This window comes from Streptomyces shaanxiensis, assembly GCF_039537145.1.
GTDB classification, from domain to species: domain Bacteria; phylum Actinomycetota; class Actinomycetes; order Streptomycetales; family Streptomycetaceae; genus Streptomyces; species Streptomyces shaanxiensis.
Genome location: NZ_BAAAZY010000007.1, coordinates 226,343 through 283,417, shown reverse-complemented (window position 1 = coordinate 283,417; position 57,075 = coordinate 226,343). Strand labels below are relative to the sequence as shown.

Annotated in this window: 49 protein-coding genes (2 of these 49 only partly in view); 24 read left to right on the top strand and 25 right to left on the bottom strand. The window is 72.2% G+C overall.

The genetic code is table 11. The features are described from left to right. Positions 1-162, top strand: partial view of a response regulator gene (locus tag ABD932_RS10420; protein ID WP_345010982.1) — the final stretch only. Its footprint begins 519 nt before the window's first position; only the last 162 of its 681 coding nucleotides appear in the window; the start codon falls outside the window, past its left edge; the stop codon is at positions 160-162. Positions 163-185: 23 nt separating this feature from the next. On the opposite strand, the gene ABD932_RS10415 is transcribed toward ABD932_RS10420, so the two are convergent. Next, positions 186-482, bottom strand: coding sequence for a DUF1876 domain-containing protein (locus ABD932_RS10415; protein WP_126392015.1), 297 nt, complete (start codon positions 480-482; stop codon positions 186-188). A 142-nt stretch (positions 483-624) separates the two neighbouring features. On the opposite strand from ABD932_RS10415, the gene ABD932_RS10410 reads away from it, so the two are divergent. The 4 genes from ABD932_RS10410 to ABD932_RS10395 all read left to right on the top strand — a co-directional run bounded on the left by ABD932_RS10410 (position 625) and on the right by ABD932_RS10395 (position 5,299). Beyond that, positions 625-1,521, top strand: coding sequence for a DUF6424 family protein (locus ABD932_RS10410; RefSeq protein WP_345010978.1), 897 nt, complete (start codon positions 625-627; stop codon positions 1,519-1,521). Between the two features lie 303 nt (positions 1,522-1,824). After that, a complete protein-coding gene (locus ABD932_RS10405; RefSeq protein ID WP_345010976.1) occupies positions 1,825-2,502 on the top strand; it encodes a response regulator transcription factor in 678 nt (225 codons plus the stop codon). Positions 2,503-2,511: 9 nt separating this feature from the next. Next, complete coding sequence (locus tag ABD932_RS10400; protein ID WP_345010974.1) at positions 2,512-3,756, top strand: sensor histidine kinase; 1,245 nt, start codon at positions 2,512-2,514, stop codon at positions 3,754-3,756. Positions 3,757-3,934: 178 nt separating this feature from the next. Continuing rightward, the gene (locus ABD932_RS10395) at positions 3,935-5,299 is read left to right on the top strand and encodes a hypothetical protein (protein ID WP_345010973.1); all 1,365 of its coding nucleotides are present in this window, start codon (positions 3,935-3,937) and stop codon (positions 5,297-5,299) included. Between the two features lie 6 nt (positions 5,300-5,305). Here ABD932_RS10395 and mreB read toward each other — a convergent pair whose 3' ends face one another. The 4 genes from mreB to ABD932_RS10375 form a co-directional block, all read right to left on the bottom strand. Beyond that, positions 5,306-6,367, bottom strand: coding sequence for a rod shape-determining protein (gene mreB / locus ABD932_RS10390; protein ID WP_345010971.1), 1,062 nt, complete (start codon positions 6,365-6,367; stop codon positions 5,306-5,308). A 306-nt stretch (positions 6,368-6,673) separates the two neighbouring features. Next, positions 6,674-8,194: a carboxyl transferase domain-containing protein gene (locus ABD932_RS10385; RefSeq protein WP_345010969.1), complete on the bottom strand. Its 1,521-nt coding sequence runs from the start codon at positions 8,192-8,194 to the stop codon at positions 6,674-6,676. After that, positions 8,187-9,632, bottom strand: a complete 1,446-nt coding sequence (locus ABD932_RS10380; protein ID WP_345010967.1) for an acyl-CoA synthetase — start codon at positions 9,630-9,632, stop codon at positions 8,187-8,189. Before ABD932_RS10380 ends, ABD932_RS10385 begins: the two co-directional genes overlap by 8 nt. A gap of 74 nt (positions 9,633-9,706) precedes the next feature. Further along, positions 9,707-11,092 (bottom strand): SLC13 family permease, encoded by a 1,386-nt coding sequence (locus tag ABD932_RS10375; protein WP_345010965.1) that lies wholly within the window; start codon positions 11,090-11,092, stop codon positions 9,707-9,709. Between the two features lie 196 nt (positions 11,093-11,288). Between ABD932_RS10375 and ABD932_RS10370 the strand changes: the two genes are divergently transcribed. From ABD932_RS10370 to ABD932_RS10360, 3 genes are all read left to right on the top strand, one after another. Then, complete coding sequence (locus ABD932_RS10370; RefSeq protein ID WP_345010961.1) at positions 11,289-11,996, top strand: FadR/GntR family transcriptional regulator; 708 nt, start codon at positions 11,289-11,291, stop codon at positions 11,994-11,996. Positions 11,997-12,182: 186 nt separating this feature from the next. Then, entirely contained in the window at positions 12,183-14,579 is a 2,397-nt protein-coding gene (locus tag ABD932_RS10365) for a glycosyltransferase (protein WP_345010959.1), read from the top strand. Then, positions 14,576-15,859, top strand: coding sequence for an acyltransferase family protein (locus tag ABD932_RS10360; RefSeq protein ID WP_345010957.1), 1,284 nt, complete (start codon positions 14,576-14,578; stop codon positions 15,857-15,859). Before ABD932_RS10365 ends, ABD932_RS10360 begins: the two co-directional genes overlap by 4 nt. A 46-nt stretch (positions 15,860-15,905) precedes the next feature. On the opposite strand, the gene ABD932_RS10355 is transcribed toward ABD932_RS10360, so the two are convergent. Both ABD932_RS10355 and ABD932_RS10350 read right to left on the bottom strand, forming a co-directional pair. Continuing rightward, positions 15,906-16,997, bottom strand: coding sequence for a S1 RNA-binding domain-containing protein (locus tag ABD932_RS10355; protein WP_345010955.1), 1,092 nt, complete (start codon positions 16,995-16,997; stop codon positions 15,906-15,908). 30 nt (positions 16,998-17,027) lie between these two features. Beyond that, positions 17,028-18,122 (bottom strand): MerR family transcriptional regulator, encoded by a 1,095-nt coding sequence (locus ABD932_RS10350; RefSeq protein WP_345010953.1) that lies wholly within the window; start codon positions 18,120-18,122, stop codon positions 17,028-17,030. 144 nt (positions 18,123-18,266) lie between these two features. Between ABD932_RS10350 and ABD932_RS10345 the strand changes: the two genes are divergently transcribed. After that, positions 18,267-19,184 (top strand): ATP-grasp domain-containing protein, encoded by a 918-nt coding sequence (locus ABD932_RS10345; protein ID WP_345010951.1) that lies wholly within the window; start codon positions 18,267-18,269, stop codon positions 19,182-19,184. On the opposite strand, the gene ABD932_RS10340 is transcribed toward ABD932_RS10345, so the two are convergent. Next, positions 19,178-20,278, bottom strand: coding sequence for a hypothetical protein (locus ABD932_RS10340; RefSeq protein ID WP_345010950.1), 1,101 nt, complete (start codon positions 20,276-20,278; stop codon positions 19,178-19,180). The two genes, ABD932_RS10345 and ABD932_RS10340, sit on opposite strands and share 7 nt — an antisense overlap. Before the next feature lie 207 nt (positions 20,279-20,485). Here ABD932_RS10340 and ABD932_RS10335 point away from each other — a divergent pair, with 207 nt between their 5' ends. Genes ABD932_RS10335 through ABD932_RS10320 form a run of 4 tightly spaced genes read left to right on the top strand, consistent with a single transcriptional unit; the run spans position 20,486 to position 26,692 of the window. Further along, positions 20,486-21,742 (top strand): toll/interleukin-1 receptor domain-containing protein, encoded by a 1,257-nt coding sequence (locus ABD932_RS10335; RefSeq protein WP_345010948.1) that lies wholly within the window; start codon positions 20,486-20,488, stop codon positions 21,740-21,742. Continuing rightward, positions 21,739-22,692, top strand: a complete 954-nt coding sequence (locus ABD932_RS10330) for an AAA family ATPase (RefSeq protein ID WP_345010946.1) — start codon at positions 21,739-21,741, stop codon at positions 22,690-22,692. The genes ABD932_RS10335 and ABD932_RS10330 overlap by 4 nt, the downstream gene beginning before the upstream one ends. Further along, complete coding sequence (locus tag ABD932_RS10325) at positions 22,689-23,702, top strand: hypothetical protein (protein ID WP_345010944.1); 1,014 nt, start codon at positions 22,689-22,691, stop codon at positions 23,700-23,702. Before ABD932_RS10330 ends, ABD932_RS10325 begins: the two co-directional genes overlap by 4 nt. Beyond that, positions 23,699-26,692: a tetratricopeptide repeat protein gene (locus tag ABD932_RS10320; protein ID WP_345010942.1), complete on the top strand. Its 2,994-nt coding sequence runs from the start codon at positions 23,699-23,701 to the stop codon at positions 26,690-26,692. Before ABD932_RS10325 ends, ABD932_RS10320 begins: the two co-directional genes overlap by 4 nt. A 70-nt stretch (positions 26,693-26,762) precedes the next feature. Here the strand turns inward: ABD932_RS10320 and ABD932_RS10315 are convergent, their stop codons facing one another. From ABD932_RS10315 to pgfA, 10 genes are all read right to left on the bottom strand, one after another. Next, positions 26,763-27,380 carry a hypothetical protein gene (locus tag ABD932_RS10315; RefSeq protein WP_345010940.1) on the bottom strand — a complete coding sequence of 206 codons (618 nt, stop codon included), beginning with the start codon at positions 27,378-27,380 and terminating at the stop codon, positions 26,763-26,765. Continuing rightward, on the bottom strand, positions 27,346-28,149 hold the full coding sequence (locus ABD932_RS10310; RefSeq protein ID WP_345010938.1) for an FkbM family methyltransferase: 804 nt from the start codon (positions 28,147-28,149) through the stop codon (positions 27,346-27,348). The genes ABD932_RS10315 and ABD932_RS10310 overlap by 35 nt, the downstream gene beginning before the upstream one ends. Then, positions 28,146-28,382, bottom strand: a complete 237-nt coding sequence (locus tag ABD932_RS10305; RefSeq protein WP_345010936.1) for a Trm112 family protein — start codon at positions 28,380-28,382, stop codon at positions 28,146-28,148. Before ABD932_RS10305 ends, ABD932_RS10310 begins: the two co-directional genes overlap by 4 nt. Next, positions 28,379-29,299 carry a hypothetical protein gene (locus tag ABD932_RS10300; protein WP_345011481.1) on the bottom strand — a complete coding sequence of 307 codons (921 nt, stop codon included), beginning with the start codon at positions 29,297-29,299 and terminating at the stop codon, positions 28,379-28,381. The genes ABD932_RS10305 and ABD932_RS10300 overlap by 4 nt, the downstream gene beginning before the upstream one ends. A 24-nt stretch (positions 29,300-29,323) precedes the next feature. Next, the gene (locus tag ABD932_RS10295; RefSeq protein WP_345010934.1) at positions 29,324-30,061 is read right to left on the bottom strand and encodes a class I SAM-dependent methyltransferase; all 738 of its coding nucleotides are present in this window, start codon (positions 30,059-30,061) and stop codon (positions 29,324-29,326) included. Continuing rightward, positions 30,058-31,455 carry a condensation protein gene (locus ABD932_RS10290; protein ID WP_345010932.1) on the bottom strand — a complete coding sequence of 466 codons (1,398 nt, stop codon included), beginning with the start codon at positions 31,453-31,455 and terminating at the stop codon, positions 30,058-30,060. Before ABD932_RS10290 ends, ABD932_RS10295 begins: the two co-directional genes overlap by 4 nt. After that, complete coding sequence (locus tag ABD932_RS10285) at positions 31,452-35,912, bottom strand: DUF3367 domain-containing protein (protein ID WP_345010930.1); 4,461 nt, start codon at positions 35,910-35,912, stop codon at positions 31,452-31,454. Before ABD932_RS10285 ends, ABD932_RS10290 begins: the two co-directional genes overlap by 4 nt. Beyond that, entirely contained in the window at positions 35,909-36,634 is a 726-nt protein-coding gene (locus tag ABD932_RS10280; RefSeq protein WP_345010928.1) for a class I SAM-dependent methyltransferase, read from the bottom strand. Before ABD932_RS10280 ends, ABD932_RS10285 begins: the two co-directional genes overlap by 4 nt. Positions 36,635-36,762: 128 nt before the next feature. Beyond that, on the bottom strand, positions 36,763-37,920 hold the full coding sequence (locus ABD932_RS10275; protein WP_345010926.1) for a glycosyltransferase family 4 protein: 1,158 nt from the start codon (positions 37,918-37,920) through the stop codon (positions 36,763-36,765). 217 nt (positions 37,921-38,137) lie between these two features. Next, entirely contained in the window at positions 38,138-39,124 is a 987-nt protein-coding gene (pgfA, locus tag ABD932_RS10270; protein WP_345010924.1) for a cell envelope lipid trafficking protein PgfA, read from the bottom strand. Positions 39,125-39,368: 244 nt separating this feature from the next. Here pgfA and ABD932_RS10265 point away from each other — a divergent pair, with 244 nt between their 5' ends. Together ABD932_RS10265 and ABD932_RS10260 are read left to right on the top strand one after the other, a co-directional pair. After that, the gene (locus tag ABD932_RS10265) at positions 39,369-39,521 is read left to right on the top strand and encodes a hypothetical protein (protein ID WP_167348315.1); all 153 of its coding nucleotides are present in this window, start codon (positions 39,369-39,371) and stop codon (positions 39,519-39,521) included. 2 nt (positions 39,522-39,523) lie between these two features. Next, positions 39,524-40,786 carry a PucR-like N-terminal domain-containing protein gene (locus ABD932_RS10260; RefSeq protein ID WP_345010921.1) on the top strand — a complete coding sequence of 421 codons (1,263 nt, stop codon included), beginning with the start codon at positions 39,524-39,526 and terminating at the stop codon, positions 40,784-40,786. Positions 40,787-40,828: 42 nt separating this feature from the next. Here ABD932_RS10260 and ABD932_RS10255 read toward each other — a convergent pair whose 3' ends face one another. The 3 genes from ABD932_RS10255 to ABD932_RS10245 form a co-directional block, all read right to left on the bottom strand. Next, positions 40,829-41,683, bottom strand: coding sequence for a hypothetical protein (locus tag ABD932_RS10255; RefSeq protein WP_345010919.1), 855 nt, complete (start codon positions 41,681-41,683; stop codon positions 40,829-40,831). 116 nt (positions 41,684-41,799) lie between these two features. After that, positions 41,800-42,327, bottom strand: coding sequence for a hypothetical protein (locus tag ABD932_RS10250; RefSeq protein ID WP_345010917.1), 528 nt, complete (start codon positions 42,325-42,327; stop codon positions 41,800-41,802). 40 nt (positions 42,328-42,367) lie between these two features. Beyond that, a complete protein-coding gene (locus ABD932_RS10245) occupies positions 42,368-42,976 on the bottom strand; it encodes a DUF2269 family protein (RefSeq protein ID WP_345010915.1) in 609 nt (202 codons plus the stop codon). 142 nt (positions 42,977-43,118) lie between these two features. On the opposite strand from ABD932_RS10245, the gene ABD932_RS10240 reads away from it, so the two are divergent. The 3 genes from ABD932_RS10240 (at position 43,119) to ABD932_RS10230 (ending at position 45,332) form a co-directional block, all read left to right on the top strand. Next, entirely contained in the window at positions 43,119-43,589 is a 471-nt protein-coding gene (locus ABD932_RS10240; RefSeq protein WP_345010913.1) for a hypothetical protein, read from the top strand. A 121-nt stretch (positions 43,590-43,710) separates the two neighbouring features. After that, on the top strand, positions 43,711-44,484 hold the full coding sequence (locus tag ABD932_RS10235) for an IclR family transcriptional regulator (protein ID WP_345010911.1): 774 nt from the start codon (positions 43,711-43,713) through the stop codon (positions 44,482-44,484). Further along, positions 44,481-45,332 (top strand): SMP-30/gluconolactonase/LRE family protein, encoded by an 852-nt coding sequence (locus ABD932_RS10230; RefSeq protein WP_345010908.1) that lies wholly within the window; start codon positions 44,481-44,483, stop codon positions 45,330-45,332. The genes ABD932_RS10235 and ABD932_RS10230 overlap by 4 nt, the downstream gene beginning before the upstream one ends. 504 nt (positions 45,333-45,836) lie before the next feature. On the opposite strand, the gene ABD932_RS10225 is transcribed toward ABD932_RS10230, so the two are convergent. The 3 genes from ABD932_RS10225 to ABD932_RS10215 are packed head-to-tail and all read right to left on the bottom strand — an operon-like array spanning position 45,837 to position 49,257. Beyond that, on the bottom strand, positions 45,837-47,252 hold the full coding sequence (locus ABD932_RS10225; RefSeq protein WP_425587447.1) for an NAD(P)/FAD-dependent oxidoreductase: 1,416 nt from the start codon (positions 47,250-47,252) through the stop codon (positions 45,837-45,839). A 59-nt stretch (positions 47,253-47,311) separates the two neighbouring features. After that, the gene (locus ABD932_RS10220; protein ID WP_425587446.1) at positions 47,312-48,550 is read right to left on the bottom strand and encodes an MAB_1171c family putative transporter; all 1,239 of its coding nucleotides are present in this window, start codon (positions 48,548-48,550) and stop codon (positions 47,312-47,314) included. Positions 48,551-48,591: 41 nt separating this feature from the next. Then, positions 48,592-49,257 carry a toxin-antitoxin system, toxin component family protein gene (locus tag ABD932_RS10215; RefSeq protein WP_345010904.1) on the bottom strand — a complete coding sequence of 222 codons (666 nt, stop codon included), beginning with the start codon at positions 49,255-49,257 and terminating at the stop codon, positions 48,592-48,594. Positions 49,258-49,578: 321 nt separating this feature from the next. On the opposite strand from ABD932_RS10215, the gene ABD932_RS10210 reads away from it, so the two are divergent. The 6 genes from ABD932_RS10210 to ABD932_RS10185 all read left to right on the top strand — a co-directional run bounded on the left by ABD932_RS10210 (position 49,579) and on the right by ABD932_RS10185 (position 56,427). Then, on the top strand, positions 49,579-50,934 hold the full coding sequence (locus ABD932_RS10210; RefSeq protein ID WP_345010902.1) for an extracellular solute-binding protein: 1,356 nt from the start codon (positions 49,579-49,581) through the stop codon (positions 50,932-50,934). Continuing rightward, positions 50,931-51,872, top strand: coding sequence for a carbohydrate ABC transporter permease (locus ABD932_RS10205; protein ID WP_345010900.1), 942 nt, complete (start codon positions 50,931-50,933; stop codon positions 51,870-51,872). Before ABD932_RS10210 ends, ABD932_RS10205 begins: the two co-directional genes overlap by 4 nt. Beyond that, the gene (locus tag ABD932_RS10200; protein ID WP_345010898.1) at positions 51,869-52,741 is read left to right on the top strand and encodes a carbohydrate ABC transporter permease; all 873 of its coding nucleotides are present in this window, start codon (positions 51,869-51,871) and stop codon (positions 52,739-52,741) included. Before ABD932_RS10205 ends, ABD932_RS10200 begins: the two co-directional genes overlap by 4 nt. A 26-nt stretch (positions 52,742-52,767) precedes the next feature. Beyond that, a complete protein-coding gene (locus tag ABD932_RS10195) occupies positions 52,768-53,709 on the top strand; it encodes an arabinan endo-1,5-alpha-L-arabinosidase (RefSeq protein WP_345011479.1) in 942 nt (313 codons plus the stop codon). Between the two features lie 107 nt (positions 53,710-53,816). After that, positions 53,817-55,331 (top strand): arabinosylfuranosidase ArfA, encoded by a 1,515-nt coding sequence (gene arfA, locus ABD932_RS10190; protein ID WP_345010896.1) that lies wholly within the window; start codon positions 53,817-53,819, stop codon positions 55,329-55,331. 181 nt (positions 55,332-55,512) lie between these two features. Further along, a complete protein-coding gene (locus ABD932_RS10185) occupies positions 55,513-56,427 on the top strand; it encodes a sulfite exporter TauE/SafE family protein (protein ID WP_345010894.1) in 915 nt (304 codons plus the stop codon). A 43-nt stretch (positions 56,428-56,470) separates the two neighbouring features. Here the strand turns inward: ABD932_RS10185 and ABD932_RS10180 are convergent, their stop codons facing one another. Continuing rightward, on the bottom strand, positions 56,471-57,075 hold the 3' portion of the coding sequence (locus ABD932_RS10180; RefSeq protein ID WP_345010892.1) for an intradiol ring-cleavage dioxygenase. Its footprint extends 247 nt past the window's final position; 605 of the gene's 852 nt are visible here — the last part of the coding sequence; its start codon lies off the right edge, out of view; its stop codon occupies positions 56,471-56,473.

The following is a 57,075-nucleotide window of genomic DNA, read 5'->3' as shown; positions in this document are numbered from 1 at the left end:
GGCAGCCTCTCCGCCGCCGAGTGCGCGGCCCGCCTCGGGGTGTCCCGGGTCAGCGCCCGCCGCTACCTGGAGCACTTCAGCGTCACCGGGCAGGCCGAGGTGTCACTGCGGTACGGGCAGGCGGGGCGGCCGGAGCGGCGGTACAGCTGGGTGGAGCTCTAGGGCTTGTCCGCCGGACGGGCGCCCTAGGGCCTCTCCCACGCCTGGCTGCCGCCCCTGTCGACAGGACCGGCCAGCTCCACGATGTCGTCGGACGCGATGTCGTGCAGCCTGATCGCCAGGTCCTCCAGGGCGCGGCTGGCGGCGAGTTCGTCGCCGATCTCCGGGATGGGGCGGTCGATCGGATTGCGGTGGGCCACGCCCCGGCCGGTGACGGTCGAGGTGCCCTCCGCCGGGTCCTGAGTGGTCAGCACGGCCTCGGCGCGGGTGTCGTCGCCGTCCTCGGTGATATGGATCCGGACGGTCCAGTTCTTGTCTTCCATCGAGATCACTTCCGTACGGGGTCGGGAGCCCTACTCATGAGCGTGCGCCTGATCCCGGCCCGGGTCCAGCGCGGGTCGACGGCCCCCGAGCCTCGCCGCACGATGGAAGAAGACCAGAAGGAGAGCCGGAAGGAGGCCGGACATGACTGACGTCCTGACACGGCCGGCAGGTCGTAGGGAGTTCGAACTCAGCAAGAACCGCAAGGAGAACCACCCCTGGGAGATACGGGTCGTCAAGCACCCGGATCGCTCGGAGTCCTCACACTTCCGCGCCGCGAAGAAGACGGCGAAGAAGATCCTCGCGGAGCTGGAGTCCGAGCAGGCCGAGGAGTCCGAGCTGCCGTACGGGCCGGGGCCCTGGGAGATGCACCACGGCGGCAGCCTCTGGGTGAAGGCGGAGAGCGGCTGGCGGATGTACCGGGCCCGGGTCGGCATCGAGTGGAGCGCGCAGTTCTGCGCCGACCCCGCGAAGGTCGACCGGCTCCGCCGGGAGGCCGCCGAGCTGATCGAGGCCTTCCCGCTCACGCTGCCGGCCCTGGACGACCTCGGCTACAAGCGGGCTCGCGACCTCCTCGACACCCCGATCACGGACGCCGACGGCGTGGAGGCCTGGACCGACTCCCTCTTCAACTCGTGCGTGCCGCTCAGCAACCCCGACCACTCGGGCGTCCTGCCCAAGGCCGCCGGCGAGCATCACTACCCCTGGCCGATCAAGTCCGCGGACTACTTCCGGTACGACGACTTCCAGCTGTGGGTGACCCTCCCCGACGGCACCAACGCCGGCGTCACCCCGGTCGGCCGGCGCGGTTCCGGCGACGGACAGGTCCGCATCGTCCACGCCCGGCACGGCACCCCGGCCGGGGACGCCCTCGCGGAGGCGCAGCGGCGCCGCATGATGGCCATCGTGCCGCCCGAGAGCCCGATCGCGCTGGCGGCGTTCGAACAGCAGATCCCGCGCGGGGCGAAGACCGCGTCCGGACCCGCGCGCGCCCGTCGGCGCGGGTCGCCCGACGGCGCACGTCGGAGCACCCCGACCTGATTCGGGGGCGCCCTCCTCCCCGGGAAGCAGCCCCTCACGCATCCGCTCCTCCCGCGGAGGCATGACAAGTGCCTCCGTGGGCACGATGTGCCGAAAGGTTGCGTAGAGAAGGCTGGTCGCAACGGACCGAGGTACGAGGAGGGCGCCATGAACCGCCAGACCCACGTTCGCGTTCGTGTCACCCGCCGGCCGGCCGCTCCCCGCGACACCAGGGGCGAGATCGACCGGCGCACGCCCTCGGGGCGGATCCTGCCGTACTGACTTCGGGCCGCCCGTCCGCCTTCGCCGACGTAGCGTGAGCACATGCGGGTGCTGGTCGTCGAGGACGAGGAGCGGTACGCGGCGGGGCTCAGGGACGGTCTCGAGGCCGAGGGCTTCGCCGTCGACGTCGCGCTCGACGGGGTGGACGGGCTGTGGCTGGCCCGCGAGAACAGCTACGACGCGATCGTCCTCGACGTCATGCTGCCGAAGCTCAACGGCTACCGCGTCTGCCGGGCCCTGCGCGCCGAGCGCGACTGGACGCCGATCCTCATGCTCACCGCCAAGGAGGGCGAGTGGGACGAGATCGAGGGCCTGGACACCGGCGCCGACGACTACCTGACCAAGCCCGTCTCCTACGCCGTACTCCTGGCCCGCCTGCGCGCGCTGCTGCGGCGCGAGGCACGCGAGCGGCCCGTCGTGCTCGCCGCCGGTGATCTGCGACTGGACCCGGCGGCCCGGACGGTCAGCCGGGCCGGGCGGGAGATCGAGGTGACCGCGCGGGAGTTCGCGGTGCTGGAGTTCCTGCTGCGGCGGGCCGGGGAGGCGGTGTCCAAGCGGACCATCCTCGACCATGTCTGGGGCGACGACTTCGAGGGCGATCCGAACATCGTCGAGGTGTACGTACGGCGGCTGCGCAACAAGGTCGACCGGCCTTTCGGGCGGCAGTCGCTGGTGACCTCGCGGGGGCACGGGTACCGGCTCGTGCCCGACGACGGGTGACGGTGCCCGATGACGCGCGAGCGGTACGAGCGCCGGCTGCGGGCCGTGAGGGTCCGGGCCACGGTCGTCGCCGTGCTGGTCATCGCCCTCGCCCTGGTCGCCGCCGGTGTCGGGCTCGTCGTCGGGCTGCGCACGGAGCTCAGCGACGACGTACGGGACGCCGCCCGGGCGCGGGCCTCGGACGTGGCCCGGGTCATCGAGGCGGGCCGCGGGGTGCCCGCGCCGACGGTGACCGCGCCCGACGAGGAGTTCCTCCAGGTCGTCGCCGCGGACGGCACGGTCGTCGCGGCCAGCGAGAACGTCGAGGGACGGCCCGCGCTGGCCCGGCTGGACCCCGGGGAGAGCGCCTCCGTCGACACCCCGCTCGACGACGACCCCTTCCTGGTGGTCGCGGTCGGTGCCCGCGACGACGGCCGCGAACTGGTCGTCCTCGACGGGCGGGACGCCTCCGGAGTCGCCGCGGCCACGGACACCGTCACCTGGCTGCTGCTCATCGGCCTGCCCGTCCTGCTCGTCCTCGCGGCCGCCGCCACCTGGACGGCCGTCGGCCGCGCCCTGCGCCGCGTGGCGCGCGCCGAGGCCGCCCAGCGCCGCTTCGTCTCCGACGCCTCCCACGAACTGCGCTCTCCCGTGGCCACCGTCCGCCAGCACGCCGAGGTCGCCCTCGCCCACCCCGAGCGGGCCGACACCGGTTCCCTGGCCGGGACCGTGCGCGACGAGGCCGTACGCATGCAGCGCCTCGTCGACGACCTGCTGCTGCTCGCCCGCGCCGACGAGAGCGCCCTGCTGCGGGGCGGCCGGCACCCCGTCGACCTCGACGACCTGGTCCTGGCGGAGATACGGCGGCTGCGCTCGGCCCCGCCCGGTCCGCGCATCGACGGCACGGCGGTGGGCCCGGCCCGGGTGACCGGCGACGCGGAGGCGCTCGGGCGCCTGGTGCGCAACCTGGGCGAGAACGCGGCGCGGCACGCCCGCACGCGGGTGGCGTTCGCGCTGACGGACGCCGGGGACGGGTGGGTGCGGCTGGTGGTGGAGGACGACGGACCGGGCGTTCCGGCCGCCGAACGGGCGCGCGTCTTCGACCGTTTCGTACGGCTGGACGAGTCCCGGGCGCGTGGGGCGGGCGGTGCGGGGCTGGGCCTCGCGATCGTCGCGGAGGTGGCGGGGGCGCATCGGGGGCGGGCGGAGGTAGGGGTGAGCGAGAGGTTGGGCGGGGCGAGGTTCACGGTGGAGCTGCCGTCGGCGGGGGAGTGAGGGGCGGCCCCGCGTGGGCGCGAGCAACCACGAACCACCCGCGGCCGCCCGCGAATCCGCGATCCACCCCCACATCCGGCTCAAGCCCTTTCTGACACCGCGTTCAGGGCCGTTCAGGGGTTGTTCAGCGACTCCGAGGGACTCTCGATCCGTCGGAATCGGCACCGAGGAGGCAGCCATGACCAGCCATCGCGGGATCCTGTGGCCAGGGGCCGTCGTGGGCGCCGTCGTGCTGATGGCCGGCGCCTGCTCCGGGAACGCCGGGGGATCGGAGAACGCGAGCTCCAACGACTGCGTGCACGTCATCGACGAGGACACCGGCGAGACAGGCAAGGAATGCCTGCCGCTCGCGCCCGAGAGCGAGCGGGTCGATCTGGCCGAGCCGGCGTTCTCCGACCCGACCGAGGTCACCAACCCCCTCCACCCCAACAGCGCGGTCGACCAGGTCATCATGGGCGGCCAGGTGGACGACGCGCCCTTCCGCACCGAGGTGAGCCTGCTGCCCGGCACCAAGACCATCAAGTTCGACGGCCGGACCGTCCAGGCGATCATCCAGCAGTACGCGGCCTACTCCGACGGCCGGATCCACGAGGTCGCCCTGGACTGGTTCGCCCAGGACGACGACGGTGCCGTCTGGTACCTCGGCGAGGACGTCTTCAACTATGAGGACGGTGTCGTCGCGGACACAGCGGGCACCTGGCAGGCCGGCAAGGACAAGGCACCCCCCGCGATGATCATGCCGGCGGACCCGAAGAAGGGCGATGTGTACCGGCCGGAGAATCTCCCCGGCGTCGTCTTCGAGGAGGTCACGGTGCGGGAGACCGGCCGGACCGTGGACGGGCCGTACGGGAAGGTCGAGGGCGCGATGACCGTGCGCGAGCTGCACATGGACGGCTCGACCGAGGAGAAGACCTTCGCCCCCGGGTACGGCGAGTTCTCCACCGGGAACGACGGCGGCGACCTGGAGGCGGTGTCCCTCGCCGTGCCCACGGACGCCCGACCGGGGCCGCTGCCAAGGGAGTTGGCCGCACTCGACCGGGCGGCGCGGGCCGTGCAGGACGGCGTGGTCACCGACGCCGACCTGAGTGCGGTGCGGGACGCGTGGACGGCGTACCGCGCCTCCGACGCCGTACCGGAGCTGCTGGACCGGCAGATGACGCGCGACCTCGACGCACTCGACGAGGCCGTCGGAGCGAAGGACGAGGAGGAGACGCTCGGCGCCGCGCTGAGGGTGGCGCAGAACACGTCGGATCTGCGGCTGCGTTACGAGCCGGTGCGGACGGTGGACCTGGACCGGTTCGACATGTGGGCACGGCAGGTGGGGATCGACGCGGAGGCAGGGGCCGAGGGGGCCGTCGCCGGAGACGTCACCAGCCTCGAACTCGCCTGGGAGCGGCTGAAGGACGACGTCGCGGAGGCCGAGGCGGCCGCTGTCTCGGCCGGCCTGCGCGAGGTCCGGGAGGCCGCCGACCGCAAGGACATGGAGGCGGCGGGGCAGGTGGCGCCGAGCCTGGTGGAGAACATTGCCGAGGTGAGGGACTGACGCCGGTCACACACTGTCGTCGAGGGGCGGGGCCGACTCGGTCGGATTCAGCTCCAGCGGCTCGATCTTGCCCTCCAGCATGGTGCCGAGGCCCTGTACGGCGCAGACGTCGGGTCGCTCGGCGATGTGCACGGGCATTCCGGTGGCCTGCCGCAGCATCTGGTCGAAGCCGGGCAGCAGCGCGCTGCCGCCGACCATCATGATCCCGCGGTCGGCGAGGTCGGCGACCAGGTCGGGCGGGCAGTCGCGCAGTACCTTGCCGATGCTGTCGAGGACGGCGGTGAGCGGGGTCTGGATGGCGTCCCGTACGGCGGCGGTGTCGACCTTGACGCTGCGGGCGAGGCCGGTGCAGACGTCGCGGCCGTGGATCTCGGTGGAGGCGGGCCCGTGGGGTGTGAGCCCGTTGCCGGACAGGGCGAGCTGCAGGGGCCGTACGTTCTGGCTGGGCAGCATGAGCTCGTGCTCGTGCCGCAGATGCTGCACGATCGCGTGGTCCACGGCCTCGCCGCCGACGCGGACACGTTCGGCGGCGACGATGTTGCCGAGGGAGAGCACGGCGACCTCGGTCGCGGCGGCTCCGCACACCATGATCATGCTGGCCTCGGGCTGCTCCACGGGCAGTTCGCACCCCACGGCGGCCGCGATGAGGGTGTCGACGAGTTCTACGCGCCGGGCCCCGAGACCGACGAGGGTCTCGATGGCGGCGCGCTGGGCGAGCGGGTCGGCGTCGTGCGGCGTGCAGGCCGCGGCACGCAGGAACGGCTTGCGGCGCAGCGCGCGGCGCATCTTGTCGCCGAGCAGGTGCCGCAGCATCCGCTGTGCCATCTCGATGTCGACGACGGTGCCGCCGGAGACGGGCCGTACGACGCGGATGTAGTGCGGGGTGCGCCCGGTCATCCTCTCCGCGAACTCACCGACCGCGATGAGCGCGCCGGTACGGGTGTTTATGGCGGCGGCCGAGGGCTGGTCGACGACGAGTCCGGCGCCCTTCACATAGACGCGGGTCCTGGCCGCCCCCAGGTCGACGGCGAAGTGGCAGCGGCGCAGCTGCTCCAGCGTGGCGGTCATGGGGGTCCTCCCGGTAGGCCAGACCATGGGTCCGCCGGGTGGGTGGCGGGCCTCGCTTCGGGTGTTCGGGGTCGTGTGTACGGGGCCGGTTCGTGGCGGCTTCCTTGACACCGATCGTGCGGGGGGCCGGGAGGGGGCGCCTTTTGGAGGGGGCCGGGTGGGGTGCGGCTGAATGGATGGATTTGCCGCTGAAAGGGCGTCAGGTGGCGTGTCGGGTCACAGGGAGCGCGGGGTTTCGAGTATGGGCTTGAGCACCCGGACGGCGTAGGCGGGTGTTGGTCAGGCGCGGCCGCAGGACCTGGCGGCTCATGGTCGTGTGCTCCCGCCGGGGACGCCGGGGACGCCGACGACGCCCCGGACCACCCCCAGCGCCACCAGGTCCTGCGGCCGGATCCGGAGTTCGTCCGCCGTCGATTCGACCTCCCCCGCCCCCCGCTTCAGGATCGCCGCCGCCATCTCCGGCCCGATCACCGAGAAGTAACTGTCCGGCGTGGCCCAGGTGTTGCCGGGTGCCGCGAGCGCCAGCGCACCCCCCGAACCGCCCTCGCCGATCAGCAGCGTGGTGATCGGCACCCGGGCGGCTGCCACCGCGCCGAACAGGTCCGCGATCGCGGCGCCGACGCCCTGCCGTTCGGCTTCCGCGTCGTTGGCGGCGCCCGGGGTGTCCACCAGGGTCAGCACCGGGATGCCGAGCCGGTCGGCGAGGCGGATCAGCCGGGCGGCGGTACGGAAGCCCGCCGGGCGGGTCGCGGCCCCGGTCTGCGCGGCGTAGGCCACCGTACGGCCCTCGTGCTCGCCGAAGCCGCACAGCATGCCGTCGGGGTCGGTGCCGCCGCAGCGGTCGCCGCTGAGGGCGACACGATGCGTGAAGTACGCCGCCAAGTAGGCCTCCGCACGCGGGCGCCGGGACGAGCGGGCTCGCTGGACGGCGTCCCAGCCGGTGCGGGGCAGCTCCTGAGCGCCGAGGGCGAAGGGCAGGGGGGCCGCGGGGTGCTCCGGGGGAAGCGCCGGGTCGGGCCGTCGGTCGTCCGCGGTTCGGCTGTGGCTGGGCGCGCCCACTTGGCGGAGCCGCACATGGTGCGCCCCCGCATCTCTTTGGGGCGCGTCCGGAGCCGTCGGCCCGGAGAGCAGGCGGAGCCACAGCGCCAGCGTCTGCCGTAGCTCCTCGGGGTGTACGACCGCGTCCACCGACCCCGCCGCCACCTGCGCCTCGGCCGTGTAGGCCGCCGGATCCGCGTCCGGTGGGCGGACCCGGGAGCCGGCGAAGCCGACCTGGGCGCCGGGCAGGGCGAGGGTCACGTCGGCGCCCGCGCCGAGGGTGGCCCAGCCGCCGCCCGTCGTCGGGTCCCGGAGGATCGCGAGCTGGGGCAGGCCCGCCTCGCGGGTCAGGGCGGACTGCCGTGCCACGCGCTGGAGTTGGGTGAGGGCGAGCATGCCTTCCTGCATACGGCTGCCGCCCGTCGCCACCAGTGCCACCACCGGGAGGCGGCGGGCGCGGGCGTAGGTGTACGCCGTCTCCAGCCGGTCGCCGGTGCGTTCGCCCAGCGAGCCGCCCAGGAAGCCGAACTCGAACGCGATCAGGACCGCGCGCGTGCCCTCGACGGCGGCGGTGCCGCAGACCACCGACTCCTCCTCGCCGGTGCGCTCGGCGGCCCGGGCGCGCGAGGCGTCGTAGCCGTGCCAGGCGAGAGGGCCGTCGGGGGCGGAGTCCCGTGCCGGGTACGGGAGTTCGGCGAAGTCGTCGGTGAGCAGCGCGATCGCCCCTCGGGCGGAGAGGCGGTCCGGGCCGCGGTCCGGGACACCGTCATGGACACGGCCCTCAGTCATGGCGCAGCGCCCGCTTCATGATCTTCCCCATGTCGTTGCGGGGGAGGGCGGAGAGGTGGTGGACGACGCGGGGGCGCTTGTGGGGGGCCAGCCGGCGGGCCACGTGGTCCGCCAACTCCTCGGCCGGAGGCGGGGATTGGGGGTCCTCCGGGACCACCCACGCCACGATCCGCTCGCCCAGGTCCGCGTCCGGCTCCCCGGTGACCGCCGCCTCCCGCACACCGGGGTGTTCGAGGAGCGCGTTCTCGATCTCGCCCGCCCCGATCTTGTAACCCCCGCTCTTGATCAGGTCGGTGGCCTTGCGGCCGACGATGCGGACGTACCCGTCGGGATCGCGCACCGCCATGTCGCCGGTGCGGAACCAGCCGTCCGGCGTGAAGGCGGCGGTCGTCGCGTCGGGGCGGTTGAGGTACTCCGTGAACAGGTTCGCGCCGCGCACCTGGATCTCGCCCACCGTCTCGCCGTCGTACGACGTGAGCGGCGTCCCGTCCTCCTCCACGAGCCGCAGCTCCACGCCCGGCAGCGGCACGCCGACCGTCCCGGCCCTGGCCTCGCCGTCCGCGCGGACGCTCGTGTTCATCAGCGTCTCCGTCATGCCGTACCGCTCGACGACCCGCTGCCCGGTCGCGGCCGTGATCCGCTCGTGGTCGTGCACGGGGAGCGCGGCCGAGCCCGAGACGAGGAGGCGGGCCCTGCCCAGCGCCTTCGCCAGCTCCGGCTCCTCGGGGAGGGCCTCGGCGATGCGGTGGTACATCGTCGGCACGCCGAACACCATGGTCGCGCCGTCGTTCAGCTCGCGCGCGACGCCCTGCGTGCCGAACCTGCCCAGGTGCCGTACGGATCCGCCGCGGCGCAGCGGGCCGAGGATGCCGAGGACCAGGCCGTGGACGTGGAACAGGGGCAGGCCGTGGACCAGGGTGTCGTCGGCGGTCCACTGCCAGGCGTCCGCGAGGGCGTCCAGGGTGGCCGTGATCGCCCGGCGCGGGATGACGGCGCCCTTGGGCGGGCCGGTGGTGCCGGAGGTGTAGACGACGAGGGCGGGGTCCTCGTCGGACACCTGCGGGTCGGGGCGCGGTCCGGCGGCCCGCACGTCGACGTCGATGCGCTCCAAGTCACCCAGGGCGGCCGGTAGTTCGTCCCCGGCGGCGGCCAGCACCGCCGACGGCGCGCTGTCGGACAGGATGTGCCCGAGCTCCTTCTCCCCGGACTTCGGGTTGAGCGGTACGGCGGCGACACCGGCCTCCAGCGCCGCCACCACCGCCACGGCGGTCTCCAGCTCCGGGGTCGCCCAGACGGCCACTCTGCCCGCCCCGCCGATCCGCGCCGCGAGGGCGCCGCAGGCGGCGCCGAGTTCGCCGTACGTCAGGGAACGGTCGCCGAACCGCAGGGCGGGCCGGTCGGCCGGAGCGCCCGTCAGGGCCGGGAAGAGAGAGGACACGCGTCGTACTCCTTAGCTGTTCAAGACCTGGTCAAGACCTGTTCGACGGACACCGGTCGCTGTGGCCCGCGGTTCTACCCCCAGCCCGGCACGACCATCACCAGCCACACCACCGCGGGCACCACCGCCACCACGATCCCTCCGTACACCATCAGCTGCCGGAAGAAACGCTCGCGGTCGACATCCGGTGCCGCGGCCAGCACCAGCGCGCCGTTCGTCGAGAAGGGGCTCACGTCCACAACGGTCGCCGACACCGCGAGCGCCGCCACCATCCCGACCGCCCCGATCTCGCCCTGCGCGAGGAACGGAACGGCGAGCGGGATGAGCGCGCCCATGATGCCGACGGACGAGGCGAACGCCGACACGATCGCGCCGATGTAGCAGAGCAGCACCGCCGCCAGCAGCGGTACGCCGATGCCGCCGACACCCTCGCCGGCCCAGGTGATGGTGCCCATCTCGTCCAGCACACCGACGTACGTCAGCACACCGCAGATCAGCAGGACCGTCGGCCAGGCGATCTCGCCGACCGCCTTGCGGCTGTCCGTCGGCCAGAGGGTGCTCAGGACCACGGCCAGGGTGATCGCGGTCAGACCGGCGTCCAGGTCGAGGACGAGGACGGCGACGACGAGGGCGACCAGGGAGAGGAGCGTGGCGGTGCGGGCGGGGGTGAGCTGGGCGGTGGCGAGCGGGGTGGCGGTGGGGGCGGGGCGGGTGACGGTGGTGCCGCCCTCGGGGGCGCTCCCGCCCGAGGAGAGGGGCTCGCCCTTCGTGCCGGTGCCTCCGGCGGGGAGGGGCCCGCCCTCCGTGCCGGTGCCCCCGGCGTCGCGCTCCGCGTCAGTTCCCACCGCCCCCTGCGCCCACAGCTTCAGCCCCCCGAACAGGACGAACACGATCCCCGCGATGACGACATTGACGATCAGGGACGCCAAGAACAGCGCGACCTCGTTCCCCGGCAGCTTCTCCCGCTCGACGATGCCGTTGACGATCGAGCCGTAGATGCTGATCGGTGAGAAGCCGCCGCCCTGCGCGCCGTGCACGACCATCGCGCCCATCAGCAACGGACTGATCCCGTACCGGGCGGCGAAGCTCAACGCGACGGGCGCGACGATCGCCACGGCGGCCGGACTCACCGCGCCGATCGCGGTGAGCGCGCCGGTGAGGGCGAACATCACCCAGGGGATGAGCGCCACCCGGCCCCGCACGAGCCGGATCGCGGCGTGCACCAGCCAGTCGGTGGTGCCGTTGGCGCGGGCGATCGCGAAGAGGTACGTGACGCCGACGAGGACGACGAACAGGTCGCCGGGGAAGCCGGCGAAGATGCCGTCCGCGTCGAGGTCGGCGACGAGGGTGCCGACTCCGAAGGCGGCGGCGAAGGCGAGCGCGCCCATGTTGATCGAGCGGGTCGTGGCGATGACGAACACCACGACGAGGACGAGGATCGAGATGAGTTCGGGGGACATACGGGCTCCCGTCTCTGGGTCCCGGAGCGGTTGTGAGGACGACTGTGCGGTGGCCGAGTGGCTGAGCCAATTCGGCCCTGCTGGCTGGACAGCGTGGGCGCGCCGGGAGACGACGTCAAGGGGTCGCGCAGGAATTGGCTGAGCCACTCGGCCACCCGGCACCCCGGTGTTACGCTCCCGGCGAGAGGGGGACCCCGTGACCGACGCCCTGCGCCCCATGTCCAAGCAGCGCCTCTACGAGCAGGTGCTCGACCGGCTGCGCGCCTACGTCGCCGAGGGCGGCCTCGGCGCCGGGGACCGGCTCCCGACCGAGCGCGACCTGGCCGCCCGGCTGGGGGTCAGCCGGGCGTCCGTGAAGCAGGCGATCGTGGTCCTGGAGGTGCAGGGCCTGGTGGAGGTACGGCACGGGGGCGGCACGTATCTCGTCCGGGACAGCCTCGACGTGGAGCCGGTGGAACGGATGGTCGAGCGCCGGCGACGCCTCCCCGACGTCCTGGAGGCGCGCGAGGCACTGGAGACCAAACTCGCCGAACTGGCCGCCGAGCGCCGCACGGAGGAGGACCTCGCCGCGATGCGGTCGGCGCTCGCGCACATGGCGAAGGAGATCGAGGAGAACCGCCACGGCGTGGAGGGCGACCGCCTCTTCCACGCGGCGGTCACCGCGGCCGCGCACAGCAGCATCCTCGCCGAGTTCATGCGCTCGATCGCCGACCAGATCGCCGAGAGCCGCACGGAATCCCTCCGCCAGCCCCACCGCCCCGCCCGCTCCCTCGCCCAGCACCAGGCCATCCTGGACGCGATCGAGGCCGGCCGGCCCGGTCGGGCGGCCGCCGCGATGCGCCGCCATGTCCGTACGGTCGCGAAGGTGCGGTTGCTCGACTGGGAGCCTGACGGGGAACGCTAGCCGTCGGTTCCACACTGCCCGGTGCTCTCACACTCGGTCACGCGATTCCCCTCATCTCCTTGGCGTGGGCACGTAAAGGCAATCAGGCTTTTACACCGCCGCAGGTGTGGCGTCACTGCGCCTGGTGAGGCTAGGTAGCGACAAAAGGTCCTCCCCCCACATCCGAACAGGATTGGACCCACATACATGCACACCGAACTGAGGCGCGCACCCGCGCCCCGGAACACTCAGGCCTGCCCGCCGACCGACGGGCCGCCGATCGCCGGACCGGCGATTGAGGGACCGGCCACCGACGGGCCGGCCCAAGGCCATGTCCTCGCGGTCGGCACCCCCGGCCCCCGACGCGAAAAGCTCACCCGCACCCTCGAATCCACCGGCTACGCGGTCACCCACGCCGTCCCCGGCGACATCGGCCGCAGCGTCCAGCGGACCCCGCCCGACGCGATCGTCGCCCTCGACGGCCACGGCGGTGTCGACCAGGCCGTGGCGGTCGTACGGGAGATACGCACGGCACCCCAGAGCCAGGTCCTGCCCCTCGTCATGGTCACCGCCGACCGTGAACCCGCCGGTGTCGCCCGTCTGTTGCGCAGCGGCGCCGACGACTGCCTGCCCGAGGCCGCCGACCCCGTCGAGCTGTCGGCCCGGATCGCCGCCAAGCTGCACCGGGTCCCGGTCCCCGTCGACCGGCTGGCCCTGGACCCGCGCACCGGCCTGTACTCCGCACCCCACTTCCGCGACGAACTCGACCGCGAACTGCGCCGCCCCGGACGCCGCGACGGCGTTCTCGCGGTGGTCGCCGTGGCCGAGGCGGACACGCTGGAGGAACGGTTCGGGGCGCGGGTGCGCCGCGAAGTCGCCGAACGCCTCGCCGGTGTCGCCGAGCGGCTCGGCGACGGCAACGACCGGCTCGGCTGGGACGAGGAAGGACGGCTGCTCGTCCTCATGCCCGGCGTCGACGAGGAGACGGCCCGACGGGCGCTGGAGGACTTCGCCACCACGGTGGCCGGCACCCGGTTCGTCGTCGCCGACGAGAACGTACGGCTGACCCCGGCCGTCGGCTGGCTCCCCCTAGCGGGAGCCGACGGCCGTGCGGTCGAGAGGGCGGCCGACGCCGTCGCCGAGGCACTGCGCCACCGCGACCTGCGGCCCGTGCGCTACGAGCCGTGGATGAGAGCGGCCGCCGCGCCGCGCCGCCGCGCCAGAAAGGTCGTACGCCCTCTTCTCCTGGCCCTCTCCCCGCTGCTCGCGCTGCTGATCGGCGTGGGCGTTCCGTTCGCGCTGTACGAGCAGACGTACGCGGCGCTGGGCTGGGACATCGCCTCCGGGGTCTACTGGGTCGTCGTGGCCGGACTGGTCCTGTCCGCCTCGCTGATCCTCCTCGAATGCCTCTTCTCGCTCGACGCGCCCACCCGGCCCACGGAGCCCGCGCAGCCGTATCCGCCCGCGAGCGCGGTGATCGCGGCGTACCTGCCGAACGAGGCCGCGACGATCGTCGACACGGTGGAGTCCTTCCTGCGCCTGGACTACCCGAACGACCTGGAGATCGTCCTCGCCTACAACACGCCCCATGCCTTGCCCGTCGAGGACACCCTGCGCGAAATCGCCCGCCGCGACCGGCGGTTGGTGCTGCTCCCGGTGCCCGGAAGCACCTCCAAGGCGCAGAACATCAACGCCGCCGTCACCCGCGTGCGCGGCGAGTTCGTCGGTATCTTCGACGCCGACCACCACCCCGCGCCGGACGCCTTCCGTCACGCCTGGGACTGGCTGTCCCACGGCTACGACGTCGTCCAGGGCCACTGCGTGATCCGCAACGGCGACAGCTCCTGGGTGGCCCGGCAGGTGGCCGCCGAGTTCGAGGCGATCTACGCCGTCAGCCACCCGGGCCGGACCCGCCTGTACGGCTTCGGCATCTTCGGCGGCTCCAACGGCTTCTGGCGCACCGACCTGCTGGCCCGTACCCGGATGCACGGCTCGATGCTGACGGAGGACATCGACTCGACGCTACGCGCGTTGCGGGAAGGCGCGCGCATCGCCACCGACCGGACGCTGATCTCGCGGGAGCTGGCGCCCACCCGGCTCAAACCCCTGTGGAACCAGCGCTCCCGCTGGGCCCAGGGCTGGCTGCAGGTGTCCCTGCGTCACCTCGGACAGGCACTGCGCAACCCAACCTTCACGCCCCGTCAGAAGGCGGGACTGGTAGTCCTGTTGGGCTGGCGCGAGATCCAACCCTGGCTCTCCCTCCAGATCCTCCCGATCCTCCTCCACTCGGCCCTGCGGGCCGGAGGAGCGGACCGTATCGACTGGGCCACCCCCGCCTGCCTGCTCGCCTTCGCGTTCACGCTGTCGGCGGGCTTCGTGCAGACGGCGTTCGCGGGCCGGCTGGCCCTGCCCGAACTGCGCCGCAGGCGCGGCTGGTTCTGGCGCCACGCGCTGATCTCGACGGTCTTCTACACCCACTTCAAGAACATCGTGGCCCGCCAGTCGCACCTCAAGGAGCTGCTGGGGGACCGGCGTTGGCGGGTGACGCCACGAGCGGCGGCGACGGCGGCGGCGACGGCAGCGAAGGCGGTGGGCGGCCGGTGACGAGCACCCCCGCACCACAGCCACCGAAGCCCTCCAGCGGCGCCGGCGGCTCCCGCGGCGCCCGCGCCTCCCGCAGCGTCGAACTCCAGGGCTTCCGGGGCCTGGCCGCCCTCAGCACGGTCGTCTTCCACGTCTGGCAGCAGTACTACGTCTACGACGCCCAGGGCGCCCACCCGCCGGTCGACAACCCCTACCTCGGGGCGCTGATCTCCCTGGAGGTCATCGACCTGTTCTTCGTCATGTCGGCGTACCTGCTGACGCTCTCCTACGCCCGGGCGGCGATCGACGGCGAGGACCGCACCCGCCCGGGCAGGGACTTCCTCTTCCGCCGTGCCACGAGGATCCTCCCGCTCTACTTCCTCGCGGTGCTCCTCGTCTGGTCCCTGCGCAACCCGTCCCTCCCCGGCGACTGGCGCGACCTGCTGGAACACCTCACGTTCACGCACGTCTTCGACCAGAAACGCATCTTCTACACCCTGGGCCCGACCTGGTCGCTCTCCCTGGAGATCGCGTTCTACCTCACCCTGGTCGTCGTGGGCCCCCTGGCGATCCGCGCCTGCCGCCGCCTGCGCACCCGCCGAGCCCGCGTCGCCCTGTGCGCGACGGGCTGCGCGGCGCTCTACCTCGCCCCCCTCGCCTGGATCGCCGTCGCCCACCACGCCCTCGGCGTCCCGCACACCAACTGGCCCGTGTACTTCGGCCCCCAGGCCCGCCTCGGCGGTTTCGCGGCGGGGATGCTGCTGGCGGTGCTGCTGGTGGCGCTGGGCGAGCGGGGCCGGATCGGCGCGCGCCGGGCCACGGCGATGGCGGTGACCGCGGCGGCAGGCCTCTACGCGTTGTCGTATCACTCCGAAGCGGAAAACCCCTGGCACACCTACTACCACCCCCTGGCCGCCCTCCTCTGGTTCGCCCTGCTCTACGCCACCCTCCACGTCCGCACGACGGCCCGCCCCCGCTGGCACGCCCTGTTGCGCTCGGGATGGCTGACGGGCGTGGGCCTGGTCAGCTACAGCCTGTACATCTGGCACGAGCCCCTGATGCTCCTCCTGTACGACACCGGCGCCCTGCCCCGCTCCCCGGCGGGCTTCCCGCTGGCGGCGGCGTTCGTGGTCGCGGCCGGGGTCCTGGTGGCGACGGTGAGCTACTGGGCGGTGGAGTATCCGGGGAGCTTGCTGGCGGGGTTGCGGGACAAGAGGGGGCGGCCTCGGGAGTTCTATCCGGAGCCGGGGCCGGAGCCGGGGCCGCAGCCGCTGCGGGAGGTTGAGCCTGCGGTGCGGTAACCCGGTTCGGGAACCCTGATTCGCCGCTGCCCCGCCCCCCCCAAGGTCAGGGCAGCGGCGTCAGCACAACCCGGCGGCGTACGAGGTTGATGTCGGTGACCTCGACGGACAGTTCGTCGCCGACGTCGAGGGCGGCCCGGTCGGTGAGGGTGTCGCGGTGTACCAGCCCTTCGACGCCCTCGGCGACGCGTACGAACACGCCGAACGGGGCCACCTTGGTCACGGGGCCGCGGACGACCCGGCCCACCCCTGCGTTCCGCGCGAACTCCGCCAGCGGGTCCGGGGCGAGGGCCGCGAGCGACAGCCGTACCTGGGGCCGGAACAGCTCGAAGGCGAGGACCTCGGCCGTGATCTCCTGGCCGCCGTGGACCACCTCGTCGAAGGAGTCGAAGTGGTGCCGGGAGAGTTCGGGGGCGGTGATGAAGCCCTCGGTGCCGTCGAGGTCCACGAACACTCCGAAGCTCTCGATGCGGCTGACGACCCCACGCACGATCTGCCCCTGCTCGAACCCCTGCCACGCGGTCTCGGTCCCGGCGAGCCGGCGCCTGGTGCCCACCAGCGTGGCGAGGTCCTCGGCGATCGGGATCTCGACCGTCTTCAGCGCGGAGTGGCGCAGCCAGTACAGCCGGGCCCGGTCCACGGCGCCCTCGTGCAGCGGCGGCCAGTCGGTGGCGGGGGTGAAGTCGTCGATCACGATGCGGCCGGCCGGTGCCAGGAGCCGGGCCGGATCGGCGGGGGAGTCGTCCTCGGTCTTGGCCGTGCCGCCGCCGTCAAGGACCAGCAGGTCGTACGGCCCCCGCTCCTCGATCCGCCGCCAGTCGTCGCACAGCACCTCCACCTCGGGCCGGTCGGCGAACACCTCGGCGGCGACACGGGCCCGCTCCGGATCCCGCTCCACGCTGACGAGCCGTACGCCCGGCCGGGCCCCCTCCGCGAGCCAGGCCAGCCCCAGCCCGCAGCCCGTGCCCGTCTCCCCGATCAGGGTGTCGGCACCGCTCGCCAGGGCGTGCAGCAGGCGGCCCTGTTCCGGGCGGCAGGAGTAGGGGAAGCCATGGGCGCGGGCCGCGGCGAGGGCTCGCTCGACGAGCGGGGGGAGGTGAAGTGCCTTGTCGTACGCGTCCGTTCCGGAGATCGACATGGGGTCGATCCTGCCGTACGGATGCCCCTGTCAGGCCGCCTCCTCCACCACGTCCGCCACCACACAGCTGACGTTGTCCGACCCGCCCGCCTCGTTCGCCGCGGCGATCAGGGCGTGGACGGCGGCGTCCGGGGCCCGGGTGGAGGCGAGGAGGCGGCGGATGGCGGCGTCGGGGACGACTCGGGAGAGGCCGTCGGAGCACAGGAGGTAGCGGTCGCCGGGCTCGGTGTCGTGGAGGCGGAGGTCCGGGGTCGCGGGGGTGGTCGGGGAGAGGGACTTGAGGAGCAGCATGCGCTGGGGGTGGGTCGTCGCCTCCTCCGGGGTCAGGCGGCCCTCGTCGATCAGCGACTGGACCACCGTGTGGTCGTCGGTGATGCGGAACAGGGCGCCGTCGCGGAGCAGATAGGCGCGGGAGTCGCCGATGTGCACCAGGGCCAGCCGGGAGCCCGTCCACAGCAGCGCCGTCAGCGTCGTGCCGGCGTCCTGCGCGGAGCCTGAGCCGGAGCCGGCGTCGGCACCGTCCGCCGCGTCCCGGACCGCCTCCGTTGCGCCCTGTACCGCCTCCTTCAGCAGGTTCAGGACGTTGCCCGCCGGGAGCTCGTCCGTGTCCAGGAAGCGCAGCGCTTCCACCGCCGCGCCGCTCACGGGCGCGCCCGCAGGTCCGTAGCCGTCGGCCACCGCGAGCAGCCGGGTGCCCGCGTAGGCGGTGTCCTGGTTGGCGGGGCGGACGCGGCCCCGGTCCGAGTGGGCGGAGTAGCGGAGTTCCAGCATGGTGGTGTCCTTCCTCGGTTCTGCGAGCAGTTGTCCGACGAGGAACCCGGCGAGATCGCGCCGCGCCGCCGTCTCCGCCTCGACCTGCGCCCAGTAGGCACGGATCTCGCGGGCGGCGTCGGCCGGTGGCAGCGCGCACACCTGACGGATGCGGGCCAGCGGCATGCCGAGCCGGCGCAGCCACGCCACGAGGCGGGCCCGCTCCAGCTGTTCGACGGCGTAGTACCGGTACCCGGTGTCCGGGTCGACCCGGCTGGGGCGCAGGAGGTCCAGCTCGTCGTACAGCCGCAGCGCCTTCGGCGACAGCCGGCAGGCCTTCGCGAAGGCCCCGATCGTCAGTATGTCCTCGCGCATCCCGAGCCCTTCCGGTCCTCGCATCCGGTTCCTCGCACCGATGCTGTGGCTTCACCGAAGGTGAAGGTCAAGGGGCCTGTCCCGGTTCCGAAAGCGCTTGTTAGCCTGCGAAGCGCTCAACCGTCACCGATGGAGGAACCCGCCGTGCCCCGCATAGCCCTCGTCACCTGCCGCCCCGGCCCCGAGATCAGCGTCGACCGCGACCTCCCGGTGCTGGTCCGGGCGCTGCGGGACGCCGGGGCCGAGGCGGACTCCGTGTACTGGGACGACGACGCCGTCGACTGGGGCGGCTACGACCTCGCCGTCCTCCGCTCCACCTGGGACTACAGCTGGCGGGCGGCGGAGTTCCTGGCGTGGGCGGAGCGGTGCGGCAAGGTCACGCGGCTCGCCAACCCGGCCGAGGTGGTGCGCTGGAACGCCGACAAGCGCTACCTCGGCGACCTCGCCGCGGCCGGGGTGCCCACCGTGCCGACCCGGTACTTCGCGCCCGGCGACACCCCGGCCGCCGCCGATCTCCCGGCCGACCACGAGTACGTCGTCAAGCCCACCTCCGGCGCGGGCGCCCGGTTCGCCGCCCGGTACACGCCCGACGAGCACGACACGGCCGTACGGCAGCTCGCGCGCATGCACGCGGAGGGGTTCACGGCGATGGTGCAGCCCTATGTGAAGGGCATCGACGTCAGCGGGGAGAGGGCCCTGCAGTTCTTCGGCGGGCGCCTGCTGCACGCCAGCCGCAAGGGTGCCGTCCTCAGCCTCGGGACGCCGTACGACGAGCGGAAGGTCGCGCATCCCGGCCTCGAACCCTGGACCCCGACCCCGGCCGAACTCGCCGTCGCCGAGCGCGCCCTGGCCGTCGTACCGGAGGCCGCCGAGCTGCTGTACGCGCGCGTGGACCTCGTAGACGGGGAGGACGGGGACGGTGGGAACGACGGGGACGGTGGGAACGGCGGCGAGCCGCGGGTCATGGAGCTGGAGCTCGTCGAGCCGAACCTGTTCCTGTCGCTGCATGCCGGGTCGGTGCCGCGGGTGGTGGAGGCGATCGTGGCGGCCGCGGTTCAGTAGGAGCGGTCGGTCGGGCCCGGTCCTGGGGGAGGCCCGCCGGGCAGGGCGGGGGGATCCGGGGCCGCCCCCGAGCGCAGGCGTTCGAAGACGAGGTCGAAGGTGAAACCGGCGCTGAAGCCCAGCGGCAGGGTGAAGAACAGGAGCCTGCGCACGTCCAGCTCGTCGAGCAGGGACGGCACCGTGAGCAGCTGGGACGCCACGTAGAGCAGGACGGAGACGACCCCGGCCCCCAGGCCCCGTACCGCGGCCCTGGGCCACTGGTCGGCGGTCTCGAAGGAGCTGCGGATCACGGCGCCGGCCATCGCCGCCAGCAGCGGCGTCACCACCAGCACCGCGAGCCGGCGGCCGGTCGCCGGGCCGGGCTCGCCGGCGAGGACGAAGCCCAGCAGGGAGCACACCAGCAACAGCAGGGCCACGGCCGTGCCCAGACCGGCGGAGAGCAGGGAGCGGCGTGCGCTCCGGTCGCCCTGGCGCTGCCACTCCGCACGGCGCAGTCGCTGCCGGTCCAGGCACTGGACGAGCCGGCGCGCGGAGTCGGCCCGCCAGTCCTGGCCGAGCAGGACGATGTCGTCGTCGGTGGTGTCGTTGCGGACCTTGTCCAGGTTGGCCCACACCTGGCTCGCCCCGCCCCCGAACGCGGCGACCGGGAGCAGCGGGATGCGCTGTGACAGGGCGATGACCCCGGCCACCCGGGTCGACTGGGCGCCGCCGACGAGCAGCGCCGCGTCGCAGGACAGCAGCGTCCGGTAGAAGGAGACCTCCCACTCCGGCCCGGTGTCGCGCACCAGGCGCACCTCCGCCGCACTGCCCTCCGGCAGCCCGAAGTCGTGGTCGCGGTGCCGGGGCACATGCAGGAACACCGTGCCCGCGCCGTCGGCCTCCCGCGCGTAGCCCTGGACGACGTCGTACTCGACGTACTTGGGTTTCGCCGAGAACACCGCCAGGTCGTAGCCGGCCGCGGCCAGTTGGCGGCCCAGTTCGCGGCATGCGGCCGGGGCCGCGTCGGGCCGTCTCAGCTCCGGCGTGTACGGGCGGCCGGGCTCGAGGCTGCCGACGATCGCGACGACCGGGCGTGCCCTGTCGGACGACACCATCCCCCGCTGCCCCCTGTCCGCGTCGACCGGTGGTCCGCTGCTCCCGTGAGGCTTTCCGGGAGACGGCCCGACCACACCCGAGCACAACATGAACAACCGTCAATTCGTCGACATAGCGTCGAGTTGACGTATGTCCGAGTTGACCTATGTCCCGATCACCTGTCAACCTCTCCGTCCTACAGGGGCGGCTGAGTCCCTACTGGGCACGTGCAACAGGACGGTCAGTGGTCGATGGCGATCACCTTCATCAGTCACAGCTCGGCGGAGACCGAAGAGGATCAGGCGAACGCCGATTCGGTACGGGCCGAACTCATCAAACGGTTGCCGGACTTCGGCTGGCAGGTCCTGGTGGACGACAACCTGTCGGCCGGCACGGACTGGCGCTCGGATCTGTACGAGTGGCTCACGGACTGCGACGCGGCCGTGGTCCTGGTGACCAGGGACGGGCTGGAGTCGTCCTGGCTCAGGCGTGAGGTCGAGATCCTCTGGTACCGGCGGTCGGTGGGGTCGCCCCTCACCATCGTGCCTGTGCTGCTGAAGGGGCTCACCACGCGGGAGCTGCGGCGCTCGGAGATATCCCGGCTCGCCGATCTTCAGTGCATCCTTCAGGAGGACATGGCCGGCGAGGACCTCGTCTCCCTGATCGTGGACCGCCTGGGGGACCTGGGCGTGTGCGCGGACACCCCGGCGAAGCGCTCCATGACCACCAAGATGGAGCACTGTCTGGACGGGGTGACCGACCGGTTCAGGCTGAGGGCCATGGCCCAGGCGCTCGGCTCCGAGGGGGACTGGCGGTTTCCCACCGCTTCGGAGGAGCGCCGCCGTATCGCACACCACTGCCTGGCACCGGTACCCACTGACAACGTGCCGCTGGCCGTGACCGAGGTCGAGTTCTTTCTCGCACTGGACCGGCTCGACAGACTCATCAGCCTGCTGCTGCCCACCTGGATCGATCCCGTGGCGGTACGACTGCTGCTGCCTGGTGCCGGCCAGGTGGTCGCCACCCTGGCCGGCACCTGGACCGACATGGCCAGGCAGCACATCCACCGGGCGTCGTACTTCTCGGGCGCCTACCGCAGCGAGGCGGTCCCGTTGGTGGCCGGCGAGGCACAGGCCACCGAGCACATGGAGGCCTGCCTGGCAGGCGTGCGCGCTCTCCTGAGGTCGGACGACGAGAACGACCTGCCCCGCAAGGGCCATGTGCTCTTCCTCGTCATCGACCCCGCCGGGACCGAACTCGGCGTCGTCGGGGAACTCGTGCGCACCCTGATCGGGCGATTCTCCTGGCTCAACATCATCGTCCTCACGGACCGGGACGATCCCGCGGATCTGGGCGCCCAGGCCGGCCCCACCCTGCACATCCCGCTGCAACCCGGTGTCGAGAGCCAGGTGAAGCGCACCAGCCGGGAACTGGACGACATACGCGCCCACCACAACGGCCACGGAAAGGACCAGGCGCGGTGATCCCCGAGCCGACCCCGCCGCAACCCACCACGCGCAACGCCCCCGACCGCCCCGACGGCCGTGCCTACGTCGTCCGCGGCGACCTCGACCTGGCCGTCGACGTCGCCCTCGCCACCGGGCGGCCGCTGCTGCTGCGGGGCGATCCGGGCTCCGGCAAGTCGTCGTTCGCGGCGCATGTCGCCTGGCTGAACAACTGGGCGTACCACGAGCACGTGGTGACCTCCCGCACCCAGGCACCGGATCTGCTGTGGTCCTTCGACCATGTGCTGAGGCTGGCCGACGCGCAGGCACAGCGGCTCAAGCCCATCGACGCGTATGTGGAACCCGGTGTGCTGTGGAAGGCGTTCGCGCCGCGCTGCGCCCGCGCCCACACCCATCGCGCCCGTTCCCACCGTCTGCCCCGGTCCCGTGGACGACGGCCGGTCAGGACGGACTCCACCGAGCTGTGCACCCAGTCCGTCGTACTGATCGACGAGATCGACAAGGCGGACCCCGAACTGCCCAACGGGCTGCTCGTCCCGCTGGGTTCGCGCCGCTTCACCCTCTCCCAGACCGGCCGGGACATCGAACCGGAGGACGACGCCAAGGCGCTCGTGGTGATCACCACCAACGAGCAGCGCGAGCTGCCCGAGGCGTTCCTGCGGCGCTGTCTGGTCGTCAAGCTCGAACACCCCGAACCCGAGGAGCTCGTCGAGGTCGCCCGCACCCATGTGGACGCCTACGACGGCCCCTTCACCGATGCCGACCTGCTGCTCGCCCAGGACCTGGCGGATCTGGTGCAGGGGCTGCGCGCGGACGCGGAGCGAAGGGCGCACCGCAAGCCCAGCACCGCCGAGTTCCTGGACGCCTTCCACGCCTGCCGCAAGATGGGCATCCGGGTCGAGGACAGTGACGAACGCTGGCGGACGCTGCGCCGGATGGCGCTGCTGAAGCAGGACAACGTGGCGTGAGCGCACACGTCCCCCAGATCTGGGTGGCCGACCTGGCCAGAGCCCTGGACGCGGTGGGCGCCGACCCCGTCCGGCAGTACCGGGTCGCCCGGATGCTCGGCTTCGGTCACGAGCCACCGCAGCCCGGACCACGGCCGGACCCGGCGATCGGCCCGCCCGCGCACGTCCCGCAGGCCGAGGACGCGCCGCTCCTCCCGCCCGCCCGCCTCCCCGGCGAGGCCGCCGTCCCGCCCGACCCACCGCCACCGCACCTCGACCCGGGTCGCTACGAGGGACGGCCCCGCCCGGCCGGCCTGCCCGTGCTGGAGCCCGTCGACTTCGACGCCCCCGACCCCACCGACTGGGCGACCGTGCCCTTCCTCGACGAGGTGACCGACCGTCATCTCACCGCCCGGCCACCGCTGGAGCCGCTGCTCACCGAGCGGTCCTCCACCGCGATCCTCAACGCCGCCCTGACCACCCTGGTCCGCGACGACGGCGAACCGGACATCGACGCCCTGGTCGAGGCCTTCGCCCGGGGCATCCCCCTCACCCGACTGCCGCGGGCACCCCGCCCCACGCTCCGCTTCGGCGTGCAGGTCCTGGTCGACCGGGGCGACGGCATGCAGCCGTACCGGCGCGACCAGCAGGAACTCGCCCGCCGGATCACCGGTCTGGTCGGCGCCGAGCTCACCCAGATCCGTTACTTCGCCGACGCGCCGAACCGGGGCACGGGCCCGGCCTCCCCGCGCACCTGGCAGCCGTACCGGCCGCCCAGTCCGGGAACCCGCGTCCTGGTCGTCTCCGACCTCGGTGTCGGCGGGCCCGTCCTGCATCCGCGGCGCGCCTCGGTCGCCGAGTGGTACCAGGTGTTCCACGAGATCGTCCGGGCCGGGTGCACGGTCCTGGCGCTGGTGCCCTACCCGGTCACCCGGGTGCCCGCGGAGCTGACCCCGCTGCTGTCCGCCCTCACCTGGGACCGGACCACGACGGTGAGCACGGTCGCCGCGCTGGTGGGGCGCCGGCGGTGACCGTGACACGCGACCGACAGGCCGTCGACGCGGTCGAGAAGCTGGCGACCGCGCTCAGCGTGGCGGTGCGCGTGGAGCCCGAACTGATCCGGGCGGTGCGGTTGGAGCTGTTCCCGCGGCTCGGCGTGGAGACCGAGTCCGACCTGTGGTTCAGCGGACTCGTCCGGTCCCAGGGGCCCACCGGCCTCGTCTTCGACACCGGTGAACGCCACCGGCTGCAACGCCGCCTGGCGCGATGGCTGCGGCAGCAGCGGCCGGACGCCCCGGTCCACTCCCTCTGGCGCGTCATCCGCCACGTACACGCCGACCTCTCCCCGGCCCTCCTGCTGGAGGAACAGGTCACCTGGCTCGCCGTGACCGGACGGCGCGGTGAGATCGACGACGCCCTGGCCCCGGCGCTCATGGCGATCACCCAGCAGAACCGGGACGGCCTGAGGCAGTGGCTGGCCTCGGCCTGGGACCGGCTGCCGCAGGCGGTCCGGGACTCGCCCACGGGCTGGCAGCTCGCCCAGACCGCCCGCCCCCGCTTCCCGGCCCGGCGCTTCCCGTTCGGCGTGGAACGGGCCCCGCTGCCCGCCCGGCGGCTCGGCGACCTCGCCCGCGTCCTCGACGACATCCTGATCACCGTGCGCCGGGACGGCGACGAGCTGGAGATCGACGGGCGGCCGGTCGACCCCGAGGCCGCCGCCGAGGTGCCGCCGGGCAGCTACGCCCTCCCCGTGCCCGACACGGCACCGCGTGTGCTGACCCTGCTGGCCGGCGGCCCGCGCGAGCAGGACGAGGACCTGTCCGTTCCGGTGGCCTGGCAGCTCCGCGTCCCTGTCGGTCCCGGACCGGTCCTGCTGCGCAGCGCGCGCGGCCATGTGTACCGGCTGCCGGAGCGGACCGAGCCGGTGCGCGACGCGGGGCCGGCGGGACGGTTCCTCGGGATATCGGTGGCCCGGTACGACCACGAACTGCTGCCGCCGCTCGACACCTCGACGGACCTGTGCCGCGAGGTGGGGGCCGCGTTCGGCGACACCTACGCCAAGGAGTACCTGGCCGACCCCTCCCTCGCGGCCGTCACCGAGCGGCTCGCACAGCTCACGGCGCGGCGGCACGACGGGCCACTGGTGGTGTACGTCCGCGGGTACGCCCTCTCCGGCCCGGGCGGACCCCGACTCGCCTTCCGCGACAGCGATCCCGGCCGACCGGACACCGTCCTGGGCGGCGAGTCCCTCTTCCACCTCGCCACCGCCTCGGGCGCCGACCAGGTACTCGTCCTGCTCGACACCGTACGGCCGCCGGGCAGCGGCGACGACTGGGGCTATCCGCCGCTGTCCATGGAGCTGAGAACGGCGAGCTGGACGGGCCAGATCTCCGTGCTCGTGCCCCATGACACCGGGTGGGACAGGCTGTTCGGCTCCTGGCTGATACGGCTGCTGCGGCGCGGTCCGGACGCCGGGCCCCAGGGGTGGGGCTGGTCGCCCCGGGACCGGTTCATCACCGGCGGTGAACTCATGCGGGCCGTCGCCCTGGACTGGCCGGGGGAGTACCCGTCGACACCGCGGAACTTCGCCGCGGGCGTGCCGCGCGAGCTGCTGGCCAACCCCCGGTACGCCCTGCGGGACTTCCCGGACGACCTGAACCCCGCCGACTTCGGGGAGGCCTACGCGCAGGAGGCCGCCGCGTTCCTCGGCGAGGTGATCAGGGACAGCGCCGGCTCGCCCGAGGACCGCGAGCGCGCCGTGTCCAACATGCTGCTGCTGGGCCCGGACCGGGGCGTCGAGGCCGCCGTAGCCCTGGACGACCTGGCGGAACGATTCGCGGCGGTGGGTCGCCGGGCCGACGCCACCGCCGCGCACCAGCACGCGATCGACCTGCTCCGGCCGCTCACCGAGCAGCGGCCCGACAGCGCATGGCCGGCCCTGGGATCCGCGCTGTACGGCCTCGCCGGCCGGCTCGCCGAGGCCTACCGATGGGCGGAGGCGCGGCCGTTCGCCGAGGAGGCGGTGGCCCTGCGCCGCCGCCTCGCCGACACCCGGCCGGACCAGCGACCCCGGCTGGCCGAGAGCCTGCACCTGTGGTCCCTCGTGCTGCGGGGCGCCGGCCTGCACCAGGAGGCCCTGGACGCGGCCGTCGAGGCGGCGGACCTGTTCGGCCGGCTCACCGTCGACGATCCGGAGGAGCACCGTTCGGCCCTGGCGGTCTGCCTCGGCAGCCTCGCCAACCGCTACGGCGAGGTCGGCCTTCCGCAGCACGCCCTGACGGTCGCGGTCCAGGCGGAGGTCATCCGGCGGGCGCAGGCCGAGTCGGACCCGGACGCCCGCGCCGACCTGGCCCGCAGCCTGCACGTGCGCTGGTACTGGGAGCGTCACCTCGGGCACACGGCCACGGCACACACCACGATGACCGAGTGCATGAGGCTGCGACGGGAACTGGCCGCGCGGCACCCCGAGGCCCACCGCCCGAAGTACGCGGAGAGCCTCAACTGCCTCGCCGTCAGCCTCGCGGACCTGGGCCACATCGACCGCGCGATGGTCCCCGCCCGCGAAGCCGTCTCGATCTACCGGGAACTCGTCGCCGGGGGCGCCGTCGACCTCCGCCGGCCCCTCGCCCGCACCCAGCGCAACCTCTCCCTCTGGCTGGGCGCCCTCGGCCGGCCCGCCGAGGCGGTGTCGGCGGCGTCCGACGCGGTGAGCCACTACCGCGAGCTGGAGGCCGAGCAGAGGGGCCTGCACCGCGCCGACCTGGCGGACTCACTGGAGATGTGGTCCGGAGCCCTGGACCAGCTCGGCGAGGGCAGACCGAGAGCGCTGGACGCGGCCCGCCAGGCGGTCGTGCTCTACCGCCAGCTCTTCGCCGCCGAACCGGACAAGTACCGCCGGGCCTTGGCCCGCAGCGTCAACACCCTGTCCATCCGCCTGGACGCGCTCGGCCGGCACCAGGAGGCGGCGCGCCTGCGCCAGGAGGTCGGCGACATCATCTCCGGCGCGCTGCCCCCGTTCTGACCGGCCTGAGCAGCCCTGCCCCGGTCCTGACCGCCCTGACCGGCCGTGCCCAGTTTCAGGCCGCCCCCGACTACCGGACCGCCACCCGCTGCAGCAGCCCCCACGTGAACTCGGCCACCACCTCCCGCCGCACGCCCTCCCCGTCCGGGGCGGTGAACGCCAGCCCCCATCGGGTTGGGGCCGTGCCCTCCAGGGGCCGGGCGGGGGCGAAGGCGCGGGCCGCCTCGTCGACCGTGCAGGACCAGGGGGTGAGGTCGGCGAGGGTGCGCAGCGTCGGGGCCCCGGCGTCGGGGGCGCGGACCAGCCATTCGTTCCACACCGTGCCGTTCGGGGCGAGCAGCACCTCGAAGCGCAGGTCGGGCCAGAGCGGGACCGGCCACAGCCCGGCCTCGCACTCCAGGTCGCCGACCTTGCGGGTGACGACGGACTCGGGCGCGCCCAGCACCGACCGGTACCGGGATGCGGCCCCGCGCGCCCGCGGGGAGCGGACCATCGCCTGCCACCGCTTGTTCGCCTCGCGCATCTCGGCGAGGGAGACGCCCAGTTGACGACGGGCGTCGTCCACCAGGTCCGGATTGTGGTCGGCCATGCGGCGCAGCAGCACCAGCTGGAAGTCGTGCGGGGTGAAAGGGCCGGCGCGGTTCGGTCCGCCGCTAGCGGGGTGCTTTCCGGAGGGCATGCGACCCATCGTCGCCGATCGGGCGGCGGCCGTCGGGGAGAAAGAGGACCGAATTGACGTACCGCGGCCGCCGGAAGGGCAGGACCCGGCGCAGCAGGCCCTGGGTGACGACGTACGAGGTCTCCGCCTGGTGGTCCTCCAGCGGGAAGCGGCTCAGGGGCACCCAGTCGCGGCCGGGCAGCACCCAGCCGTCGTAGCCGAGCAGCGACAGATACGTCACCACCGGGCCGATCGGCTGGATGCGGGACTCCAGCTCGATGAACAGGGCGGGCCGGTCGCGCGCCAGGACGCCGGTCGCGCCGCGCAGCACCGCGAGCTCGCTGCCGTCCACGTCGACCTTGACGAACCCGACGTCCTTGAGGCCGAGTTCGTCGAGGGTGACACAGCTGACCGGCAGTGCCGTGGCGTGGATGTCCCGGCGGACCAGGGAGGACACACCCCGGTCGCCCGCGTCGTGCGGCGGCAGCCAGAGCCGGGCCGCGCCGGGGCGCTCGGCCGCCGCGGCCTGCACGATCCGGACGTTGGGCGGGGCCGTCGCCGCCAGGAGCCGCGCCAGATGCGGGACCGGCTCCACGGTCACCACCCGGCGTGCCCGTCTCGACAGCCGCCGCGTCCACGGGCCGTACCAGCCGCCGACGTCCACGGCCGTCCCGCACCCCGCGGGGCACAGCTCGGCCAGCCGGGCCAGCTCCGGTTCGAAGCGCGGGTACACGGCCCGGGCGACGGCGGCGACCAGGCGGGTGGGCAGGAGCGGGGCGATGTGCGCGGCCAGGGTCATGGGGCCATCCGTTTGAGGAGTTCCTCGTGTTCGTCGTCGGAGACCTGCTCACCGGAGGCCGGCAGCAGCTGCGGGATGCCGTCGACGATCGGGTAACGACGGTGCAGGCGCGGGTTGTACAGCGCCTCGGCCGCCCCTTCCGCCTCGGCGGGGGCATCCGGTGCGACGAGGTGCAGCGGGCCCTTGTCGAGCGGGCACGCCAGGATCCGGAGCAGTGGGTCGTCGGGTTTCATGGTGGTGTCAACTCCTTGGCACCGATGGGGGGTTGAGGAGAAGCGGGTGCGGGACGGCGGTCGTGGCGCGGCATCGACAGCAGTACGGCGACGGCGAGCGCCGTACCCGCGACCCGCAGCGCCAGCCGCAGCGGGTCCTCGGGCAGCGCCTCGCCGAACGACAGCGTGCCGAGCACGGCCGTGTAGAGGCAGGTCACCGTCGTGCACACCGGCACGATCAGCGAGGCCCGGCAGCGTTGCAGCGCCGCCTGCGACATGACCAGCCCGAACGCGCCGGTGAAGAGGAGGAGATACGGGTACGGGGAACGGAGCAGATCCAGCAGCGCGCCGCCGAGCCCGCTCGTCGTCAGATAGCTCGACACCCCCTTGATGGCCAGCGAGCTCACCCCGTAGAGCAGCCCCACCGCCACGCCGTACTCGACGCCGGTCGTCGGCAGCCGGTGCCGGTGCCGGGTCCTGCGCTCGGCGGAGTTGTACAGCCACACGCCGGCCGCCAGCGACGGCACGCACACCAGCAGGATCAGCGGATACGGGGCGCCCTGGCTCACGCTCTCCGAGCCCTCGCGCAGCGACAGCACGACCATGAGCAGCGCGGCGAGGATCGCCGCGAGCGCGTACCGCTCCCGCCCGCTGGTCTCCTCGCCCAGCAGCCGCGCGGAGAGCAGCACGAGGAGGACGAGCCCGGAGACGAAGATGCCCTGCGCGGCGGCGATCGGCAGGGTGCGGTAGACCACGAGCTGCGCCCCGAACCCGGCGGCCAGGGAGAGCGAGCCGCCGATCCACAGCGGGCTGCCGATCACCAGCCGCAGCAGCCGGGCGGGTTGCCGGACGGTCACCTCCGGGAGTGAGCTGAGCGCCCGTTTCTCCAGGACGAAACCGAGGCTGTACAGGGTGTTCGCCAGCAGGGCCGCGGCCACTCCCCACCACATCGGTCCACCCCCCTAGGTCCGTCGTGCGTGCAGCAGCAGGATCGACGCGAGCGATGGCCTGGCGCAGGCCAGCCGGTCGAGGGGTCGCAGCGGGCGCGGTACGCCGTGGAAGGGGGCGCCCGCGAGGCATACGACCTCGAAGCCGGACGCGGCCACGAACTCGCGCAGCGCCCGGGCGGTGTAGAGCCGCAGATGCCCCACGACCTCCTTTCCCGGCCGGCCGTGGATCCCTCGCAGGCTGACCTCCGAGAACACCGGCTGCACCCCGGCCAGCAGCAGACCGCGGTTGTACCAGGCGGCCAGGTTCGGGGTGGAGAGCATCAGATGGCCGCCCGGGCGCAGCACCCGGCGTATCTCGTCCAGCGCGGCGTCCGGGTCGACGAGGTGCTCGATCACCTCGCTGAACAGCACGGCGTCGGCGGAGCCGGACCGCAGCGGCAGCCCGCCGCCGGTGAGTTCACCGCGGACGGCGTACGGGATCCGGGTGCGGGCCCGGCGCAGGGCGTCCTGGGACCAGTCGATGCCGACGATGCGGTGGCCGGGGAGGAAGGGGGCGGCGGTGGCCGCGGCGGTTCCGTCGCCGCAGCCGATGTCGACGATCGTGCGCGTCCGTTCGGCGGTCGCCGGGCCCAGGGCTTCGGCCAGCATGCGGGCCTGGCGGCGGCTGCGGGGGCTGCCGGAGGCGACGGGCACGGCGGGGTTCTCGTAGAAGTCGCGCAGTTCGGGGGGTTTCACGGGGGAGGTCGTCACGGGGTCACCTCCGTGGTGTGCAGGTAGTGCTCGAAGAGGTCCCTCAGGTGGGCGCCGTCGCCGTGGCTCAGCAGGGCCCGCGACCAGCGCAGTGCGAGGTGCAGGCGGCCCGCCGTGGAGGCCGTGGTGACGGTGAGGCCGCGGGGCATCCGGGCGGGCGCCGAGAACCACACGGCGTGCGCCCGGCCGCCCTCCTCGCCGAAGTCCAGGGGGTACGGGATACGGCCGATGTTGCTGAGGAGGGTCGTCGAGGTCCAGGGCGCGGCGGCTCTGCGCAGACCGCGGGTGAGGGCGGCACGCACGGAGACGGGGGCCCAGGGGGCGGTGAGGAGGGAGGCGCCGTGGCCGAGTTGGGGGCGGGGTAGGGACTTGAGGGCACGGGTGCGGGTGGCCGTGCGGTGCAGGAGGGCGGGCATGTCGGCCGGGGCGTGGGCGGCCAACTCCTCGGGGCTGAACGGTACTTCGACCAGGCGGGTGCCGTTGCCGATGGGCATGGTGGCGTCGCGGGGGCGGTCGTCCACGGGCATGGTGATGCGCAGGGGGCGTGGGTCGGCGCCGTGTTCTCTGTTCCAGTGGGCGATGGTCAGGGCCGTGGTGACCATGAGCTGGTCGTTGACCGTGTAGGGGGAGCCCTTGGGGCGGTGGGGGAGGGGGAGCTCGGTGACGAGCATGCCGTTGCCGGGGCAGGGCTCGGGCGTGCCGGGGGCCACCCGGGCGGGGGGTGACCAGTTGGAGGGGGTGGCTTCGGGGAGTTCCGGGGTTTCGGAGGCCGTGCGCACGGGCGGTGCGGCGGGGGAGTTGTCCTTGCCGCTGTAGAGCTCGGCGGCGGTGGCGAGGACGCGGAGGCAGGCGGGGCCGTCGAGGGCGGTGTGGTTGATGGTGAGGAAGAGGACGGTTCCTTGTGCCGGCCGTGGCCGTGGACCGTCGGCTCCGCGCAGCTGCACACCTACGGCATCAGTCGCCTCGCTCCCCTCGACCGCCCCCGCCCCCGCCCCCTCCACCACCTCCAACCGGATCGGCGGCGACAAGGACAACGGCGGCGCCTCCGTCAGCGCCCGAGTCCGCGCATCCCGCAACGCGTCCTTCCCCGGCACCGGAAAGCCCACCACCTCCACGTCCGGCTCCGCCGTCAGCTCCCACTCGTACCGGCGCCGGTACCACCGCCCCGGCGCCTCCCGCATGAGGATCCGCGGATGCCGGCGCAGCGCCTCGGTGAAGGCCGTACGCAGTCGCCCCGCATCCAGCCGCCCCGGCAGATGGACCTCGATGTGAACCGTCTCCGGCTCCTCCTCCTGCAGGCAGTGCCGGGCGACCTCGTCCACGACGGGGAACGGGACACGAACCGGCGGCCGAAGCGGACCCTCGGCGCGTGCGGGCTGCTGCAGTGCGGTCATGTGGCTTCGCCCTTCCCGGTGTCGTCGGACGCCGCCGCGTCCTCGGGCCGCCCGGTCGCCCGGAGTCGTGGATCACGGGGCGCGATCCGCGCGGTCGGCGGATCCGCCTCCGGTCCGCCGGGGCCGCGCGCGGAGACGGTCGGCCCCGAGTCGGGCCTCGGTGCAGTCGGACCGGAGCGCTCGGAAGGCCCAGGGGCTCCGGGGCCCTCGGGCGGCTCGGTGCCCAGCGGACTGCGCCCCCGCTCCCGGTGCGGCAACGGCCGCGTCGGCGCTTCCGGCGGGCCGCCGGCCGTGGCGCCACCTCCAGAGACCGGCGGCAGGAGTGCCGCTCCGGCCGTCCCTTCCCGCTCCCGCACACTCACCACGCCCGCGAACAAGCCGACCAGCGCGAGCAGTTGGGCGGTCCGCCCGAAGGCGCCCTCGCCGACTCCCACCGGCTCCCCGGCCCCGACCGCCGCGGCGACCCCCGCACCCGCGAGGGCCACGAACGCGACCGGCACCAGCAGCGCATGCCTCCGCCACGCCACCACCGCCAGCGCCGGCACCAGCAGCGCGAACCACCCGGCGATGAACACCGCCACCACCGTCACGGCCACCGTGCCCAGCCACAGCCCCGGCAGCGGCGGAGCGGCCTGCGGCTCGTCGGGGTTCGGGGCGCGCCGGCGCCACAGCACCAGCCCGGCCAGCAGCGCGAGTGCGACCGCGCTGCCGATCAGCCCGCCCTCGTAGGTCACCGCGGGCTCGTACGACAGCTCGACGGTGCCGCCGGCACCCGCCGGGATCCGCCAGCCCTGCTGCCAGCCGTCCAGCCGTACCGGCGTCAGTTCCTCGCCGTTCAGCGTGGCGCGCCAGCCGTCGTTGAAGTTCTCGTACATCGTCAGGTAGCTCGCCGCCCCCGACCCGACGGTCACCGCGCGCCGGTCGCCGAGCCAGTCCCGGATCCCCAGCTCACGCGCGGCCGTCGAGGCGTCGGCGACCGTGCCGCGCGTCAGCGTCACGTCGGTGAGCGCGAGGGGCCCGCCGTCCCCGCCCTCGACCTGATGGGCACCGGCGGACAGCTGCAGCCCGTCGTCGTCGCGGCCACGCTGACAGAGCGTCACATCGACCCGTCGCCGCTCCACGAGATCCCGTACGGTCCCCCGCACGCTCGTCTCGTACAGCTCCCCGTCCACCGACACCACCGGCCCCTTCCCGCACGCGAGCGAGAACGGCCGGGTGTCCCTCGGCTTCGGGGTCCGGTACTGGTCGAGGGCCGGGACGTAGGCCTCGGTCAGGCCCACGGGCAGTTGCAGGTCCTCGCCCACCATCGGGTTGTAGAGGGTCAGGGGCGCGGTCTGGGTGATCGTGATGTCCAGGCGGTCCGTGGTGATCGGCGGGAAGCGGACCACGCCGTTCTCGTCGACGCCCGCGATGGCCGCGCCGTCCGGGGAGCTGATGTGCACCTCGGTGGGACGGGTGGACAGCCCGCCGGCCGGCGCGAGCACGACTTCTCCCACGGCCTGCTTGCCGGGCCAGCCGAGGTGGATGGTCGGCCGGTCGCCCGCGATCCACGCCGTGGTCAGGTCGCCGTCGGTGAGGTTGCGCGGCGACAGGCCGGCCCCCAGCCGTGCCGTGGAGTCGGCGGTTGCGACGATCCGGTTCCGTTGGTCCGGCGCCACCTCGTACAGCAGCTTGTCCAGTGCCTCGCTCGGCACCGGCACGGCGCTCGCCCGCATCTCGTACGTCCCCGCCGTGGACGTGGTGAAGCGCCGGTGCAGGCCGGCCTCCGTGCCCGTCGGGGACAGCCCGGTGGGGTCGGCCGTACGGGAGAGGGAGACGATCTCGGCGGCCGCACCGGAGTCCTTGGCGTCGGTGGGCAGGCGCAGCAGCCGGGTCACCTGCACGTCCGGCAGGTCGATCTCGGAGAACCCGGCTCCGGTCAGGCCGACCCGCCGGGACACGGAGTCCGTGATCGTCAGCTTCATCCAACCGGTCGCGCCCGCAGGCGCCTTGACGGTCTGCGTACTGCCGTCCGGCCGCAGGAGGGTGTTCACCGAACCCTTCTCCGTCTCCACCCGCACCCGCGTCGGCGCCTCCCGCACACCCTCCTGGGGCAGCGGCGTGACCTTGAACGACGACGGCATGTCGTACGAGCCGCCCGCGAAGGCGATCCGCAGCCACTCCCCGTCCGGCGACCCCTCCGAGCCCTCGGTCCAGGCCGTGTCCGGGTTGCCGTCGAAGGCGTTGACCGGGTCGAACTGCGGGAGATGGAAGAGCCAGCTGCCGTACGACGACGCCGTCACCGACCGCGCCCCGCGCAGCTCGGCCACCGTCTGGTGGTCGAGGCCGGTGGTCGGCAGGATCTGGTGCGGTTTCTCGCCCGCGTCCTGGGCGGCGTCGGGCGCGTTGCGCTCGTCGCGCGTGTACGTGTACGACGTGCCCGCGTTGATCAGCCCGAACCGGGTGTCCGCGCGCCGCAGCCCGTCACCGACCACCTGCACCGGCGGTGAGCCGAGGCCGGGATGGTTGTCGCCGGTCAACACGCTTGCCCGGCCCCGCAGTTCCGGCGCCAGCGGCAGCAGCGCCTCCGGACCGCCGGAGACGACGGCCGTGTCGGCGACCGGCTGTAGCCCGGCCTGGTGCGGGCGCGGCACGTCCGCGCTCACCGGCTTGTAGATCTCCACCGCCCGCTGCCGCGGATACAGCCCCTCCACCTGCAGCGGGGTGTTCGGGGCGATCGTCCCGACGGTCATGACCGGCCCGAGGCCCGTCACCCGCTCGTACCCGGACTGTTCGAGGGTCCGCTGCACCGTCGTCGTGGGGACCTGCCCGATCTGGTCGGGATCGAGGTCGTTGCGGACGACGACGTAGTGGATACCCGCCCGGCTCAGGTAGTCGGCCAGCCCCGGCACTTGGCCGCCGCTGGTCAGCGCCTGCTCGACGGCGTCCATGGCGCGCCGGTTGCCGGGGGTGCCGAAGGGGACGTAGTCGCGCTGGGCCCAGCGCGAGTCGGCCAGGACGTCGAGGGGCTGGTCGATGGTGGAGCCCCAGGTGTAGATGCCGTGCGCGGTCGCGGGGGCGACGAGGGCGCGGGCGTCGGGGGAGTACTTCTCCAGCCAGTCGGCCGTGGCCTGCCAGTACTTGGGGATCTCCTTGAAGGACCCGGGGTTGAGGATCGAGCCGTTGAGATACGGCCACATCAGCCCGGGGAGGATGAGAACCGCCGCGATCAGCGGGGCGAACCGCCGCCCCGGCACGCGCCGGGTCCCACGCGCCTCGGCCGCCACACCCACCAGGTGGGCGATCCCGAGCACGAGCGCCAGGGCGAGCCCCGTCTGGAACTTGTAGATGTTCCGGAAGGGGACGAGTCCGCCGTCCAGCCAGTCCTGCACGACCCCGTGGAAGGGCGCGCCGAACGCCCCGCCGTACCCGGCGAGCAGGACCAGCGCGACGGTCACCACGGTCAGCACCAGCCACCGTCGCTCCGGCATGTCCCGCCGTGCCAGCCCCGCGAGCCCCAGCCCGGCCGCCAGTGCCGAGCAGACGATCACGCCGGCGGACGCGGCGACGGTCCAGCCGGCCGGCAGCCAGGCCTCCCCGAAGTGCAGATAGGCGACCCAGTTCCCGGCCCCGCGCAGGGCCTCGGTCGCCGACATGGTCTCGGTGGTGGTCTGCGAATTCTCCACGTACGGAAGGAAGTTCTCGCCGTAGGTGCCGAGGAGCAGAAGCGGGATGACCCACCAGGCGGTGGCCAGAATCACTCCGGGCACCCACCACGCGATCAGCTTCCGCTGCCGTGGCCCGGCCGGGCGGGACAGCAGATACAGCCCGACGGGAAGCAGCGAGGCCAGCGTGGAGGCGGCGTTGACGCCACCCATGAAGGGGATGATCAGCGCCGACCGCAGGGCGGCGACCCGCGCGGCGTACCGCTCGTCGGTCAGCGGCAGCAGCACCCACGGGAGGAAAGCACCCGGCAGCGCGGCGGCGGACGTGGACCCCACGATGATGGTGAAGACGGGCCACAGCGCGTAGACGACCGCGGCCACCAGCCGCGACCCTCCGCTGCCCACCCGCAGCCGCTCGGCCAGCCGCAGCGCACCCCAGAAGGCGACGGACACGATCAGCGACAGCCACAACCGCTCCGCGAGCCACACCGGCAGCCGTACGACATCGGCCAGCCAGTAGAACGGCAGCATCGGCCACAGATAGCCCGAGTACTGGTTCTGGATCCCGCCGAAGCTGCCCTCGTCCTGCCACAACTGGCCGAGGTCGGCGAAGAACTGCCCCGGATCGACGGTCACACCCAGCTTGGTGTCGAACGTCTGCCGCCCCGGCTGCACCGCCAGCAACAGCACGAACACCACGGCCCAGAACCCCAGCAGCCAGCGCCGCGACCGCGGGCCCTCCGGGGGGCCCGCGGCAGGCGCAGAGGAGGGCACGGCTGCCGGGGGAGGAGCCTGGACCGTGGTCGTCGTCATGGTGGACACCGCCTGAGGATGAGGAGGAGGTTCCAGGTGGCGAACTCGCGTATGCCGGGCGCCTTGACGACGGTCTCCGCGAGGAACGGCCAGTAGCGGGAGCGCGCCGACACGACCTCGACGTCGTCGCGGGCGCGGACCTGCCGCAGGGTGGCACCGATGTGCACGGCGAAGAGGTTCTCGCCGAGGGTGTGCTTGGCGTCCCGTCCGGTACGCCGCCGATAGCGAGCACGGGCCCGCTCGGCACCGAGGTAGTGCCAGGGGGCCCACTCATGGCCGCCCCAGGGGGACAGCCAGTTGGTGAACGACACGTAGATCAGCCCACCGGGCCGAGTGACCCGCGCCAACTCACTCAGAAAGGTCTCCGGATCGGCCACGTGCTCCAGCACGTTGGAGGAGAAGGTGACGTCGGCGACGCCGTCCCGCAGGGGCAGCAGATACCCGTCGGCGACAACGGCTCCGTCGGGAGGCTTCTCACCTATCTCTGCGAGGTCCGGCTCGAAGAGATAGGCCTGCGCACCGCGCCGCCGGAACTCCTCGGTGAAGTACCCACTCCCCCCACCGACGTCCACGACGGTACGCCCGGCGACGGGCCCGTCGTAGGCCTCGACCTGATCGGCGGCATCACGGGCGAGCAGCGAGTAGCAGGCTTCAGGATCGTCCTGCTCATGAAGGAAGGCCCGGAAGAGGGCAAGGGACCGCCGAAAAGAGGGGTCCTTCATATGGCCGGTCCGTGGAGCGCCCCTGAAGGGGCGCGGGGCTGTGACATTTGCGGCTCCGCCGCGGGGGCGCGACCAGCCACGACGCTCCCGCAGCCGCGAGACAACCTCACCGACATGGCGTTTAGGCGTCACGTTGCTCCGCCTCGCCGAGCCGCCGCCTCCGAGGCAACGGCAAGAAACTGCCGCACAGTCCGATCCCACCGATACCGAGCAGAACGATCCCGCGCGGCCTTCCCCATCAACTCCCGCCGATGCCCGGACAACGCCAGCGTGCACCACGCAGCCGCGAAGGACGATTCCCCGGCGGCAAGCACACCGGTCTCCCCGTCCACAACGGAATCCCGAAGCCCAGGCACATCAAAGGCGACGGTCGGCGTCTCCCGAGTCGCGGCCTCGGTCACGACAAGCCCCCACCCCTCCACGGCAGAGGGATGCATCAGCAACCAGGCCTCGCACAGCAGCCGGTGCTTCTCGGCCTCGGAGACATGCCCGGTGAACTCGACGCCGGGCCCGGCGAGCCGCTCCAACCGCTGACGCTCGGGCCCGTCCCCGACAATGACCAGCCGCCCACCGGTAACGGGCCGCACCCGCTCCCACAACCGCAGCAGCAGATCGATCCGCTTGTATTCGACAAGCCGCCCGACGGCGACGAACAACGGCTCGGAGGACCGATCGGCACGCGGCCCCGGCTCCTCGACCCCGTTGTGCACCACACGGATACGCTCCCGCTCGACGCCGATCCCGCGCAGCGCCTGCGCCGTGGACGGCGACACGGCAACCAGCAGACTCCGCCGCTGCGCCCCGGTCAGCGCCCAGTGCTCAAGTCTTCGGCCGAGTCGGGCGGCAGGCGCCAGCGCCCCGCCGAACCGCATCTTCCACAGATCGGTGTGCACATGGTTGACCAGGGTCAAGGTCGGCCCGCGATGCCACAGGGGGGCGAAGTACGGCATTCCGTTGCAGACCTCGACGAGCAGATCGCAGTCGCCGACCTGACGGGCGAAGGCGGATCTGGCGCGCAGATAGTGGCCGTAGGAACCGCCGGCCGACACGACCCGGTAGTCGCGGTAGGCCGCGGGGCCCCCGCACAGCAGGGTGACCTGGTGGCCGAGCCGGGTCAGCCCGTCGGCAAGCCGGTCGACCAGCAGCTCGGAGCCGCCGGCGGCCTCGTTGCCCAGGTCACGATGGGCGAGAAAAACGATTCGGCGCGGATGTGGGGGGTGCGCCGGGGAGTGCTGCGGTGCCGGGGGGAGACTGGCGCGCAGCGGGGAAGGCACGTGCTGGGGCATGGGTGCTCCAACTCGTCTCAGGGTGCGGAACTCGGCGTGGGGGAGTGAGGGTTTGGGTTCCTGTGGGGGAAACCGAGTTTTCTGGGTCTCTTAGGGTCGCTTTGCGTGGGGTGTGGACAGGCTGTGTCCGGGTGGGGTTGGACAGTTTTCGCCCAGCCGTTCGCCAGGGCTACTCACCGGCGTGACAATTTCCGGCTTTATTAGAGCTGACGTCACGTCACATTGTGAGCGAGGGCTGGGGCATCTCGACCGTACCGGGAGCTTCCGGCCGCTTCCTTCCTCGTACCACCAAAACCCCACCTACCACCGCAAGCGCGAATCCTGCCACAGCAGTCCCGACCGGCAGCGTCTCGCCCACCATGCGCAGCAGCCCGCTGTCCCGTTTCGCCTGCCGCACGGCCTCCTTCTGCGTGGCCGGCGTGAAAGCGATCTTCTCGCTGTCCAGCAGCACCGCGGCGTCCTTGTCGCCGCCGGGCGCACGCAGTGTGCGGCGCGGGCCGGTCTGGGCGTAGATCACCCGTCCCGTGCGCTGGTCCACGACCAGCTTGAACCCGTGGTTGGAGTACCACTCCTCGGCCAGCACCTGCGGACGGTCCGGCTCGTCGACGATGCTGCCGGGGACGAGTCGGGTGCCGACCTTGCGGGGCGCGACCGTGGCGGTGAACCGGTAGCCGGTGTAGCCCTGGATCTTCTCGGTGCCGTCGTACCGCATGGTGACCGTGGTCCCGCCGGTGTTGTCCCACCACTGGTAGGAGCGTTTCTGCACGTCGAACGGGAACTTCAGATAGGCCTCGCCCTCGATGTACGGCGTCTCCTTGCAGCAGTGCACCGGCTTGGTGGTCCTGCGGTCCATCACCCAGCGGTGCGGGGTGAAGTCCAGCGCGTCGTGCGGGTCGGCGGCCGGCAGCGACTTGTCGGTGTCGACGGTGGTGATCACGTCCCAGACGGCGTTGCCGCTGCGCTCACTTTCCGCCACATTGCCGCGCACCCGCTGGGTGACGGTGATGTTCTGGTCCGGGACGGTCTCGATCTTGTCGGTGTCGAAGACACTTCCGGTGCCTTTGTAAACGGCTGTGGTGTCGATGTCGATGGGGTTCACGGCGGCACGCGGGGTCACGTACCAGGCCAGCATGGGCGCCAGTACCAGCAGAAACGTGCCGATGCCCAGCAGGATCAACGAGAGAGGTGAGGCGGTACGGCGCATCCGGCACTCCTGGGGGTTGACGCACACTTCGGTGCACGGTCGTTGCCTGGCCGTTCTTGGGCCGGGAACCGTAGGCGTACCTTGACTGAGTGTCAATGTCTTGACGCGCTGTCACAGCTTGTCGAGACTGGGCCCACACGCAAGGGTTGGGATCGGGCTGTCGACACCGGGGTGGGGACGACTTCCGGGACTTCCGGCACCTCCGGGAACTCCGGAACCTCCGGACAGAGAGGCTGACCCTGCGATGTCCAGACTGCTCGCCGCCGCGCTGACCGTCGCGCTCGCCGCCGTGCTCGCGGTGGGCGCCGCGCTCGGCGTCGTCGCGCTGCTGGAAGCGACGCCCGACCAGCCGAACACACCCTTGATCACGTACGAGCAAGCGGGCCAGGGGAGTTGACCGTGGCCGCGACCCGCTCGGCGACCTCCCAGCCCTCCCCGCCCTCCCCGGCCGCGCCCACCCGCTCGGCCTGGCATGACGTACCCCGCTACCAGGTCCGTCGTTTCGCGGAGCTGGCCATGGCGGACGCCCCGGCCCTCGCCCAGGAGATCCTCAGCGAGATCCAGCGCGAGTACCCGAATCTGCCCGTCGTCCTCGACGAGTCGGGCGAGCCGATGGCCCTGGTCGGCATACGGCGTGCGATCGAGGTCTTCGTCCAGCACCTGGAGACGTCGGAGGGCCGTCCGACCGTCCCGCCGGGCGTCTTCCAGGAGTTCGGCCGCGGCGAGGGCCTCAACGGCCGTTCCCTGGACTCCCTCCAGGCGATCTACCGGCTGGGCGTACGGCTGGCCTGGCGCCGTTTCGCCGAGATCGGCCAGCGCGTCGACATTCCGCCGCCCGCGATGTACGAGCTGGTGGACGCGGGGTACGAGTATCTGGACGGCCTCGTCGACCAGTCGGTGCGGGGTTACGCGGAGGCGGCGGCACGGCAGGCCGGCGAGCGCTTACGCCTGCAACGCCGCCTGATGGAACTCCTGTTGGCCGAACACCACCGGGATCCGGCGGACGCCCTGACGGAGCGGGCGGCCCGGATCGGCTGGCCGTTGCCCGAGAAGGTCGCGGTGGGGGTGCTGCTGCGCCCGGCGCGGGAGGCGGTGGCGCCGGCCGTGGGGCAGGGGGTGTTGCTCGACATGGAGTACGAGCAGCCGCGCATGGTCGTCCCCGAGCCGGAAGCCGGTGGCCGCCCCGAGCTGCTGCACCGGGCCCTGACCGGCTGGTCGGGCGCGATCGGCCCCCCGGTGGCCCTCGCCGACGCGGCGAAGTCGCTGCGCTGGGCCGAGGCCGCCGTAAGCCTGATGGAACGACGGCTGCTGCCGGCCGGCGACGTCCTGTACTGCACGGAGCACACGGAGGCGCTGGTCCTCCTGCAGCCCGAGGAGCTGATCGACGACCTGGCGGTGCGGTGCCTGGCACCGCTGGAGCACTGCGGGCCCACGCACGGGCGGCGGCTCGCCGAGACGTTACTGGCGTGGCTGGAGATCCGGGGCGGGGCGCCGGAGGTGGCGGCCCGCCTGGGGGTTCATCCCCAGACGGTCCGCTATCGGCTGCGCCAGATCCGGGAGTTGTGGGGCGACGAGATGGACGACCCGGACCGGCGCTTCGAGTTGGAGCTGGTGCTGCGGGCGCAGCGGTTGAGGGGGGTGCTGGGGGAGACGCGCCGCTAGGCGCTGCCGATCAAGGGCTGTCGACAAGCGCCGGTGCGCGGCTCAGAGACCGTAGCGGCTCTTCAGGTGCCGCCAGAAGTCCCGGAACATCCACTTGTCGAACTCGGTGATCTGGGCGGCGGATCCGGCCTTCATGAGGAAGCAGCACTGGCCGGTCGGGGTCCAGTCGTAGAAGTCGTCGAGCCCGAAGGTGTGGCCGACTTCATGCAGGTAGATGTGGATGTTCTCCTGCCCCAGGGCCGAGGTGAAGTACTCCTGCCCGACCCGTTGTCCCCAGTCACCGCCGGCCCCGCCCTGGAAGCCCTTGGTCAGCCAGAGGGACTGGTCGTAGTGGCGGGCGGCACCGCCCGGGCACCTGGAGTAGTTGCCGTCCTGGTGGAAGAAGCGGCCGCAGTCGGGGGCACACTGCGGGGCGCCCTCGCTGTCCAGGATGCCGGAGTAGATGTCGACGGAGTTGTCGGTCCACTGGAGGGTGGAGCGGTTCTTGACGGCCCAGCCGACGATGTTGACGGGCACGTTGGTGTACGGCCAGGCGTTGTGCCCGGTGCCGTTGCTCTCGACCATGGCGGCCGTCCACTTCCCGAACTGCTTGTTCAGGTCGGCGTGGATCTGGTCGCGCAGGGCGGCGCTGACCGGGGCGTCGGATTCCCAGCGGACGCAGTAGTTGACGCTGCCCCTGTTGGCCATGACCTGGTCCCAGCCGTAGTTGCGGAAGCCGTAGAGGTCGGGGTAGGTCGACTCGACGTGGTTCCAGACCTCGCCCAGGGGCTGGACGAGGTTGGCGGGCGGGCTCCACTGGTCGGCGGCCTGGGCGGGGGCGGCGGTGACGGCGGGGGCGGCGATCAACGCGACGACGGCGGCGGGTACCGCGCCGAGACGCGCCAAGCGGGTGCGCATGGCGAACTCCCTTGGTGGGGGACGGGACTTCGCCTGGTGGTTGCCGCGGAGGGGTTATTGGTTGCCGCCGGACGGCTGGTGGTTGCCGCCGAGGGGTGGGGTGGGGGTGGGGACCGTCACCAGCCGAACTCGGGGGGCCCGACCACCCGTGCGCCGACCCGCTCGGCCAGCCAGTCGGCCCGTGCGTCGTGGCCGGGGCGGCCGTGGACGAAGACGGTGTGCTCGGGTGCCCACTCCTCGCAGTGGATGTCGTGGCTGTTGCACGCGACTTCCAGCTCCGCGTACTTGTACTCCTCGTCCAGCCCGAGCTCCGGAACCGGGGGCCACCTCAGGTTGTGCCAGAGGACGAAGCAGCGTTGGATCGCCATGCCGGTCGCGAGGACGTCACGGGCCTGGGCGACGGTCTCGATCCCCACGGACACCTTGACGGGGAACCGGGCGCCGTCGCTCCCGTACGACGTGGCCCGGGCATCGGGAAAGGCGTCGGTCAGCCGTCGCAGCTCGCTCTCGCCGTGTACCCAGGCATCCAGATGGCACCAGGTCGGGTCGTACCAGGACGCGACCGCCAGCAACTTCTCCGCGAGGTCCAGCGCCTCCCCCAGGTCCGTGGTCCGCAGCACGGGCCACGCACGTGTGTTCCCCATGCGCGCATCCTGCCAGGGCGGCGGAGAAGCGAGCAGCCGATCATGCGGCCTGGCGGGCGGGCTCGGTGGCGCCGGGACGGGGCCGGGCGGACGCGGCGCGCAGCCTCCGCCCCCGCCGGGTCAGCCCCCAGGGCTTGAGGATCGAGATCACCGTCATGAAGACGTACGCGGACAGCGACACGATCGGCCCGAACAGCACGTCACCGGCATCGGGCAGTGGCCCACCCGCGGCGACGGCGCCGACCGCGGAGTTCACGCCCGGGCGCAGGGCGAAGACGGTGGCGGTGGTCGTGGCCAGGGTCACCCAGAACTTGACGTAGACCCACCGGTGCCGCGCCAGCCCCCACGGCGTGCCCAGGGCCAGCACGAGCCCGCTGACCAGCGTGAGGAACGCGACCGGCAGCAGCAGCCAGTCGGCGAACAGCTTCATGGCCCGCACCGACGCCGCCACGGTCACCGCGGACCCGGTCGAGCCCGCGGTGATCCCGAGCGCGAGCAGCCCGAGCGTGAGCCCGAGCCAGCTCGCGGAGGCGACGACATGGACGACGAGGACGCCCCGGCGCGCGGGACGGCTCAGTTTCCTGGAGGACGCGGAGGTCGCGGAGGCCGCGGAGGTCGCGCCGGACGCGGAAGACAGGGAAGGAGACATGGACAACACCGTGCCGGGCGGGGACGGTGAGGACGTCTGACAGCGGGAGTAACCCCGCGTACTGGCGTGGGAGTACCCGACGACACCCGGACTGCTCCGCCCTGACCGCAGAGCACCCCGCTCTCGAACAGAGGAGACCCTGATGCGCCAACCGACACCCCACCCCGCCATGCGACAGCTGGACGTGTTCGTCGGCGAGTGGGACATGTGGGCCGCCGACCGCACCGTCGGCCCGATCCGAACGGATTTCGCCTGGCTGGAGGGCGGCGCCTTCCTCGCCCAGCACGCGGACGTCGACCCCGACACCTCCCTCCCCGGCGACTGGGCCACCCACGCCCCCTTCCCCACCGTCACCCTGATCGGCTACGACGACACGGCCGAGGAATTCACCGTCCTCTACGCCGACGGCCGCAGCGTCTCCCGCGTCTACCAGGGCAGCCTCACCGACCGAACCTGGCGCCAGTGGCGCTCCGCCCCCGGCTTCCACCAACGCCTCACCGTCACCATCAGCCCCGACGGCACCACGGCCGAGGGCCGCTGGGAGCAGTCGGCCGACGGGGAGGAGTGGACGACGGACTTTGATGTGACGTATGTGCGGGCGGGGAAGTCGTAGAGCGGAACGCGCAGGCCCATTGCCGGGGCAAACGCACTTTGAGTAGCCTGTGTTCGTTATCCCGATCGGCTGTTGAAATCTCGAACGCAGCCTCACTCACACCCAAGGGAGGGCGCCGGACGTGGGACGCCTTGTACCAGCCGTGACCCGGGCTCTCGACATTCTTGAGCTCTTCCTCGACGGGGACGGCACGCTCTCCGCCCCCGACATCGTGCGCAAGCTCCAGCTGCCGCGCACCACGGTGCACGAGCTGGTGACCACGCTTGCCGCCCGGTCGTACATCGTCCCCGTGCCGGGTCAGCCGGGACGGTACCGGCTCGGTGTGCGGCCGTACCAGCTCGGCAGCCGGTACGCCGAGCAGCTCGACCTCGCGGCCGAGGGGCAGCAGGTCGCCCGGTCCGTCGCCGAGACCTGCGACGAGACCGTACACGTGGCCATCCTCGAGGGCACCGATGTCATCTACATCGCCAAGGTCGACTCGACGCACGCGGTGCGCATGGTGTCGGCCGCCGGTCGCCGGCTGCCCGCGCACTGCACCTCCGTCGGCAAGATGCTGCTGGCCTCCCTTCCCGACCCGGAGCTGACCGCACGGATCCCCGATGGGGCCGAGCTCGTCGGCATGACACCGAACAGCATCACCGACCCCGGCGCTCTGCGCGAGGCCCTTGCCGGGATTCGTGAGCGGGGGATCGCCGTCGAGAGCCGGGAGTCCAACCCGGACGTGTCGTGTGTGGCGGCACCGGTGCACGACCGGACCGGCAAGGTCGTCGCCGCGCTCTCCATCTCCGTGCCCATGATCCGCTGGAGCGACGACCGCCGCGTCGAGCTGGAGCAGCTCGCCGCCAAGGGCGCCGCCGAGCTGTCGGAGCGCCTCGGGCACCGGAGCGTGGCATGAGCGCGACGGCGTACGAGGTCGCGGTGCGGGCGGAAGCCGAGCTCGGTGAGGGGCCGACCTGGGACCCGGACAGCGGGCGGCTGCTGTGGATCGACATCCTGGGGTCCCGGATCCACACCTACGACCCGGTCTCCGGGCGCCGCTCCGTGCGTACGACCCCGCAGCACGTCGGCGCCGTCAAGCCGCGCGTCGGCGGCGGCCTAGTCCTGAACCTCCGGGACGGCGTCGGGCTGCTGGACGCCGACGACAGCTTCCGCTGGCTGCACCACGAGCCCGTCCCCGGCCGCCGCGCCAACGACGCCGCCGTCGCCCCCGACGGCTCCCTGTGGGCCGGCACCATGCGCTACGACGAGGCGCCGGGCGGCGGCACCCTGTCCCGGCTCACCGGTGACGGCCCGGTCGACGTGATCCTCGACGACGTGGCGGTGAGCAACGGCACGGGCTGGAGCCCGGACGGGCGGCTCATGTACTACATCGACTCGCCGACGCGCCGTGTCGACGTCTTCGACCACGAGGGCGGGCGGGTCGCGAACCGGCGGCCGTTCGTGACGGTCGAGGACGGCGCCGGGTTCCCGGACGGGCTCACCGTCGACGCCGAGGGCTGCGTCTGGGTGGCCCTGTGGGAGGGCGCGGCCGTACGCCGGTACACGCCGACCGGCGAGCTGGACCGGGTGATCCCGCTTCCGGTACCCCGGGTCACGGCGTGCGCCTTCGCCGGTCCCGACCTGACCGACCTCTACATCACGACGGCCCGCGTGGGCCTGGCCTCACCGCCTGCGCTGTCGGGGTCGGTGTTCGTGGTGCCGGGGGCCGGGAAGGGGCTGACGCAACCGGCGTTCGCCGGCTGACGTTGCCAGGGGGCGGGTGCGGGGCGGCGGGGCGCCGTGAGCTTGCGGACTTGGCTCGGTGGGGTGCTGTGAGCCTGCGGCTTTGGCTCGGTGGGATGCGCCGATCCTGCCGTCTTGGCCCGGTGGGGTGCCGTAAGCCTGCGGTTTGGCTCGGCTGAGTGCCGTGAGCCTGCCGTCTTGGCTCGGCGGGTTACCGCATTCCCGCCGTGTTCGCCCGGCTGGGCGCCGCGATCCTGCCGTCTTGGCCGGGTGGGCGCCGTGAGCCTGCCGTCTTGGCTCGGTGGGTTACCGCATTCCTGCCGTGTTCGCCCGGCTGGGTGCTGCGATCCTGCCGTCTTGGCCGGGTGGGTGCCGCGATCCTGCCGTCTTGGCTCGGTGGGTTACCGCAACCCGCCGTCTTCGCCCGGCGCGGTGCCGCAATCCCGCCGCCTTGGCCGGGCTGGGTGTCGCGATCCCGCCGTCTTCGCCCCGTGGGCCACAGCAATCGCGCACCCTCCCCCCCCGCTACCGCAACCCCGCCGCCTTCATCTCCTCCGCCGTCAACGGCGGCCCGCTCAACGCCGGCTTGAGTGGGCCCGCCAACGCCGCCAGCAGTACCGACGGGGCCAGCAGTACCTCCGCGCCGCGCTCCAGGGACGTCACATCCGTCACCCGACGGGCGATCCGGCCGTTCCCGGTGGCCGTGTACATCAGTCGGCCGACGTACGCGGCCACGAGCCGCTCCCTGAGCGTGGGCCCGTGCTCCGTGGCGCCCGGGTAGAACACGTCCTGCCCGATGGCCATGTCCCAGGCCGCGCCGACCGGACGGGCCACCGCCCGCTGCACCGCGCGCGCCACTCCTGGCACGGCCCAGCCCTGACGGCGTATCACATCCCGCAGGATCAGGGCGCTTTGGGCGGCGACCGCCAGCCCGTGCCCGTACACCGGGTTGAACGCGGCGAGCGCGTCGCCGAGGACGACGAAGTTCTCCGGCCACGCCGGCATCCGCTCGTAGAAGTACCGGCGGTTGACCGTGCTCCGGGTGCACGACACGTCGGACAGCGGCTCGGCGCTGTCGAGCAGCTCGCCGATCAGCGGGTGCCGCAGCTCCTCGCGGGCGAACCGGACGAAGTCATCGGCGTCGGCGGAGGGTTCGCCGCCCCGGGTTCCGGACAGGGTGACGATCCACCGGCCGTCCTCGATGGGCAGCAGGAAGCCTGCCCGGCCGGGCCCCCCGTCGCGCGGGTCTGGCTGCACATTGATCACCGGGAAGCCGTCCCGGGCCTGCTCGGGGGCGAGGTACAGCCGACTGGCGTACGCCAGGCCGGAGTCGACCTCGCGCCGTTCCGGTGCGGGCAGCCCGAGGGCGGACAGCCACCGAGGCGCCCCTGACCCGCGCCCGGTGGCGTCGACGACCAGGCCGGCGTCCAGGGTGCGTTCGGCGCCGTCGTGCGTCCGGATCCGTACGCCGGTCACGGCGGCGGACGTACGGGCGGAAGTGCGAGGGGAAGTACGGGCGGACGTACGGGCGTCCGCACTGGTGCCGGTACCGGCATCCGTACCGACCAGCCCGAACGCCTCGGCCCGCTCGACCAGTTCGACCCGCTCGTCCGCGAGGACCTGCGCGCGGATCGTCGCGTCCAGCAGGTCCCGCCCGGCCAGGATCACATGGTGCGACTCGGGCCAGCGCCGGAACCAGCCCCACGCCGACAGGGCGACCATGTCCGTCGTGACCGGCAGCCGGTGCGCCCCGGCGTCGTGGAGCGCCTCGGTGATCCCGGGCAGCAGCTCCGCCACGGCCTGTGCTCCGCCCGACCACAGCATGTGGGCGTGCCGCGCCTGCGGCAGGCCCTTGCGGGGCGCGGCTCCCTCCGGCAGGGCGTCGCGTTCGACGACGACGACACGGTCCACGAACTCGGCCAGTGCGCGGGCCGCGAGCATGCCGGTATGGGATCCCCCGAGGACGACCGCGGTTCTGGCCTCGGGAGTGTGGTGTTCAGTCATGCGCGAGCTTTCTCTGCCAGGGCGGCCGCGTGGGCGCGTACCGCCTTGATGTCGTCGGGGTGGCGGAGGGCTCGGGACACGGCCTGGATCTCCCGCAGCAGATACGCGGTGTCCGGGCCGGACGGCGAGGCGGTGCACTCCGCCTCGGGGGAACGCTTCCGGGTGTCGACGGCGTCCAGGATCGTCACGGCCGCGGCGAGGGCCTCGGCCCGAGAGGGCGGGAAACCGAGGGCCAGGGCCGCTTCGTACGACCGGCCGCGCAGGTCCTCGTCGAGGTGCCGGGACACCTGGAGGAGCCCGTCGCGGATGAACGTCTCGCGGCGGATCAGGCGCAGTTCGCCGGTGCCGCGCAGGGCGAAGGGCTCGCGCCCGCCGGTGACGGACCGCATCAGCAGGTAGAGGGGCCGCAGCCGCAGGCGGTGCAGCCGGATCCGCCAGCGCTCGTGCAGGTACTGGCCGGCGTGCGGGATGATGAAGCCCACCGCGACCAGCGAGGCGGAGACGCAGGCGGCCGACGGCGCCAGGGCGGTGCTGAGCCAGTCCAGGTCGTGGCCCGTCCACCGGGCGACCACCGCGGTGAGCTTGGACGCGTCGAAGAGCAGGTTCGTCGCGTAGCCGACACCCAGGAACCTGAGCCCCCAGCGCAGCCAGGCGTCGAGGCCGTCGGTGCGGATCCAGTTCCAGATCAGCCGGGCCGTGACGGTGCAGGCCACGGTGTGCGCGAGGAGATAGAGCAGGATCATCTCGCGCATGAAGGGCGTGGTGGCGTAGTACGTGTCGAGGTCCCGCAGGCGTTCCACGGGGGCGTCGGCGAGCGCGAAGAGCCCCCACAGGGCGGCGACGACACCCGCGTACACGGAGACGACCCAGCGGGTCGCGCGGCGCGTCGCGGTCGAGCCGTCGGAGAGACCGTTGCGCCAGGCGATGATCAGCAGAAGCCAGGACGCGCACAGCGCGGTGAGCAGGGAGTACACCCAGGGCGCCGAGATGTTCGGCACGCCGGTGACGCGGTTGGTCCAGGCGATGGTGTCCGGGGCCGCGAAGACGAACACGGCGCAGGCGAACAGCAGCAGTCCGCCGACGGCGCGCAGCAGTGGGTCCCGCCACATCTTGACGATGCTCGGCAGCTTGATCGCCAGGGCGGCGGTCAGGATGACGGTCGGGATCCAGAACGAGATGTACATGTCCCCGAGGAGACCGGCGGAACCGGCGGAACCGGAGGGGTCCTGCGCCATCTGCGCCGCCTGCGCCATCTGCGCAAACTGCACTGCCCCGGTCACCGCGCCGATCCTCCGTTCCTGTTCCTGTTCCCGTTCCCGTGACCGTTTCCGCTCCCGCCCCTGCTTCCGCTCCCGCGATACCCCATCGAACGCTGCACGGGCCCGAGCGGCGCCTCCGGCCCCGTCCCCGTCAGCAACGGCCGGAAGGCGGCGGCCAGTCGGTGCCCGAAGTCGTCGGCCTCGGCCTCGTCCCGCTGCCGGGAGCCGTCGCGGGCGGCCACCCCGAGGGCGATGTCCTTCCACCCGGGCCGGTCGGCGAGGGCGTGCACGGCCGCCGTGCCGGCGGTGTGGTCGTGCCCGTGCCCGGTGTGCAGATGCCACAACTCATGGCCGAGGATGACCAGTTGCTGCATCGCCTCGGCCCGCTCCTCGACGATGACCAGGTCGAAGTCCTGGAACTCCACCCACAGTCCGGTCACCTCGATCTCGTCGGGGAACCGCTCGAAGCGCAGTTCGACGGGCCGCCCGCCGCGCCGCGCGCTCATCTCCGCGCACAGTGCGTGGCACAACTCGCGTACGTCGGTCGGGGGATGGGGTTTGGCCCGCAGAGCGGCGCTCAGCTCGGAGGCCAGGTCGCGCATGGCCGAGGCCCGGTGAGCGCGCCGCGGCCGGAGCATCGAAGCGACCCGGGCCGCCCACTCGCGCGCGCCCGCGATGTCCATCGCACCCCCTGTTCCTCCGCCGCTCGGCGGGCTGTTCGAGCCTACGCGGCCCGACGTGCCCGCGTCATGCGATACGGCGACCGTTGTTCAACCAGGAACGAGGTGCACTGCGGGGAGTGCCAGGACGCGTCATCTTTCGGCTGCGGGTCCGTTGTGGCTGGTCGCGCAGTTCCCCGCGCCCCTTAGGGGCATCGCCGAACCGTTGGCGGCCTCGCCAGGTGCGAATTCGTGCACAAGGCATTGACTAGAAAGCGCTTTCCGCCTACGGTCCCGTTCGAAGTTACGTGCAAAATTCGATATCTCGAACAGTTAGGGCAGGGAATGGGACAACCTGGCCTGAACCGCAGGCAACTTCTGGCCACCGCCGGCGGACTGGCCGTGGCCGGCAGCTTCGGCTTCGCCGCACTCGGCACCGGCGCCGACGCACTCGCCTCCAGTGCCAGCACCCGGGTGCGGTACTGGAACCTCTTCAGCGGCGGCGACGGCTCCAACATGATCGCGATGCTGGACGCCTTCCGCCAGGCGAACCCCGGCATCGACGTGAAGGACTCGACCCTCCAGTGGGGCAACCCCTTCTACACCAAGCTCGCCATGGCCGCCGCGGGCAACCGCGCCCCGGACCTCGGCGTCATGCACCTCGGCCGCGTCACCGGCTTCTCGCCCGGCCGGCTCCTGGACCCCTGGGACGTCGACCTGCTCGCCAAGTACGGCGTACGGGAGGCGGACTTCAACCCGGCGCTGTGGAAGCGCGCCGTCATCGACGGCAAGCTCTACGCCCTCCCGCTCGACATCCACGTCCAGCTCTGCTTCTACCGCAAGGACGTGCTGAAGAAGGCGGGCCTGCTCGGCGCCGATGGCCGGATCGTGCCGGTGACGTCGGCCGACGAATGGTTCGACGTGCTCAAGGAGGCCAAGAAGGCCACCAAGAAGGGCCTGCAGACCGTCGGCCTGTGGATCAACGACCAGAACTTCCAGTGGTGGTTCTTCGTCGCCTTCTACACCCAGCTCGGCGGCACCTGGTTCGACGCCGCCCACACGGAGGTCACCTTCGACACCGACAAGGCCGTCCAGGTCCTTGAGTTCCTGCGCCGGCACGTCACCGAGGGGTACGCCGACCCCGGCCTGGGCTCCGTCGGCGCCGAACAGTTCCTCAACGGCGCACCCTTCGCCTGGGAGGGCAACTGGTCGGTGCCGGTCTACTCGGGAGCGAAGCTCGACTACGGCGCCATCCCGCTGCCGCCCGTCTTCGGCGGGCAGGCCACCCACGCCGAGTCGCACGCCTTCGTCCTGCCGCACCAGTCAGACCGCGGCGGCGCCACCAACGACGCGGCCCACCGACTCGCCGCCTACGTCGTCCAGCACGCCCAGCAGTGGGCGGCCGGCGGCCACATCCCCGCGTACACACCGACCCTGTCCACGGCGGCGTACAAGAAGCTGGACCCGCAGAGCGAGTACGTCTCCGCCATGGACCACCAGGCCACCGAGCCGAAGGTGTGGTTCGCGGGCTCCACCGGCATCCTCGCCCAGCGCGTCGGCCCGATCGTCGTCTCCTCCACGGTGGGCTCGGCGGGGCCGGAGGCCGCCGCCGGCCGTATGAAGAGCGCCCTCACCCAACTGCTCGCCATGAAGAACCCCATGGACGGCAGAACAGCCGCGCAAGGAGGTACGGCAGCATGACGGTGACCAGCGCTCAGACCGTCGTGTCACCGGCGCGCACCAGGACCGCCGCGATCGGCGCCACCCTCCGCCGCGGGCAGGGCTTCCAGCACGGCGGCTGGTTCGTCGCCCCGTTCCTCGCCCTGTTCGCGCTCTTCGTGATCTGGCCGCTGCTGCGCGGCGTCTACCTCAGCTTCACGGACGCCAACATCACGGGCGACGGCGAGAGCTTCGTCGGCCTCGACAACTACCGCGAGGCCCTCAAGGACCCGCTGATGTGGGACGCCCTCGGCCACAGCGCGTACTTCACGCTCCTGGTCGTGCCCTGCATCACGGTCCTCGCCTTCCTCCTCGCGATGCTCGCCCACCACATCGAGCACGGCAAATGGCTGTGGCGGCTGTGCTTCTTCGCCCCGTTCCTGCTGCCGTCCACCGTCGCGGGCAACCTGTGGCAGTGGCTGTTCAACCCGGGCACGGGCATGATCAACCATGTCTTCGGCATCGAGACGCCGTGGCTGACGGACAAGTCGTACGCGATGCTCGCCATCGTCATCACCACCCTGTGGTGGACGGTCGGCTTCAGCTTCCTGCTCTACCTCGCCGCGCTCCAGTCCATCCCCGACCACCTCTACGAGGCCGCCAAGCTGGACGGCGCGAACGCCTGGCACCGCATGGTCCACATCACGCTGCCGATGCTGCGCAACATCACCGGCCTCGTCATCGCGTTGCAGATCCTGGCCTCGCTGCAGGTCTTCGACCAGGCCGTCGTGATGATGGACTTCGGCCCCGGCCCGGAGAACTCGACCCGCACCTTCGTCCAGTACACCCTCGAAGAGGGCTTCACCAGCTACCGCGTGGGCTACGCCTCGGCGATCTCCATCATCTTCTTCGTGATCATCGCAGCCGTCGCCCTCGCCCGCATGTGGCTGCTGCGCAACCGTGAGGAGGGAGCCCGATGACCACTGCGGCACCGACCCGAGTCAAGCCCCGCAGGTCGCCGTCCTCGTCCTGGACCCCCAGCCAGATCATCCTGACCCTCCTCGGCACGGCCGTATCCGTCGTCTTCCTCGCCCCCTTCGCCTGGGGCCTGTTCACCTCGCTCAAGTCGGAGACCGAGGCGGTGGAGGTGCCGCCGCACTGGCTGCCGAAGGACTGGACGGGCCAGGCGTGGACGGCCCTGTTCGAGACCGGCAACATCACGAACTGGTTCGTGAACTCCCTCGTCGTCTCCGTCTGCGTGACGTCCGTCGTCCTGCTGGTGAGCGCCCTCGCCGGATACGGCTTCGCCCGCACCGAGTTCCGCGGCAAGAGCGTCCTCATGGGCGTCGTCATGGCGGGCCTGATGATCTCCCCGGCGGTCCTGGGCGTCCCCCTCTTCACCACCGTCCAGCAGATGGGGATGGTCGACACCTACTGGGGCATGATCCTGCCGCAGTGCGCGCCCGCCGCGATGGTCTACATCCTCTACAAGTTCTTCCAGGGCATCCCGCGCGAACTGGAGGAGGCCGCGTTCATCGACGGCGCGGGCCGTTGGCGCGTCTTCTTCACCATCGTCGTCCCGCTCGCCCGCCCCTCCCTCGCCGCGGTCGGCATCTTCACGTTCATCGCGTCGTGGAACAACTTCCTGTGGCCCTACATGGTCACCAACAACCCCGACCTGATGACCATGCCGAACGGCATCGCGACCGTCATGAACTCCTACGGCATCCAATGGGCCCAGCTCATGGCCGGCGGCCTGATGGCGGGCCTGCCCCTGATCGTGGTCTTCGTCTTCTTCCAGCGGCAGATCGTGGCGGGCGTGGCCCACACGGGATTGGCGGGCCAGTGAGAGCACACAGAGCGCTGACGGCCATGATGACGGCGGTCCTCCTGGCCTTCCTCCCCAACACGGCACAGGCGACGGCGAGTTATCCCGACCCGCAGCCCATCACCGGCCAGCAGATCATCCACGACCCGACCGTCATCCGGCTGAAGTCCGGCCAGTACGTGGCGTACTCGACCGGCGGCGTCATCGGCGCGCGCCTCTCGAAGGACCGCGTGCACTGGACGGACGAGGGCAACGCCTTCCCGGAGCCGCCGAGTTGGTGGTACGAGTACAACGACACGGGCGACCCCTGGGCCCCGGACATCTCCTACCGCCAGGGCCGCTACTGGCTCTACTACGCGGTCTCCTCCTGGGGCACCAACCACTCGGCGATCGGCGTCGCGACGTCCCGCTCCGGCCTTCCCGGCACCTGGACGGACCACGGCAAGGTGTTCTCGTCGGAGACGACCGACACCTGGAACGCCATCGACCCCGCGATCATCCGGGCGGACGGCAGGCTGTGGATGTCGTTCGGCTCGTACTGGACGGGCATCCGGATGGTCGAACTGAACCCGAGGACGGGCAAGGCGGCACAGAACGCGACGGTCCACCACCTGGCGACCCGCCCGGACGCCCCGTACGCGGTCGAGGGCCCGTACATCGTCAAGCACGGCCGCCACTACTACCTCTTCGCGTCGTACGACGCCTGCTGTGCGGGCGTGAACTCGACGTACAAGATCAGGGTGGGCCGCTCGACGTCGGTGACCGGCCCGTACGTCGACAGCACGGGCAGGCCGCTGCTGGAGGGAGGCGGCGACCTGCTGCTGGCGGGGCACGGCCGTTTCGTCGGCACCGGGGGCGAGTCCGTCTTCCGGGACCGAGGCCAGGACTGGCTGGCGTACCACTACTACGACGCCGAGGACAACGGCACCCCGAAGCTGGGCCTGAACAGACTGAGCTGGAAAAAGAACGGCTGGCCCATCGTCCTTTAGGGGCGCGGGGCTGTGTCCGATATGCGGCTCCGCCGCGCGGGCGCGACCAGCCCCCACACACCCGCAGCCGCCAACGAAACAAGAACCACCGCTCTGGAAAGGCGACCATGCAAGAAACAGCCCGTTTCACCCTCGACCCCGCCTTCACCGTCGGCGAAGTCAGCCCCCGCCTCTTCGGCTCCTTCGTGGAACACCTCGGCCGCTGCGTCTACACCGGCATCTACGAGCCCACCCACCCCACCGCAGACGCCGAAGGCATCCGCACCGACGTCCTGGACCTCGTACGCGAACTCGGCACCACCGCCATCCGCTACCCAGGCGGCAACTTCGTCTCCGGCTACAAGTGGGAGGACTCCGTCGGCCCCGTCGAGGACCGCCCCCGCCGCCTCGACCTCGCCTGGCGCTCCACCGAGACCAACCGCTTCGGCCTCTCCGAGTACATCGCCTTCCTGAAGAAGATCGGCCCCCAGGCCGAGCCCATGATGGCCCTCAACCTCGGCACCCGGGGCGTCGCCGAGGCCCTCGAACTCCAGGAATACGCCAACCACCCCGCCGGCACGGCCCTGTCCGACCTCCGTGCCGGACACGGCGACAAGGACCCCTTCGGCATCAAGCTGTGGTGCCTGGGCAACGAGATGGACGGCCCCTGGCAGACCGGCCACAAGACCGCCCAGGAGTACGGCCGGATCGCCGCCGAGACCGCCCGCGCGATGCGCCAGATCGACCCGGGCGTCGAACTCGTCGCCTGCGGCTCCTCCAGCCAGTCCATGCCGACCTTCGCCGCGTGGGAGGCGACGGTCCTGGAGGAGACGTACGACCTCGTCGACCACATCTCCCTGCACGCCTACTACCAGCCCGAGGACGGAGACGTCGACTCCTTCCTGGCCTCCGCCGTCGACATGGAGTCCTTCATCGAGAACGTGGTCGCCACCGCCGACCACGTGGGCGCGAAGCTCAAGTCGAAGAAGAAGATCAACCTCTCCTTCGACGAGTGGAACGTCTGGTACATCTCGGAGTGGCACGCGATCGAGAACTCCGGCGCGCGGGACTGGGCGGAGGCCCCCCGCCTCCTGGAGGACAACTACAGCGTCACCGACGCGGTCGTCTTCGGCTCGCTCCTCATCGCGCTCCTGCGCCACGCGGACCGCGTCACCGTCGCCTGCCTCGCGCAGCTCGTCAACGTCATCGCCCCGATCATGACCGAGCCGGGCGGCCCGGCCTGGCGGCAGACGACGTTCTTCCCCTTCGCCCAGGCCTCCCGGTACGGCCGCGGCCAGGTCCTGGACGTCCGGGTGGACTCCCCGACGTACGAGACGAAGAAGTACGGCGAGGCCGACCTGCTGCACGCCACCGCCGTGCGCGCCGAGGACGGCACGGTCACCGTCTTCGCCGTCAACCGCAGCCGTACCGAGGCACTCCCGCTCGAGGTCGCCCTGAGCGGGCTGGACCTGACGAACGTGGTCGAGCACAGCGCCCTCGCGGACGCCGACCCGGACGCGAAGAACACCCTCGACGACCCCGAGCGCGTCACCCCGCACCCGGTCGAGGGCACGGAGTTGAAGGACGGCCGCCTCACCGCCGTACTGGAACCGCTGTCCTGGAATGTGATCCGGCTGGGCTGAGGGTCTCCGGATCGGAGATGAGACAGGAGTCTCGGAGATGAGACAGGAGCTTCAGATATGAGATAGGCGTCTCTGTATTCGGACACTCTCAGCCTGTCCTCAGGGAGATGCCCTAGTGTCCGGTCCCGTCAGCCATTCCTATCAACCCGGTAGGAAACCTCGGAGAGACGGGACCGGCCGCATGCGCACGCTGATACTGCTCGCCCTCGCGGGCCTCGGGGCCCAGCTCGTGGACGGCAGCCTCGGCATGGCCTACGGCGTGACGTCGACCACCCTGTTGCTGGCCATGGGCACCAACCCGGCCGCCGCCTCGGCCACGGTGCACCTCGCCGAGATCGGTACGACGCTGATGTCGGGCGCCTCGCACTGGCGGTTCGGGAACGTCGACTGGAAGGTGGTCGGGAAGATCGGCGTGCCGGGCGCGATCGGGTCCTTCCTCGGCGCGACCGTCCTGTCCACGCTGTCGACCGAGGTCGCCGCGCCGCTGATGTCCCTGATCCTGCTGGGCCTCGGCGTGTACGTCATGTCGCGCTTCACCTTCCGCGGCCTGCCCAAGGACCGGGTCGGCCTGCCCCTGCGGCGCCGCTTCCTCACCCCGCTCGGCCTGGTCGCCGGCTTCCTGGACGCGACCGGCGGAGGCGGCTGGGGGCCGGTCGGCACGCCCGCCCTGCTCGCCTCCGGGCGGATGGAGCCGCGCAAGGTCATCGGCTCGATCGACACCAGCGAGTTCCTGGTCGCGGTCGCCGCGAGCCTAGGTTTCCTCTTCTCGCTGGGCTCGCAGGGCATCGACTTCACGTGGGTCGCCGCCTTCCTCGTCGGCGGGCTGGTCGCCGCGCCGATCGCCGCGTGGCTGGTGCGTATCCTGCCGCCGCGCGTGCTGGGCTCGGCGGTCGGCGGCGTCATCCTCGTCACCAACGTCCGCACCCTGCTGAACAGCGACTGGATCGCGGCCTCGGGGGCCACGGCCGCTGCCGTGTACGTCTTCCTGTACGCGCTGTGGGCCGCCGCCCTCGCCTACTCGATCCGCGCCCACCTGAAGGAGGGGAAGGCGGACGCGACCGAGCCCGCCGAGGAGCGGCAGCCCGTCAGCACCTGAGCGATCGGGTCCGGCCCGGGTCCAGGGTCCTGACCGATCGGTGTCAGTCGGTGCTGACGCCCACTGTCAAGGTCGCCTTGTAGCCGTCCGAGACGCTGTCACCGAGCGCGGTCAGGGTCAGCAGGCCGGAGGACGCGCCGCCGTCGTCGTAGATGCTGTCGTCCTCCAGCAGGGTCTCGCGGGTGGTGTTCTCCGTATACGGCGAGGTCGCCTGGATCTCGGTGTTGATGTCCTGGTCGAAGAACAGCTGCCCGGTGTGAATGATCTCGCCGCCTGTGTACGAGTCGTCCGTGAGCGTCACGTCCGTGTGCACCCGCATATGGACGTGGATCGCGCGTGAGACGTAGTGCCCCGGCCAGATGGACGTGATGCTGCACTGGCCGTTCTCGTCGGTCATCCGACCGCCGCGCAGGAAGGTGCCGTTGTCCTCCTCCTCGTGACCGTTGCCGCCGACGAACCCGGAGTACTCGCCGAGGTGGTCGCAGTGCCAGATCTCCAGCAGGGCGTTCGCGAGGGGCGCGCAGTCGTTGGAGACGTCGACGACGGTGAAGGTGTACTGAACCTCGAAGCCCTCCTTGTCCTCCCGGATGTCCTCGCGGACGAGGGCGCCCGCGAGGGAGTACGGACCCTCGGTGACCTCGGCGTTGA

Coding starts and splice junctions, on each gene's coding strand:
- ABD932_RS10415 (WP_126392015.1), bottom strand. CDS start 482: ATGGAAGACAAGAACTGGACCGTCCGGATCCATATCACCGAGGACGGC.
- ABD932_RS10410 (WP_345010978.1), top strand. CDS start 625: ATGACTGACGTCCTGACACGGCCGGCAGGTCGTAGGGAGTTCGAACTC.
- ABD932_RS10405 (WP_345010976.1), top strand. CDS start 1,825: ATGCGGGTGCTGGTCGTCGAGGACGAGGAGCGGTACGCGGCGGGGCTC.
- ABD932_RS10400 (WP_345010974.1), top strand. CDS start 2,512: ATGACGCGCGAGCGGTACGAGCGCCGGCTGCGGGCCGTGAGGGTCCGG.
- ABD932_RS10395 (WP_345010973.1), top strand. CDS start 3,935: ATGACCAGCCATCGCGGGATCCTGTGGCCAGGGGCCGTCGTGGGCGCC.
- mreB (WP_345010971.1), bottom strand. CDS start 6,367: ATGACCGCCACGCTGGAGCAGCTGCGCCGCTGCCACTTCGCCGTCGAC.
- ABD932_RS10385 (WP_345010969.1), bottom strand. CDS start 8,194: ATGACTGAGGGCCGTGTCCATGACGGTGTCCCGGACCGCGGCCCGGAC.
- ABD932_RS10375 (WP_345010965.1), bottom strand. CDS start 11,092: ATGTCCCCCGAACTCATCTCGATCCTCGTCCTCGTCGTGGTGTTCGTC.
- ABD932_RS10365 (WP_345010959.1), top strand. CDS start 12,183: ATGCACACCGAACTGAGGCGCGCACCCGCGCCCCGGAACACTCAGGCC.
- ABD932_RS10355 (WP_345010955.1), bottom strand. CDS start 16,997: ATGTCGATCTCCGGAACGGACGCGTACGACAAGGCACTTCACCTCCCC.
- ABD932_RS10350 (WP_345010953.1), bottom strand. CDS start 18,122: ATGCGCGAGGACATACTGACGATCGGGGCCTTCGCGAAGGCCTGCCGG.
- ABD932_RS10340 (WP_345010950.1), bottom strand. CDS start 20,278: ATGGTGTCGTCCGACAGGGCACGCCCGGTCGTCGCGATCGTCGGCAGC.
- ABD932_RS10315 (WP_345010940.1), bottom strand. CDS start 27,380: ATGGGTCGCATGCCCTCCGGAAAGCACCCCGCTAGCGGCGGACCGAAC.
- ABD932_RS10310 (WP_345010938.1), bottom strand. CDS start 28,149: ATGACCCTGGCCGCGCACATCGCCCCGCTCCTGCCCACCCGCCTGGTC.
- ABD932_RS10305 (WP_345010936.1), bottom strand. CDS start 28,382: ATGAAACCCGACGACCCACTGCTCCGGATCCTGGCGTGCCCGCTCGAC.
- ABD932_RS10290 (WP_345010932.1), bottom strand. CDS start 31,455: ATGACCGCACTGCAGCAGCCCGCACGCGCCGAGGGTCCGCTTCGGCCG.
- ABD932_RS10285 (WP_345010930.1), bottom strand. CDS start 35,912: ATGACGACGACCACGGTCCAGGCTCCTCCCCCGGCAGCCGTGCCCTCC.
- ABD932_RS10280 (WP_345010928.1), bottom strand. CDS start 36,634: ATGAAGGACCCCTCTTTTCGGCGGTCCCTTGCCCTCTTCCGGGCCTTC.
- ABD932_RS10275 (WP_345010926.1), bottom strand. CDS start 37,920: ATGCCCCAGCACGTGCCTTCCCCGCTGCGCGCCAGTCTCCCCCCGGCA.
- pgfA (WP_345010924.1), bottom strand. CDS start 39,124: ATGCGCCGTACCGCCTCACCTCTCTCGTTGATCCTGCTGGGCATCGGC.
- ABD932_RS10265 (WP_167348315.1), top strand. CDS start 39,369: ATGTCCAGACTGCTCGCCGCCGCGCTGACCGTCGCGCTCGCCGCCGTG.
- ABD932_RS10255 (WP_345010919.1), bottom strand. CDS start 41,683: ATGCGCACCCGCTTGGCGCGTCTCGGCGCGGTACCCGCCGCCGTCGTC.
- ABD932_RS10250 (WP_345010917.1), bottom strand. CDS start 42,327: ATGGGGAACACACGTGCGTGGCCCGTGCTGCGGACCACGGACCTGGGG.
- ABD932_RS10245 (WP_345010915.1), bottom strand. CDS start 42,976: ATGTCTCCTTCCCTGTCTTCCGCGTCCGGCGCGACCTCCGCGGCCTCC.
- ABD932_RS10240 (WP_345010913.1), top strand. CDS start 43,119: ATGCGCCAACCGACACCCCACCCCGCCATGCGACAGCTGGACGTGTTC.
- ABD932_RS10230 (WP_345010908.1), top strand. CDS start 44,481: ATGAGCGCGACGGCGTACGAGGTCGCGGTGCGGGCGGAAGCCGAGCTC.
- ABD932_RS10225 (WP_425587447.1), bottom strand. CDS start 47,252: ATGCTCGCGGCCCGCGCACTGGCCGAGTTCGTGGACCGTGTCGTCGTC.
- ABD932_RS10220 (WP_425587446.1), bottom strand. CDS start 48,550: ATGGCGCAGGACCCCTCCGGTTCCGCCGGTTCCGCCGGTCTCCTCGGG.
- ABD932_RS10215 (WP_345010904.1), bottom strand. CDS start 49,257: ATGGACATCGCGGGCGCGCGCGAGTGGGCGGCCCGGGTCGCTTCGATG.
- ABD932_RS10210 (WP_345010902.1), top strand. CDS start 49,579: ATGGGACAACCTGGCCTGAACCGCAGGCAACTTCTGGCCACCGCCGGC.
- ABD932_RS10205 (WP_345010900.1), top strand. CDS start 50,931: ATGACGGTGACCAGCGCTCAGACCGTCGTGTCACCGGCGCGCACCAGG.
- ABD932_RS10200 (WP_345010898.1), top strand. CDS start 51,869: ATGACCACTGCGGCACCGACCCGAGTCAAGCCCCGCAGGTCGCCGTCC.
- ABD932_RS10195 (WP_345011479.1), top strand. CDS start 52,768: ATGACGGCGGTCCTCCTGGCCTTCCTCCCCAACACGGCACAGGCGACG.
- arfA (WP_345010896.1), top strand. CDS start 53,817: ATGCAAGAAACAGCCCGTTTCACCCTCGACCCCGCCTTCACCGTCGGC.
- ABD932_RS10185 (WP_345010894.1), top strand. CDS start 55,513: ATGCGCACGCTGATACTGCTCGCCCTCGCGGGCCTCGGGGCCCAGCTC.